Annotated in this window: 55 protein-coding genes and 1 riboswitch (1 of these 56 cut by a window edge); of the genes, 29 read left to right on the forward strand and 26 right to left on the reverse strand. The window is 68.6% G+C overall.

All coding sequences use genetic code 11. From position 1 onward, the window contains the following. Positions 1-99, forward strand: a 99-nt coding sequence (locus AB0J62_RS32515; RefSeq protein ID WP_363874709.1) for an integrase core domain-containing protein, incomplete at its 5' end; no start/stop codon positions are given. On the opposite strand, the gene AB0J62_RS32520 is transcribed toward AB0J62_RS32515, so the two are convergent. After that, positions 96-1,049 carry a helix-turn-helix domain-containing protein gene (locus AB0J62_RS32520; RefSeq protein ID WP_363879272.1) on the reverse strand — a complete coding sequence of 318 codons (954 nt, stop codon included), beginning with the start codon at positions 1,047-1,049 and terminating at the stop codon, positions 96-98. The genes AB0J62_RS32515 and AB0J62_RS32520 overlap by 4 nt on opposite strands. Before the next feature lie 82 nt (positions 1,050-1,131). Here AB0J62_RS32520 and AB0J62_RS32525 point away from each other — a divergent pair, with 82 nt between their 5' ends. Continuing rightward, complete coding sequence (locus tag AB0J62_RS32525) at positions 1,132-1,395, forward strand: hypothetical protein (protein ID WP_363879280.1); 264 nt, start codon at positions 1,132-1,134, stop codon at positions 1,393-1,395. On the opposite strand, the gene AB0J62_RS32530 is transcribed toward AB0J62_RS32525, so the two are convergent. Then, a complete protein-coding gene (locus AB0J62_RS32530; protein WP_363879283.1) occupies positions 1,383-2,561 on the reverse strand; it encodes a DUF418 domain-containing protein in 1,179 nt (392 codons plus the stop codon). The genes AB0J62_RS32525 and AB0J62_RS32530 overlap by 13 nt on opposite strands. Positions 2,562-2,654: 93 nt before the next feature. On the opposite strand from AB0J62_RS32530, the gene AB0J62_RS32535 reads away from it, so the two are divergent. Continuing rightward, complete coding sequence (locus tag AB0J62_RS32535; protein ID WP_363879286.1) at positions 2,655-3,479, forward strand: class I SAM-dependent methyltransferase; 825 nt, start codon at positions 2,655-2,657, stop codon at positions 3,477-3,479. Positions 3,480-3,485: 6 nt separating this feature from the next. Here the strand turns inward: AB0J62_RS32535 and AB0J62_RS32540 are convergent, their stop codons facing one another. Both AB0J62_RS32540 and AB0J62_RS32545 read right to left on the reverse strand, forming a co-directional pair. Further along, positions 3,486-3,626, reverse strand: coding sequence for a hypothetical protein (locus AB0J62_RS32540; protein ID WP_166679560.1), 141 nt, complete (start codon positions 3,624-3,626; stop codon positions 3,486-3,488). 81 nt (positions 3,627-3,707) lie between these two features. Then, positions 3,708-4,244, reverse strand: coding sequence for a CbrC family protein (locus tag AB0J62_RS32545; RefSeq protein ID WP_363879290.1), 537 nt, complete (start codon positions 4,242-4,244; stop codon positions 3,708-3,710). Between the two features lie 75 nt (positions 4,245-4,319). On the opposite strand from AB0J62_RS32545, the gene AB0J62_RS32550 reads away from it, so the two are divergent. Then, positions 4,320-5,177: a DNA-formamidopyrimidine glycosylase family protein gene (locus AB0J62_RS32550; RefSeq protein ID WP_363879293.1), complete on the forward strand. Its 858-nt coding sequence runs from the start codon at positions 4,320-4,322 to the stop codon at positions 5,175-5,177. A 40-nt stretch (positions 5,178-5,217) separates the two neighbouring features. On the opposite strand, the gene AB0J62_RS32555 is transcribed toward AB0J62_RS32550, so the two are convergent. Next, positions 5,218-6,054, reverse strand: a complete 837-nt coding sequence (locus AB0J62_RS32555; RefSeq protein WP_363879296.1) for a hypothetical protein — start codon at positions 6,052-6,054, stop codon at positions 5,218-5,220. Between the two features lie 124 nt (positions 6,055-6,178). Here AB0J62_RS32555 and AB0J62_RS32560 point away from each other — a divergent pair, with 124 nt between their 5' ends. Further along, positions 6,179-6,502: a rhodanese-like domain-containing protein gene (locus tag AB0J62_RS32560; RefSeq protein WP_130445605.1), complete on the forward strand. Its 324-nt coding sequence runs from the start codon at positions 6,179-6,181 to the stop codon at positions 6,500-6,502. A 33-nt stretch (positions 6,503-6,535) separates the two neighbouring features. Here the strand turns inward: AB0J62_RS32560 and AB0J62_RS32565 are convergent, their stop codons facing one another. From AB0J62_RS32565 to AB0J62_RS32575, 3 genes are read right to left on the reverse strand one after another with little or no spacing between them, the layout of a single operon-like run. Next, positions 6,536-7,687 carry a histidine kinase gene (locus AB0J62_RS32565; protein ID WP_363879300.1) on the reverse strand — a complete coding sequence of 384 codons (1,152 nt, stop codon included), beginning with the start codon at positions 7,685-7,687 and terminating at the stop codon, positions 6,536-6,538. Between the two features lie 5 nt (positions 7,688-7,692). Continuing rightward, a complete protein-coding gene (locus tag AB0J62_RS32570) occupies positions 7,693-8,850 on the reverse strand; it encodes a hypothetical protein (protein WP_363879303.1) in 1,158 nt (385 codons plus the stop codon). 13 nt (positions 8,851-8,863) lie between these two features. Continuing rightward, positions 8,864-9,406 carry a hypothetical protein gene (locus tag AB0J62_RS32575; RefSeq protein WP_363879306.1) on the reverse strand — a complete coding sequence of 181 codons (543 nt, stop codon included), beginning with the start codon at positions 9,404-9,406 and terminating at the stop codon, positions 8,864-8,866. A 155-nt stretch (positions 9,407-9,561) separates the two neighbouring features. Here AB0J62_RS32575 and AB0J62_RS32580 point away from each other — a divergent pair, with 155 nt between their 5' ends. The 3 genes from AB0J62_RS32580 (at position 9,562) to AB0J62_RS32590 (ending at position 14,584) form a co-directional block, all read left to right on the forward strand. Next, positions 9,562-10,221, forward strand: a complete 660-nt coding sequence (locus tag AB0J62_RS32580; RefSeq protein WP_363879309.1) for a response regulator transcription factor — start codon at positions 9,562-9,564, stop codon at positions 10,219-10,221. Positions 10,222-10,299: 78 nt separating this feature from the next. After that, positions 10,300-13,665: a phosphodiester glycosidase family protein gene (locus tag AB0J62_RS32585; RefSeq protein ID WP_363879312.1), complete on the forward strand. Its 3,366-nt coding sequence runs from the start codon at positions 10,300-10,302 to the stop codon at positions 13,663-13,665. 10 nt (positions 13,666-13,675) lie between these two features. Continuing rightward, positions 13,676-14,584, forward strand: coding sequence for an LD-carboxypeptidase (locus tag AB0J62_RS32590; RefSeq protein ID WP_363879315.1), 909 nt, complete (start codon positions 13,676-13,678; stop codon positions 14,582-14,584). Here AB0J62_RS32590 and AB0J62_RS32595 read toward each other — a convergent pair. From AB0J62_RS32595 to AB0J62_RS32605, 3 genes are all read right to left on the reverse strand, one after another. After that, on the reverse strand, positions 14,556-16,334 hold the full coding sequence (locus AB0J62_RS32595) for a S9 family peptidase (RefSeq protein ID WP_363879318.1): 1,779 nt from the start codon (positions 16,332-16,334) through the stop codon (positions 14,556-14,558). The two genes, AB0J62_RS32590 and AB0J62_RS32595, sit on opposite strands and share 29 nt — an antisense overlap. Positions 16,335-16,418: 84 nt before the next feature. Continuing rightward, positions 16,419-18,197 (reverse strand): ABC transporter ATP-binding protein, encoded by a 1,779-nt coding sequence (locus AB0J62_RS32600; RefSeq protein ID WP_363879321.1) that lies wholly within the window; start codon positions 18,195-18,197, stop codon positions 16,419-16,421. After that, entirely contained in the window at positions 18,194-19,954 is a 1,761-nt protein-coding gene (locus tag AB0J62_RS32605; protein ID WP_363879324.1) for an ABC transporter ATP-binding protein, read from the reverse strand. Before AB0J62_RS32605 ends, AB0J62_RS32600 begins: the two co-directional genes overlap by 4 nt. Before the next feature lie 139 nt (positions 19,955-20,093). Here AB0J62_RS32605 and AB0J62_RS32610 point away from each other — a divergent pair, with 139 nt between their 5' ends. Next, a complete protein-coding gene (locus tag AB0J62_RS32610) occupies positions 20,094-21,503 on the forward strand; it encodes an MFS transporter (protein ID WP_363879327.1) in 1,410 nt (469 codons plus the stop codon). Here AB0J62_RS32610 and AB0J62_RS32615 read toward each other — a convergent pair. Continuing rightward, positions 21,490-22,503, reverse strand: coding sequence for a (p)ppGpp synthetase (locus tag AB0J62_RS32615; protein ID WP_363879331.1), 1,014 nt, complete (start codon positions 22,501-22,503; stop codon positions 21,490-21,492). The two genes, AB0J62_RS32610 and AB0J62_RS32615, sit on opposite strands and share 14 nt — an antisense overlap. A gap of 149 nt (positions 22,504-22,652) precedes the next feature. Between AB0J62_RS32615 and AB0J62_RS32620 the strand changes: the two genes are divergently transcribed. Further along, positions 22,653-23,846, forward strand: a complete 1,194-nt coding sequence (locus tag AB0J62_RS32620) for an ATP-binding protein (RefSeq protein WP_363879334.1) — start codon at positions 22,653-22,655, stop codon at positions 23,844-23,846. 248 nt (positions 23,847-24,094) lie between these two features. On the opposite strand, the gene AB0J62_RS32625 is transcribed toward AB0J62_RS32620, so the two are convergent. Then, positions 24,095-25,045, reverse strand: coding sequence for a hypothetical protein (locus tag AB0J62_RS32625; protein WP_363879337.1), 951 nt, complete (start codon positions 25,043-25,045; stop codon positions 24,095-24,097). Positions 25,046-25,165: 120 nt separating this feature from the next. Between AB0J62_RS32625 and AB0J62_RS32630 the strand changes: the two genes are divergently transcribed. The 4 genes from AB0J62_RS32630 (at position 25,166) to AB0J62_RS32645 (ending at position 29,001) form a co-directional block, all read left to right on the forward strand. Beyond that, complete coding sequence (locus AB0J62_RS32630) at positions 25,166-26,020, forward strand: DUF3152 domain-containing protein (protein WP_363879340.1); 855 nt, start codon at positions 25,166-25,168, stop codon at positions 26,018-26,020. A gap of 31 nt (positions 26,021-26,051) precedes the next feature. Then, positions 26,052-26,885, forward strand: coding sequence for a hypothetical protein (locus AB0J62_RS32635; RefSeq protein WP_363879343.1), 834 nt, complete (start codon positions 26,052-26,054; stop codon positions 26,883-26,885). Beyond that, entirely contained in the window at positions 26,882-27,544 is a 663-nt protein-coding gene (locus AB0J62_RS32640; protein ID WP_363879346.1) for an alpha/beta hydrolase, read from the forward strand. The genes AB0J62_RS32635 and AB0J62_RS32640 overlap by 4 nt, the downstream gene beginning before the upstream one ends. Positions 27,545-27,561: 17 nt before the next feature. After that, a riboswitch (TPP riboswitch) is annotated at positions 27,562-27,680 on the forward strand. Next, positions 27,676-29,001, forward strand: coding sequence for a cytosine permease (locus tag AB0J62_RS32645; protein ID WP_363879349.1), 1,326 nt, complete (start codon positions 27,676-27,678; stop codon positions 28,999-29,001). Its footprint overlaps the riboswitch before it by 5 nt. On the opposite strand, the gene AB0J62_RS32650 is transcribed toward AB0J62_RS32645, so the two are convergent. Genes AB0J62_RS32650 through AB0J62_RS32670 form a run of 5 tightly spaced genes read right to left on the reverse strand, consistent with a single transcriptional unit; the run spans position 28,943 to position 33,748 of the window. Continuing rightward, positions 28,943-30,160: a cation:proton antiporter gene (locus tag AB0J62_RS32650; RefSeq protein ID WP_363879352.1), complete on the reverse strand. Its 1,218-nt coding sequence runs from the start codon at positions 30,158-30,160 to the stop codon at positions 28,943-28,945. The genes AB0J62_RS32645 and AB0J62_RS32650 overlap by 59 nt on opposite strands. Before the next feature lie 38 nt (positions 30,161-30,198). Further along, positions 30,199-30,429: a zf-HC2 domain-containing protein gene (locus AB0J62_RS32655; protein WP_363879355.1), complete on the reverse strand. Its 231-nt coding sequence runs from the start codon at positions 30,427-30,429 to the stop codon at positions 30,199-30,201. Beyond that, positions 30,426-31,055 carry a sigma-70 family RNA polymerase sigma factor gene (locus AB0J62_RS32660; protein WP_363879358.1) on the reverse strand — a complete coding sequence of 210 codons (630 nt, stop codon included), beginning with the start codon at positions 31,053-31,055 and terminating at the stop codon, positions 30,426-30,428. Before AB0J62_RS32660 ends, AB0J62_RS32655 begins: the two co-directional genes overlap by 4 nt. Before the next feature lie 23 nt (positions 31,056-31,078). Continuing rightward, on the reverse strand, positions 31,079-31,783 hold the full coding sequence (locus AB0J62_RS32665) for a flavodoxin family protein (RefSeq protein WP_363879361.1): 705 nt from the start codon (positions 31,781-31,783) through the stop codon (positions 31,079-31,081). Between the two features lie 36 nt (positions 31,784-31,819). Continuing rightward, positions 31,820-33,748 (reverse strand): thiamine pyrophosphate-binding protein, encoded by a 1,929-nt coding sequence (locus tag AB0J62_RS32670; RefSeq protein ID WP_363879364.1) that lies wholly within the window; start codon positions 33,746-33,748, stop codon positions 31,820-31,822. Positions 33,749-33,834: 86 nt separating this feature from the next. On the opposite strand from AB0J62_RS32670, the gene AB0J62_RS32675 reads away from it, so the two are divergent. After that, entirely contained in the window at positions 33,835-34,443 is a 609-nt protein-coding gene (locus tag AB0J62_RS32675) for a hypothetical protein (RefSeq protein ID WP_363879369.1), read from the forward strand. Positions 34,444-34,632: 189 nt separating this feature from the next. Next, on the forward strand, positions 34,633-35,316 hold the full coding sequence (locus tag AB0J62_RS32680; protein WP_363879372.1) for a methyltransferase domain-containing protein: 684 nt from the start codon (positions 34,633-34,635) through the stop codon (positions 35,314-35,316). A 90-nt stretch (positions 35,317-35,406) separates the two neighbouring features. On the opposite strand, the gene AB0J62_RS32685 is transcribed toward AB0J62_RS32680, so the two are convergent. Together AB0J62_RS32685 and AB0J62_RS32690 are read right to left on the reverse strand one after the other, a co-directional pair. Beyond that, complete coding sequence (locus AB0J62_RS32685; RefSeq protein ID WP_363879375.1) at positions 35,407-35,973, reverse strand: methylated-DNA--[protein]-cysteine S-methyltransferase; 567 nt, start codon at positions 35,971-35,973, stop codon at positions 35,407-35,409. Then, positions 35,966-36,460 (reverse strand): sigma-70 family RNA polymerase sigma factor, encoded by a 495-nt coding sequence (locus AB0J62_RS32690; RefSeq protein ID WP_363879378.1) that lies wholly within the window; start codon positions 36,458-36,460, stop codon positions 35,966-35,968. The genes AB0J62_RS32685 and AB0J62_RS32690 overlap by 8 nt, the downstream gene beginning before the upstream one ends. A 311-nt stretch (positions 36,461-36,771) precedes the next feature. Here AB0J62_RS32690 and AB0J62_RS32695 point away from each other — a divergent pair, with 311 nt between their 5' ends. From AB0J62_RS32695 to AB0J62_RS32715, 5 genes are read left to right on the forward strand one after another with little or no spacing between them, the layout of a single operon-like run. Then, complete coding sequence (locus AB0J62_RS32695; protein ID WP_363879381.1) at positions 36,772-37,314, forward strand: flavin reductase family protein; 543 nt, start codon at positions 36,772-36,774, stop codon at positions 37,312-37,314. Next, entirely contained in the window at positions 37,307-38,350 is a 1,044-nt protein-coding gene (locus AB0J62_RS32700; RefSeq protein WP_363879384.1) for an ABC transporter substrate-binding protein, read from the forward strand. Before AB0J62_RS32695 ends, AB0J62_RS32700 begins: the two co-directional genes overlap by 8 nt. Then, the gene (locus AB0J62_RS32705) at positions 38,347-39,186 is read left to right on the forward strand and encodes an ABC transporter permease (protein ID WP_363879387.1); all 840 of its coding nucleotides are present in this window, start codon (positions 38,347-38,349) and stop codon (positions 39,184-39,186) included. Before AB0J62_RS32700 ends, AB0J62_RS32705 begins: the two co-directional genes overlap by 4 nt. Continuing rightward, positions 39,162-39,875, forward strand: coding sequence for an ABC transporter ATP-binding protein (locus AB0J62_RS32710; protein ID WP_363879390.1), 714 nt, complete (start codon positions 39,162-39,164; stop codon positions 39,873-39,875). The genes AB0J62_RS32705 and AB0J62_RS32710 overlap by 25 nt, the downstream gene beginning before the upstream one ends. Continuing rightward, positions 39,872-41,209: an LLM class flavin-dependent oxidoreductase gene (locus tag AB0J62_RS32715; RefSeq protein ID WP_363879393.1), complete on the forward strand. Its 1,338-nt coding sequence runs from the start codon at positions 39,872-39,874 to the stop codon at positions 41,207-41,209. The genes AB0J62_RS32710 and AB0J62_RS32715 overlap by 4 nt, the downstream gene beginning before the upstream one ends. A gap of 139 nt (positions 41,210-41,348) precedes the next feature. Here the strand turns inward: AB0J62_RS32715 and AB0J62_RS32720 are convergent, their stop codons facing one another. After that, a complete protein-coding gene (locus AB0J62_RS32720; protein WP_363879397.1) occupies positions 41,349-42,326 on the reverse strand; it encodes a zinc-binding alcohol dehydrogenase family protein in 978 nt (325 codons plus the stop codon). A gap of 203 nt (positions 42,327-42,529) precedes the next feature. Between AB0J62_RS32720 and AB0J62_RS32725 the strand changes: the two genes are divergently transcribed. The 3 genes from AB0J62_RS32725 (at position 42,530) to AB0J62_RS32735 (ending at position 45,038) form a co-directional block, all read left to right on the forward strand. Further along, entirely contained in the window at positions 42,530-43,354 is an 825-nt protein-coding gene (locus tag AB0J62_RS32725; protein WP_363879400.1) for a glycerophosphodiester phosphodiesterase family protein, read from the forward strand. 240 nt (positions 43,355-43,594) lie between these two features. Beyond that, complete coding sequence (locus tag AB0J62_RS32730) at positions 43,595-44,011, forward strand: ATP-binding protein (protein WP_363879403.1); 417 nt, start codon at positions 43,595-43,597, stop codon at positions 44,009-44,011. A gap of 58 nt (positions 44,012-44,069) precedes the next feature. Next, on the forward strand, positions 44,070-45,038 hold the full coding sequence (locus AB0J62_RS32735) for a DUF5926 family protein (protein ID WP_363879406.1): 969 nt from the start codon (positions 44,070-44,072) through the stop codon (positions 45,036-45,038). 253 nt (positions 45,039-45,291) lie between these two features. Here the strand turns inward: AB0J62_RS32735 and AB0J62_RS32740 are convergent, their stop codons facing one another. Both AB0J62_RS32740 and AB0J62_RS32745 read right to left on the reverse strand, forming a co-directional pair. After that, positions 45,292-46,509 carry an arginine deiminase gene (locus tag AB0J62_RS32740; RefSeq protein WP_363879409.1) on the reverse strand — a complete coding sequence of 406 codons (1,218 nt, stop codon included), beginning with the start codon at positions 46,507-46,509 and terminating at the stop codon, positions 45,292-45,294. A gap of 91 nt (positions 46,510-46,600) precedes the next feature. Then, positions 46,601-47,188 carry a dihydrofolate reductase family protein gene (locus AB0J62_RS32745; RefSeq protein WP_363879412.1) on the reverse strand — a complete coding sequence of 196 codons (588 nt, stop codon included), beginning with the start codon at positions 47,186-47,188 and terminating at the stop codon, positions 46,601-46,603. A gap of 197 nt (positions 47,189-47,385) precedes the next feature. Here AB0J62_RS32745 and AB0J62_RS32750 point away from each other — a divergent pair, with 197 nt between their 5' ends. Further along, positions 47,386-48,177 carry a glycosyltransferase gene (locus tag AB0J62_RS32750; protein WP_363879415.1) on the forward strand — a complete coding sequence of 264 codons (792 nt, stop codon included), beginning with the start codon at positions 47,386-47,388 and terminating at the stop codon, positions 48,175-48,177. Beyond that, positions 48,174-49,718 carry a DUF2029 domain-containing protein gene (locus tag AB0J62_RS32755; protein ID WP_134106281.1) on the forward strand — a complete coding sequence of 515 codons (1,545 nt, stop codon included), beginning with the start codon at positions 48,174-48,176 and terminating at the stop codon, positions 49,716-49,718. The genes AB0J62_RS32750 and AB0J62_RS32755 overlap by 4 nt, the downstream gene beginning before the upstream one ends. 26 nt (positions 49,719-49,744) lie before the next feature. Here the strand turns inward: AB0J62_RS32755 and larC are convergent, their stop codons facing one another. Further along, complete coding sequence (larC, locus tag AB0J62_RS32760; protein ID WP_363879419.1) at positions 49,745-51,016, reverse strand: nickel pincer cofactor biosynthesis protein LarC; 1,272 nt, start codon at positions 51,014-51,016, stop codon at positions 49,745-49,747. Continuing rightward, positions 51,016-51,732 (reverse strand): nickel pincer cofactor biosynthesis protein LarB, encoded by a 717-nt coding sequence (gene larB, locus AB0J62_RS32765; RefSeq protein ID WP_363879423.1) that lies wholly within the window; start codon positions 51,730-51,732, stop codon positions 51,016-51,018. Before larB ends, larC begins: the two co-directional genes overlap by 1 nt. Before the next feature lie 111 nt (positions 51,733-51,843). On the opposite strand from larB, the gene AB0J62_RS32770 reads away from it, so the two are divergent. Together AB0J62_RS32770 and AB0J62_RS32775 are read left to right on the forward strand one after the other, a co-directional pair. Next, a complete protein-coding gene (locus AB0J62_RS32770) occupies positions 51,844-52,320 on the forward strand; it encodes a DUF4446 family protein (RefSeq protein ID WP_363879426.1) in 477 nt (158 codons plus the stop codon). Positions 52,321-53,282: 962 nt separating this feature from the next. Next, a complete protein-coding gene (locus tag AB0J62_RS32775; protein ID WP_363879429.1) occupies positions 53,283-53,831 on the forward strand; it encodes a hypothetical protein in 549 nt (182 codons plus the stop codon). A gap of 182 nt (positions 53,832-54,013) precedes the next feature. Here AB0J62_RS32775 and AB0J62_RS32780 read toward each other — a convergent pair whose 3' ends face one another. Beyond that, the gene (locus AB0J62_RS32780; protein WP_363879432.1) at positions 54,014-55,606 is read right to left on the reverse strand and encodes a diacylglycerol kinase family protein; all 1,593 of its coding nucleotides are present in this window, start codon (positions 55,604-55,606) and stop codon (positions 54,014-54,016) included. Positions 55,607-55,745: 139 nt separating this feature from the next. Between AB0J62_RS32780 and serS the strand changes: the two genes are divergently transcribed. Continuing rightward, a protein-coding gene (serS, locus tag AB0J62_RS32785) for a serine--tRNA ligase (protein WP_363879435.1) crosses the window boundary here: on the forward strand, positions 55,746-56,404 show its 5' portion. Its footprint extends 616 nt past the window's final position; the window shows 659 of its 1,275 coding nt (coding positions 1-659); its start codon is at positions 55,746-55,748; its stop codon lies beyond the right edge, outside the window.

The following is a 56,404-nucleotide window of genomic DNA, read 5'->3' on the forward strand; positions in this document are numbered from 1 at the left end:
GCATGGCTGCACCACTACAACCACCACCGACCCCACACCGCGATCGGCAAAGTCCCACCCATCACCCGCTTAACTAACCTGCCTGGTCAGTACAGTTAGCTGGCGGTCTGGAAGGTGCGGCGGTAGTCCTGGGGTGGGACGCCTACCACTCTGCGGAAGTGATGCCGTAGGAGCGCCGCCGTCCCGAACCCGGACTCGGACGCGATCTGCTCGATGCCCATCCGGGTCTGTTCGAGCAGCGTGCGGGCGCGCAGCACGCGCTGGGTGGTGACCCATTTCAACGGCGTCGTACCCGTCTCGGCGACGAAGCGCCGGGCGAAGGTGCGCTCGGACATCTGCGCGCGCCGGGCCAGCGCGGGCACGGTGTGATCGGTGGTGAGGTTGTCGATCATCCAGTCGAGCACCGGCTGCAGGCTCTCCCCGGACGACTCCGGCACCGGTACGTCGACGTACTGCCGCTGGCCGCCGTCGCGCTGCGGCGGGACGACCATCCGGCGGGCGATGCGGGTCGCGACCGCACTGCCGAGTTCGCGGCGGACCAGGTGCAGGCAGGCGTCGATGCCGGCTGCCGTGCCGGCGCTGGTGATGATGTTGCCGTCGTCGACGAACAGCACGTCCGGGTCGACCTTCGCGGTCGGGAACTGCCGCTGGAAACTCTCGGTGTACCGCCAATGCGTCGTGCACGGCCGCCCGTCGAGCAGTCCGGCCGCGCCGAGGACGTACACCCCGGAGCACACGGTCAGCAGGATCGCCCCACGGGCCTCGGCCCGGCGGAGTGCCTCCAGGACCCGCTCGTCGTACTCGTGCCGCCAGGTGGTCGCCGGGATGCCGATCAGATCCGCATCCTCGAGCTCCTCCAGCCCGTACGGCGCGATCACCTGCGAGTAGGTGCTTGTGTCCATCGGCTGGCCCGGGGTGGTCGAGCACACCTTGAAGTCGAACGGTGGCACACCGTCGCCGGTGCGGTCGATCCCGAACACCTCCGCAAGCACGCCGAACTCGAACAGCGCGACGTCCTCCATGAGCACCACGGCGACTTTTTGCAGCATGAGGCCAGTATGGCAGGAATTTGTCGAACTATGTCAATAGTGCCACTGGTGGCAGGATCTCTATGGTAGAATCATTACTGCCATGACCGGATACGTAGTTTTCGTAGTACTCGTGCTGGCTGTGATCGCAGCTCTGGAGATCAGCAACAGGCGCCACGCGACCGGTCCGGCGGCCGGCCCGAAGGGTGCCTGGATCGCCGAAGACCGCGACGTGGCCCGGACCAAGCTCGACCTGCTGGCGCTCGGCGCAGCGGCCAAGCCCTTTGCCCACAAGCCCGCATCGACCACCGGGACCGTGCACACGATCCGCACCGCCCGGCTGCACCACGGCCGTCACGCGGCCTGATCGATTCTTCGCCAACTGGGGGCGGTCGCGTTCGTGACCGCCCTCAGTGCTCCTTCGACGGGGCCGTAGCGGAAGTTGTTCAGCCACATGTGGCTGAGGATCACCTGCAGGACGAAGATCCCGACCGCGAAGCCCATCGTCTCCAGTGGCGACACTTGACCCACCAGGCCGAACCCGACGCCGGTGAAGAGCAACGACGTCGCCACTGATTGCCCCAGGTAGTTAGACAACGCCATCCGGCCGGCCGGTGCCAGCAGGCGGCGGATGTCTTCGCCGCGATCGGTATGCATGAACCGCAGCAGCGACGCGGCGTACGCGGCCGACAGGAACGGCGCGGTGAGCACGCTGATCAGTACGCCGCGGGTGTCGCTGTTGCCCCCGAGCGACGCGTAGTACACGCCGCCGGTGATGCCGACCGTGAAGCCGACCAGCTGGATCAGTCGCAGTACGGCCTCGTTGCCGTTGAGGTTCTTGAGCATGCGGCGCCGTCCGACCACCATGCCGACCAGGAACGCAGCCAGTGTCGTCGGGCCTTGCACAGTCAGCAGAGACAGCCCGTACGTCGGCAGTGCGCGCACGTGCTCGCCGATGACATCGCTGAACGAGCCGGCCAGGTTGGCAGTCGTCTGCTGCGCGGCGGTGACCGCAGTACTCGGGTCGAGGATCGCTGAGGTGTCTAGGAACACCGCTGCGGCCGCCAGCGTGACGAAGAGGTACGCGTAGATCGCGCCGGCGACTATGAGCGCCGTACGGTCCTTCACTCGACGCATGCCCAGCAGGACGAGGCCGATGATCGCGTAGACGCTGAGGATGTCGCCGGTGATCAGGAAGACGCCGTGCAATACGCCGATCACGAACAGCCCGCCGAGCCGCCGCAGCATCCGCGGCCTGAAGGCTGCGCCCGCCCGCTGCGCCGCCTCCATCTGCAACTGGAAGCTGTAGCCGAACAGGAACGAGAACAGCAGGTAGAACTTCATGTCGACGAAGGCCGTCGAGAGCCAGCGCACCGACTGGTCGAGCCAGGAGTTGTACGCCGGGTCTTCCGCAACGTGGATCGGGAACCCGGAGGCGGCGAAGGTGATGTTGACGACCAAGATGCCCAGGAGGGCGAAACCACGCAGCGCGTCGATGTCCTGAATGCGCGTCCGATTCAGTACCTGGCTCATGCCGTCCAGCACATCAGCCCGGCACCCGGCGCGCAGTCGCGCTGAATCCTCTTCGAGGGTGGAGTTATCTCTACCCCGAATACCCTCGGACCCGTGACTGACTATCGGGACGTCAACCGGGCCAACTGGGACGAGCGGGTGCCGGCGCATGTAGCGTCGCCCGGCTACCACGTGGAGCAGTTCCTCGCCGACCCGTCGTACCTGAGTGAGGTCGTCCGGTTCGACCGGCCGCGACTCGGCGACGTCAGCGGGCTGCGCGGCGTACACCTGCAGTGCCACATCGGCACGGACACGGTGTCGTTGGCGCGGCTGGGTGCGCGGATGAGCGGGCTGGACTTCTCACAACCGGCTGTCGACCAGGCTCAGTCGATGGCGGAGCGGCTCGGGTTGACGATGGACTTCCACGTGGCCGATGTGTACGACGCGGTGGAGGTGCTCGGCGCGGCGGCGTACGACTTCGTCTACACCGGGATCGGGGCGTTGTGCTGGCTGCCCGACATCCAGCGGTGGGCGCAGGTCGTCGCCGGGTTGCTGAAGCCTGGCGGACGGCTGTTCATCCGCGAGGGGCATCCGATGCTGTGGGCGCTGAGCGCCGGCCCGGAGGTCCCCGAGCTGCGCTTCCCGTACTTCGAGACCGCGGAGGCGATCGTGTGGGACGAGGGCGGGACCTACGTCGAGACCGAGGTCCAGTTCAGCACCACTGTGACGCACGAGTGGAACCACGGGCTCGCCGAGACCATCACCGCCGTACAGCAGGCCGGACTGGTGTTCGACTCACTGACCGAACACGACAGCGCACCCTGGAACGGCCTCCCCGGTCTCATGACCGAGGACGGCGACGGTGAGTGGCGCCTGACGGACAACCCGCACCATCTGGCCGCCACCTACACCCTCCAGGCGCACAAACCCGCCCAGTAGGCCGACTCAGCCGGCCCGGCGCTGCTGGACCTTCTGGAACGCCTGCTTGATCTTCTGCTGGTTCTCCGGCTTGCTCAGCTCCCGCTGCGCAACCTGCACCAACTTGGCGACCACAGCGCCCTTCACCAACGTCTTAACAAACCCCATCAGGGCCTCCCAAACTCTGTTGCCCCCGACGCTACCGTCCGCCACAACCCCCTTCCATGGGTAATCCTCCGGAACTGTCCCTCAGGACATGTCCGAATACGCCAGGTGAGTCCCGCAGTGCAGACACCGGAACAGATAGCCGGTGGCCTCGCCGTCGGCGTCCAGGTGCTGAACGTACGACTCGCACTGCTCCGGCGACCAACCGAACTCCTCGTTCTCGCGCAGCAGCATCTCCAGTGCGTCGGGAAAGCCCCGCAAGTCGGCGTACCCAGCCCTCCCGAGGAATGCGGCTGCATCTCCGCAGTGGTAGAGCCAGTGCTCCTGCTGCCATCCGCTGAACCCGGGCGTTCGCGTCGTCAGTTCGGTGATCACGGACTGTGGTGTGTCGACCGGAGCGTCGAAGGCATCGGTGAACTGCGCCTCGAACTGGGCTGCAGCGGAGCCGTCGGCGATGCACCAGGGGCATAGCTCGTCGACGATCTCGTCCACCGCGAATACCGGACCTGTGTACACGTAGCCGCGGGCCTGCTCGCAGCGAAGGCAAGCCTCGTCACTGAGCTTGACCTCGCCTGTCGTGAGTGGATCGGGGTGGTAGCGAAACGCAGGTAGCTCGGTCACGAGCTGACCCTGAGGTATTCCGGCGGATCTGGCAAGGAACGGGAAAGTGTCGGTGTCGTCAGGCACACTAGGGGCGTGCCTGAGTTGCCGGAGGTGGAGTCGCTGGTCGCGTTTTTGCGGGAGCGGGCGGTTGGGCATGCGTTCGTGCGGGCTGACATCACGGCTATCAGTGCGCTGAAGACGTATGACCCGCCGGTGTCTGCGATGGTCGGGTTGTTGATCGACGACGTGCAGCGGCACGGGAAGTTCCTGGATATCTCCGCGCAGGGCGTGCACCTGGTGATCCACCTGGCTCGCGCGGGCTGGCTGCGGTGGAAAGAGGAGCAGAACACCGGGCTGGTCCGGCCGGGCAAGGGGCCGATCGCGCTCCGGACCGTGCTGGACGACGGCTCAGGGTTCGACCTGACCGAGGCCGGGACCCAGAAGAAGCTCGCGGTGTACGTCGTGCGCGACGTCAACGAGGTCCCCGGGATCACGCGGCTCGGGCCGGATCCGTTCACGCTGTCGCTCGACGACTTCAGTGACATCCTCAAGCGCCAGGGCCGGGTCCAGCTCAAGGGCGTCCTGCGCAACCAGTCCGTGATCGCCGGCATCGGCAACGCCTACTCCGACGAGATCCTGCACGTCGCGAAGATGAGCCCGTTCAAACCCGCCTCGAACCTGTCGGAGGACGAGCTCAAGACGCTGTACGAGGCGATGCGCGAGACCCTGCAGGACGCGGTCAGCCGCTCCGCGGGCCTCGCCGTCCAGGACCTGAAGTCGGAGAAGAAGTCCGGCCTGCGCGTCCACGGCCGCAAGGGCGAGAAGTGCCCGATCTGCGGCGACATCGTCCGCGAGGTCAGCTTCGCCGACTCCTCCCTGCAGTACTGCGCAACCTGCCAGACCGGCGGCAAGCCCCTGGCCGACCGCCGCTTGAGCAAACTGCTCAAGTAGAGCTGGCGGAAGCGCTCAAGTAGTCAGCTGGCCGAAGCGATCACAGGGCCACGACGTACGGCGAAGAGGCCGACCGGCGGCCTGCCTCCAAGCGGACCTTCAGCTCGTGCCGGCCGGAGGGGCCGGCGATGCGGGTTGCCCATCCGACGGAGCGGCCCGGCTCGAGCCCGTCGAAGGTCCATGCGTGCTCCGTCGCAGACCATTCCGATGGCAATGGCAGCTCGACCTCACCGCGCGCCGGCGTACGGCCGAAGTTCGTCACGACCACGGTGACCCCATCGCGGCCCGGGTGGATCCAGGCCAGCACCGTGCCGACCTGCGCGACGAGCACCCGCCGTACGCCGGTTGGGATCGCCAGCGGCATGACCCGAAGCGCAGGCATCGGGAAGGGGCCGATCGTCGTGCGGGTGAGTTGCTGGCCGGTCACGGCGTACCGCCGGCCGGCCAGCCGGATGTGGTGCTGGCTGTCCAGCTCGACCATCCCGACGAACCGTACGGCGACATCCATGGCGCGCCGCGCGACCAGATGAGCCTTCGCGCCAGTCGGAGTGAGGTCCCAGACGCCGTCCGCATTGGCGGTGACCGTGTCCGGCGGAACGATCCGCAGCTTGCCCTGCAGGGCGACGCGGACGACAGGTGACTCGCCTGAGTCAGGCAGTCGCACGACCAGGTCGTCACCGTCCTGACGCCAGGTCAACGCCCGACCGGTGTGGTCCTCGACGACGTGCCGCGGGGTCGTCGCGAGACCAGGGAGGCGTACTTCGTGGTCGGGTGGACGGCGGGCGATCCGGAGCAGCAGGAGCTCACGACTCCGCAGGATTGCCTCACCCCAGGGTTGCGGTTCGAACTCTCCCGGGATCCCCTGAATCAGCGCCACCGCAACCTCCTTCGAGCCACGGTCCGAAATCCGCCGCCCGGTGTCAATAGCTTTCCGGACTCCGGGCAACCGCCTCCCGGAACCGGCCACGTGCGGGTACCACCGGTCTGCCATGCTTAGGGGTATGTTCCGGAACCAGGAGATCCCCGCGGTGGTCGTCGCCGAGCTCGACGACGAGCTGCTCGCCGAGGCGTTCGTGCTCGACGTGCGTGAGCCGGACGAGTGGGATCGCGGGCACATCGAGGGCGCCGTGCACATCCCGCTGGGCCAGCTGCAGGACCGGGTCGGCGAGGTGCCGCTCGACCAGAAGGTGCTCTGCGTCTGCGCCGTCGGCGGCCGTTCCGGCATGGCCACCCAGTTCCTGAACCAGCTCGGCCGTGAGGCGATCAACCTCGACGGCGGCATGCACGCCTGGCAGACTTCCGGCCGTCCCGTCAGCACCAACTGACGTTCAATAGGAGCTGAAGCCGCAGCGGCTGGCTCAGCTGCGCCGGCCGACTCCCGCCCGCCAGGTACGTCGGCGGTCGCTGCCAGGCATCGTCGCCTCGACCAGCCAGCCGCCGGCGACCGGTCCGGCGACCAGCTGACCACCGAGCTCCTGCACGCGTTCCCGTAGCCCCGCCAGCCCGCGCCCGGTCCCGGACAGCAGCGGTTGCCGCTGGACTGCGTTCCCGTTCTCCACGCGAACGGTGAGATCCCGGCCGGCGCCGTTCACCACAACGCGAACCGCAGCACCCGGCGCGTACCGCAGTGCGTTCGTCAGACTCTCCTGCACGACGCGGAATGCCGCATGCGCAACCGGCGCCGACACCCCGTCGCGCGAACCCTCGAACCGGCACGAGACGTCCAGTCCGCTCCGCGCTGCCCGCGTGACGATCTCCTCGATCAGCGACAGATCCGGCCCGCCGACCTCGACCCCACCGAGCAGCTCGACCAGCCGTCGCAGGTCCTCGTGCCCCTGGCGCGCCGACTCCGCCAGCCCGGCGAACACCTGCGACGTACCGACCGGATCCCGATCCACCAGCCGCTGTCCGGCCGCCGCCTGGATCACCATCACGCTGATCGCGTGACCGACGATGTCGTGCAGCTCGGAGGCGATCCGCGCCCGCTCGTGCCGTACGGCGAGCTCGGCGAACAGCTCCCGCTCCTCCTCGAGCTCACGCCCGCGCAGCGCGAGCGCCTCGGCCGACTCGCGGTGCAACCGCAGTACCGTGCCGGCCAGGAAACTCGGCACGCTGAACATGATCAACGGCACCTCGATGTCGCCGCCGAGCACGTACCAGAGAACGGCCAGGTACGCCGCCAGCACGGCCGCGACCACCCACGACGCCCGCCCGGACCAGCCGAGCGCCGCCACCAGCGTGAGGAGCGCGAGGATCGCGAACGTGGTGTCCGGGAACCAGCCGTACGCGTTGAGTGCGACCGGCACCAGCAGCAGCGCACCACCTGCCACGGCGACCAGCCGCGGATGACTTCGCCACCACATCAACATCAGCCCACCCGCCAGCAGACCTGCGGTGAACAGGTTCCCGCCGACCGACGTGGGCCAGCCGTGGATCGCAGTCGGCACGGCGATGACCGCGGCGACCAGCACCACGATCCCCACCTGCTCGAGCCTGCGTCCGGCGTTCATGTCACTCAGCCGACCACCGGCAGTTGGGCGACCGCGCCCGCCCGCCCCTTGGTGACCTTCACGTCGACCGAACCGCCGAGCAACTTCGCCCGCTCCTTGGCCCGGGCAACCGCCGCCTTCAGATCGGCCGCCTCGCCCACCTGTCCGTTCACGCGGATCTCGAGCGCATCGTCTTCGAACCGCACCGATACCACGATCGGCGCATCGGCCTGATCGGCCAGTGCGGTCACAAGGTGCTCGACGATCCGGTACGCCGAAAGCTCAACGGTTGCAGGCAATGCGCGCGGGTCGCCGGTCACGACCAGCTGCGAGTGCGCCGTACGAAGCCGTGCGAGCAACGTGTCGAGATGAGCCACCGTCGGCGTCGGCGCGAACGCGACATCATCGCCGCGCAGCAGCCCGACGATCTCCCGCATGTCGTCCAGCGTCTGCCGGCTGTCCGACTCGATCGACTCGAGCACCGCCCTCGCCTCCGCGGGCGGCAACCCGTCCGCTGACTCGGCCGCGGTGGTCAGGTCGGCCAGCCGTTCCTGCAGCAGCCCGTCGAGCTGCTGCGAGAGTCGTGCCCGGTCGTCCGCGACGTCGAGCGCCGCCCGTTCGTCGCGCAGTTGCCGCAACTCCGCCTCGCGGTTCGCGAGCTCCTGGTTCAGCGCCGTACGACGACGGGCCGCCACCCCGACGCCGAACACGATGCAGACGATCGGCAGCGCGAGGATGATCGCGCCCGGGCCGGTGGTCGCGTCGATGACCAGCACGAGAACGGTCAGTACGACGCTGAGCCCGCACACGATCCACGCGGTCGCCCGCTTGGCCGCCTGCGCCCCGAGGAACGCGATCACGAATGCGAGCGGGAGACCCGCACCGCAGCGGGTCACCCACCCGAACAGAAGGTCGTGCGCGGCCATCGCCAGGACGGAGACCGTGGCGACGGCGAGGATGCCTCGCCGCCACCACAGCACCGGAATCGTCGCCGCCGCGAAGACCGGGATCATCCAGAACGAATGCGAGCTCTGGGCGTGCACCATCGATCCCTCCGCGATGGCGTTGCGCACCTGGGCGTCGGATATCTGGACGTCCTCCACCATCAGCAGGACGCCGAGCAGGGTGAGACCGCCCGCGATCCCCCAATCGCGGACCTTGACCCCTCTGAAGACCTCACCCATGACCGGCTCCTACTCAAGCGGCCGTGTGCTCGTGGACCGTCGCCACCGCGGCGGACTGCTTGGTGACTCGATTCTGCACGAGTACGCCGATCCCGTAGAAGAGCGCGATCCCCGGCAGTGCGATGACCAGTGCGCTCGCCACTGTGTCGATCGACGCGTCCCGCCACAGCATCACGAGCTCGAGCACGACAATGCCCCCGAGACCGATCAGCTGGTTCAGCCACGAGCCGGCGAAGCGCGCAACGGCGTACGCGAGCGCGAAGCCCAGCGGGATGACGACGCCGCAGCGGGTCACCCAGCCGAACGCGACCACGTGGGCCAGCGTGGCGACGGCGGTGACGCCGACCACCGCGAGGATGTTGCGCCGGCGCCACAGGATCGGCAGCGTCACCAGCAGGAAGACCGGCAGCATCGCCCACGTGGTCGTCGACAACGGATGCGGCAGGTCGGCGTCGGTGGCCGTGATGTTCTCGACCATCAGCACCACACCCGCAGCGGTCATGAGGCCGGCCAGCACGTAGTCGAGGGGCCTGATCCCCTTCAAGATCTCGTTCATCGGTTCGTCCCTTCGTCCCCGGGTCTTGTGACCCCATGCAGCGAAGGTAGATTTCGGCGCGTGTCGTCCACGTCTGGCGCAAGAACGATCCTGCCGGGGCGGTGTCGTCCGCGGGGATGACGGCGTAGCCCCCACGGATGACGCACAATCACCGTGTGTCCGAGAAGATCCGTGTGCTGGTCGCCGACGATCAGACCCTGGTGCGTACCGGGTTCCGGGTGATCCTGGAGGCCGAGGGCGATATCGAGGTCGTCGCCGAGGCCGACACGGGTACTGCGGCCATCCGGCAGGCTCAGCTCGTCGCGCCGGACGTGATCCTGATGGACATCCGAATGCCCGAGCTCGACGGGCTGTCGGCGACCGAGGAGATCCGCCGGCAGCCGGACCCGCCGACGATCATCGTGCTCACGACGTTCGACCAGAACGAGTACGTCTACCGTGCGCTCCGGGCCGGGGCGGCCGGGTTCCTGCTCAAGGATTCACCGTCGACCCGGCTGATCGCGGCCGTCCGCGCGGCGGCGACCGGCGACTCACTGATCGAGCCCGCGATCACCCGGCGGCTGGTCGAGCGCTTCGTCGAACCGGTCGTCGCCCAGGGACTGCCGCCCGAGCTCGCCACGCTGACCGACCGTGAGCTCGACGTACTGCGGTTGATCGCGCGCGGGCTGTCCAACGCCGAGATCGCGGCGGAGCTCGTGGTGGCCGAGACGACCGTGAAGACGCACGTCGCCCGGCTGCTCACCAAGCTCGGGGTCCGCGACCGGGTCCAGGCTGTCGTGGTGGCGTACGAGACCGGATTCGCCAACCGCCACTGAACAATCGGTGAAGGACCTTCCGAATCCGTCGTTGAGAAGTTAGTTTGTCACAGCTGTCCGTCCGTTGGGGAGGCTCCTGTGACGCTCGTCCGTGCTCTGACCGCAGCCGTAGGCGTTGGCGGCCTACTCGCCGGCGTACTCGTCAATCCAGCCCTCGGGCAGACCGCCGAAGGCATCCCGGACGCCGCGATCGCCGAGGACGGCGTACTCACGTCGCGGGTGGACAGCCCGGTCGCGCCGGGCGTGAACTACACGTCGTTCGAGCGCCTCGACCCGAAGGGCTGGCAGCGCGGCGACATCCTCGACACCGACCTGGACAAGCACGGCGTGACCGTCGACCTGGTCAACAACGGCGGCAAGGTGTCGGGTGGCCAGCCGCTCAGTCAACAGCTCGCCCGCAAGGGCGCGATCGCCGGTGTGAACGGCGACTTCTTCGACATCAACGACACCACCGCGCCGCTCGGTGTCGGCGTGGAATCCGGAAAGCTGACCAACGCGCCGGCCGCCGGCCACAACGACACCGCTGTGATCGGCAAGGACGGGCTCGGCAAGATCGCCGAACTGTTCCTGCAGGGCACCGTGACCGACGGCGCCACCAAGCTCGAGCTGACCAACTTGAACTCGCCGGCCGTCAACACCGGCGGCATCGGCCTCTACACCCCGGAGTGGGGCGACGCGGCCCGTACCCGGACCGTGGACGGCCTGCCGACCGTCCGCGAGGTGATCCTTCGCGACGGTGTGGTCGTCTCGTCGGCAACCACTCCGGCAACCACCCCGTTGGCCGCCGGCGAGCAGGCGCTGATCGGTCGCGAGGCCGGCGCCGACGCACTGACCGCGCTGCAGGTCGGCGACCACGTCGACGTCGCGTACGGCCTGCGTCCCGACGCCGCCGATGTCGCGGCCGCGGTCAGCGGCAACTACCAGCTCGCGAAGGACGGCAAGGTCCCCGACGACGTACCCGATGCGGATCTCGCGCCGCGGACCGCGATCGGGTTCGACGCTGACGGAGGCCGGATGATCCTGCTGACCGTCGACGGCCGGGCGACCGGATCGCGCGGGCTGTCGCTGAAGGAGATGGGCCGGCTGATGATCAGCCTCGGCGCTGACGACGCGCTGAACCTCGACGGCGGCGGCTCGTCCACGATGCTGGCCCGTACGCCGGGCAAGGCCGCGCCGGACGTGGTCAACGACCCGTCCGACGGCAGCGAGCGGCTGATCCCGAACGGTCTCGGACTGCTGCCGGTCAAGGGTTCCGGGAAGCTGAAGGGCTTCCGGGTCGAGTCCGTCGGCACCTCCCAGGAAGGCCCCGACGCCGACATCTCGCGCAGCTCCCGCGTCCTCACCGGACTCAGCCGGGTCCTGAGCGCCACCGGGTACGACGAGACCTACGCGCCCGCCTCCGGTACGCCGTCGTGGCACGCGGGCAGCAACGTCCGGGTCGACCAGCAGGGCGTCGTCACCGGCCGACGCGCGGGCGACGTGATCGTGACCGCGACCCGCGGCGCGGCGAACGGAAGGTTCCCGATGACAGTCCTCGGTACGCCGACCCGCCTCGCCCCCTCGACCCGCCAGGTGTCGCTCGCCGACTCCACCGCCAAGGGCTTCTTCGAGGTCGACGGGTACGACGCCGACGGATTCTCGACCTGGATCGAACCGCGGGACGTCAAGCTCAGCTACGATCCGGCCGCCGTGAAGGTGGTTGCCGCGCGCAACGGTTTCGAAGTGAACGCGCTGACCGACGATGCGGTCTCGACCGTCATCACCGCGAAGGTCGGTGCCCTCAGCACCCAGTTGAGCGTGACGTCGGGTCTGACCAGCACTGTGGTCGACAAGCTCGACGATCTGACCAAGTGGGCGGCGAACGCCGTACCGGTTGGTGCGGCGACGGCATCGCGCTCCGCTGCGGAAGGACATGACGGCGGGCAGGCGATCGCGCTCGACTATTCGTTGACGGGCAGCACGGCCACGCGGGCGGCGTACCTCTCGCAGACTCCGCAGCAGACGCTGCCTGGTCAGCCGCAGAAGCTGGGCGCCTGGATCTACGGTGACGGCAAGGGCGCGTGGCTGCGGGCCAACGCGTATGACGCGGCCGGCGGTACGGCGCAGACGCTCAACCTTGCGGCCACCGTCGACTGGACCGGCTGGAAGTACGTCGAGGCGGACATCCCGCCCGGGCTGACGTACCCGCTGCGGTTCTGGCGGATCTACGTCGTGGAGACCTCGCCGACGCGGCAGTACTCGGGCCGGATCATCATCGACGACCTGACCGTGCGGAGCGCGCCGCCGGTGACGATGACGCCGCCGGCGAAGGTGATCGACCCGATGGTCGTCACCGACGGGACGGTGACCGGCAACGGCCGCTGGCGGTTCGCGGTGATGTCCGACGCCCAGTTCACCTCCGACGACCCGAACTCGGACTACGTGAAGCAGGCCCGGCGGACGATCCGCGAGGCGCTCGCGCAGAACCCCGACTTCCTGGTGATCAACGGCGACTTCGTCGACCGCGCGTTCGGGCCGGACATTGCGCTCGCCAAACAGATCATCGACGAAGAGGTGGCCGGCAAGGTTCCGGTCCACTACGTGCCCGGCAACCACGAGACCTACGGACCGGGCGACCTGTCCGAGTGGAAGAAGGTCTTCGGAGCGGCGACGAGCACGTTCGACCACAAGGGCACGCGGTTCATCCTGCGTGACTCGTCGCTCGGCTCGCTGCGGGCCGGCGGATTCGACCAGATCCTCGACCTGCGCAAACAGCTCGACTCGGCAGCGACCGATCGGTCGATCAAGAACGTCGTGGTGATGGCACATCACCCGATCGACGACCCGTCGCCGACACAGAACTCCCAGCTCGGCGACCGCAAGGAAGCCGCCATGATCGTCCAGTGGCTGGCCGACTTCCGCGCTTCGACGGGCAAGGGTGCCGCGTACATGGCCGGCCACGCAGGCACGTTCGCCGCGACGCGGACCGACGGTGTGCTGCTGCCGCTGACGGGCAACTCGGGCAAGAGCCCGGCCGCTGCGCCGGACGCGGGCGGCTTCACCGGCTGGGCGCTGGTCGGGATCGACCCGCACGTCGCGGCAGCACCGGCCGGCGAGCGGAACTGGTCGGCGCCCGAGCGGTCCTGGTTCCAGGTGGAGATGCGGCCGCACGTCGACTCGCTCGAGCTGGCTGCACCTACGTCACTTCGCCGCGGGCAGTCCGCGTTGGCGACCGCCACTGTGGTCCAGGAGGACCGGAGGGTCCCGGTCAGCTTCCCGGTCTCCGCGGACTGGTGGGGCTCGACCTTGCTGTACATCGGTCCGGCGAAGACCGCTCCGTTCTGGGCAGTCGCGTCGTACGACCCGGCAACTGGCCAGCTGACCGCTCTGCACCCGGGCACCGCGCAGCTGGGTGTGACGGTGGACGGTGTCTCCAAGAGCACGACGCTGCGAGTGGATTGGTAGCGTCCTGGGCGTGACTGACGTGGTGGTACCGCAGCGACTGCGGAGTGGCGATCGGGTTGCTGTGGTGGCGCCGTCGGGCCGGGTGGACGGCGCACGCCTCCAGATCGGCCTGCAGCACCTCAGGTCGTGGGGCCTTGAGGTCGATGTGATGCCGTCCGTACTGGCCGGGCACGAGCGGTTCCAGTACCTGGCTGCGGACGACAAGGCGCGTGCGGAGGACCTGCGGAACGCCTGGCTCGATCCGCAGTACGCCGCGGTGTTCTGTGCGCGCGGTGGGTACGGCGTGCAGCGGATGCTCGAGTACGTCGACTTCGACGAGCTGGTCGCCGTACCGAAGTGGTTCCTCGGGTTCAGCGACATCACCGCACTGCACGAGCCGCTGAATGCATGGGGTCTGGTGACGCTGCACGGGCCGATGGCTGCTGCTGTTGAGCAGTTGGAGAACGAGGTCGGCCGGGAACGGCTGCGGGCGCTGCTGTTCGAGCCGGAAAGCGTGGCTGATCTGCTGGCTCCGCGCGGCGCGCGCACTGTGGTCGGTGGAGTCGCCGAGGGCCGGTTGTGCGGTGGCAACTTGGCGCTGCTCGTGTCCAGCATCGGTACGCCGACCTATGCGCCGCCTGCCGGCGTGGTCGTGCTGGAGGAGGTCGACGAGGCCGGCTATCGCGTCGACCGGATGCTGACGCAGCTGTTGCGCGCCGGGTGGTTCGACGAGGTGACGGGCCTTGTCATCGGCGACTTCAGCGGCGTGCAGGATCCAGTCGATGTAGTCCGCGAACGGCTCGAGCCTCTCGGCGTACCGATGGTCGAGGGTGCGGCGATCGGCCACGAGGCGCTGAACCTCGCCGTACCGCTCGGGCTGCCGGTACGGCTGGACGCGACCGCCGCCACTCTCAACCCAGGTGCTCTCGCAGGAAACTGAAGGCCTGCGGGTACGCGTCGAGGCGGTTCTTGAGCTTGGCGAGGCCGTGGCCCTCGTCGGGGTAGACGAGCAGCTGGCACGGCACGCCGCGCTTCGTCAGGGCATCCGTGATCTGCTCTGCCTCCGAGAGCGGGACACGCGGATCGTTGGCGCCATGGATGACGAACAGCGGGGCTCGGATGTCATCGACCCGGCTGAGCGGGCTCGCTGACTCCAGGAACTCGCGTTCGGTGGCCAGGTAGCCGTACTCACGCTCGCGCATGGCCCGCCGGTAGTCCGAGGTGTTCTCCAGGAACGTCACCAGCGAAGCGATTCCGACGATGTCGACACCAGCCGCCCACAGGTCCGGCTGGAACGCGACGCCGGCCAGCACCATGTACCCGCCGTACGAACCGCCCCACAGCGCGGCCTTCTTCGGGTCGCCGCCGATCGTCGGCAACCAGGCGTTGATCGCGGCCAGGTCCTTCACCGAGTCCAGCCGCAGCTCCCGGTCGTCGAGCGTGTACCAGCGCTTGCCGTACCCAGCCGAGCCGCGGACGTTCGGCACGATGACCGTGTGCCCCTCGCCGGCCAGCGCAGAGATGATCGGGCTCCAGATCCGCAGCGCCGCACCCTCCGGACCACCGTGCACATGGACCACGGTCGAGCCCAGGTCCGTTGCGGTCGGCCGGAACACGAACACCGGCACCTGCTCGCCGTCGAACGACGGCACCCGCAGACTCTCCGGATGGTTCAGCGCGACAGGCACCTCCACCGGTCGAACCGCGGTCAGCTCAGCGTTCGGGACGAATCGGTACACAGTCGGTGGCATGACCGGTGAGTTGTAGGTGATGGCCGCAAACGAACCGTCCGACGACCAGATCGGGTCCGGCGTCGCCACCGACAATGCCGCGACGCCGCCGGCAGGCAGGTCAAGCGGTGCGATGAGCGAGCCGTCCTCCATCCGGTGCAGCGCCAGCGCCACCTCGCCATCCTCCAGCACGGCGACCAACAGGTGCTCGCCGTCCGGCGACGGCCACCCGGCCACGTCGCGGGCGTCATCCACGAGTACGTCGCTCCACGCCGCGTCAACCACGTCGTACCGGCGGAGGGCCATCCGGTCCCGGTCCGCATTGGTCGACACCAGGAACGCTGACGAGTCCGGGAGCCAGGCGACGGCGCCCTGGTCGTTGTGCGCGTCCTCCGGGGTGAGCACCGTGATGGTCCGGCTCGACGTCTCGACCAGCAGCAGCTGCATCGAGTTCGCCGGGGTGCTCGCCTTCGTGAGGACCACCCATTTGTCATCCGGGGACGGGTTGACGCCCATCACCCAGCCGCCCTGGTCGTACAGGACGGTCTCGCGACCGGTGGCTAGGTCGCGCGCGACCAGATCGAAGTCGACACCGTTGCGCCGGTTAGTTGTGTAGAGCACCCGTCCGGCCCGCGCGTCGACCAGGTGATGGATGTACTCCGAGTCGTGGACCAGCGGGGTCAGCGTGGGCAGACCGGTCTCGTCGAGGTCGAGCATGGAGAGCTGACCGCGCTCGTCGCCGCCGGTGTCGTGTTCGATGACCACGCGACTGCTGCCCGGCACGAACCGGGCGTCGCGGCACGTGTCACCGAGATCGGTGAGCGCTCGCCAGCTCCCGTCCGGAGCGACTTCGTTGACCTGGCGGGTGCCGGTGCCGTCATACAGCACGAGCATCCGGCCCTCGTCGTCCACATCGAGGGCCATCGTGGTGGGCAGGGAGAACAGCGTCGTCAGCAGCACCCGTTCATCCTCACACGGGGACGGGTGGATCCGCCGGGGCCGCAGGCCATCCTGTGGATAACTGCGGATCCACCCATCCGTGTGTCAGCGTTCGCCGTGCCAGGAGTTCCACAAAGCGGCGTAGGCGCCCTGGGCGTCGACCAACTCGTCGTGGCCACCCAGCTCGACGATCTTGCCGTCCTCGACGACGGCAATCACGTCCGCGTCATGCGCAGTGTGCAGCCGGTGCGCGATTGCCACCACGGTCCGGCCCTCCAGAACGGTCGCCAACGACCGCTCCAGATGCCTGGCCGCGCGCGGGTCCATCAACGAGGTCGCCTCGTCCAGGACCAGCGTGTGCGGGTCTGCGAGCACCAACCGGGCCAGCGCGACCTGCTGCGCCTGAGCCGGCGTCAGCGAGACCCCACCCGAGCCCACCTCGGTGTCCAGCCCGTCGTCGAAACCGGCCACCCAGCCGTCGGCGTCCACCGAACGTAGCGCTGCCCACAGGTCGGCGTCCGTCGCGCCCTGCTTGGCCAGCCGCAGGTTGTCGCGGACACTGCCCACGAACACGTGGTGCTCCTGGTTGACCAGGGCAACGTGGCTGCGGACCTGCTCGGCAGACATCTGGTCCAGCGCCGCACCACCCAAGGTGATGTCCCCGACGCGTGGCGAGTAGATGCCGGCCAGCAGCCGGCCGAGCGTCGACTTCCCTGCACCAGAAGGCCCTACGAGCGCGACCCGCGCTCCCGGCTCGACCGTCAGCGTCACACCGTGCAGTACGTCGCGACCCTCGAGGTAGCCGAACCGCACGTCGTCCGCCAGCACAGTCCGGCCCTCCGGCTCGGCATCGCCGTCCGTCGCGGCGGTCTCCACCTCACGGACGCCGACCAGCCGCGCCAGCGACACCTGGGCCACCTGCAGCTCGTCGTACCAGCGGATCATCATGTTGACCGGCTCGACCAGCATCTGGATGTACAGCGCACCTGTGGTGAGTGCGCCGACAGTGATCCAGCCCTGGATGGCGAAACCGCCACCGATCACCAGCACGGCCGCCAACGCGACCGTGTGGGTCATGTTGATCACCGGGAACAGGATCATCCGCAGGTACAGCGTGTACCGCTCCCACGCGACCCACTGACCGATCCTGGTGTCACCGAGCTTGATCCGGCGGTCGCCGAGCCGGTGCGACTCGACGGTCCGGCCGGCGTCGACGGTCTCGGCGAGCGCGGACGCGACAGCGGCGTACCCGGCTGCCTCGGACCTGTACCCGGATGGTGCGCGCCGGAAGTACCAGCGGCCACCGATGATCAGGATCGGCGCAGCGATCACCACTGCCACAGCCAGCGGCGGTGCGGTGACCACGAGCGCACCGATCAGCAGGCCGGCCCAGATCACCGCGATCGTCAACTGCGGTACGGCGTCCCGCATGGCGTGCGACAGCCGGTCGATGTCCGTGGTGATGCGGGACAGCAGGTCACCGGTGCCGGCGCGCTCGAGCACGCCGGGCGGCAGTCCGACCGAGCGGACCAGGAAGTCCTCGCGGAGGTCCGCGAGCATCTCCTCACCCATGACCGCACCGCGCAGTCGCGTCAGCCGGACGAAGATCGTCTGCACCACCAGGGCGATGAGGAAACCCGTCACGACGTACGGCAGGTTCACGTCGGTGTGGCCCTGCGAGAGCTTCTCGACGACGTTGCCGAGCAGCCACGGGCCGACCATGCCGCTCAGCGCCGCCACGGCGTTGACCAGCGTGAGCCAGCCGAACGCACGACGGTGCCTGCGGAACAGTGTCTTGATGTAGGCGCGCACAGTCGCGCTGCCTGCCACCGGGAGCCGCACTACTTCCTGTGGGGCCGCCGGGTCATACAGAGGGCGCTTCACGCCAACTCCTCGAGAGTCTGTTCGTCTTCACGGGTCACGACCGCGCGGTACCGCGGACTCGTGTGCAGCAGCTCCTGGTGCGTTCCGACTGCTTCGACGCGGCCCTCCGGCACGAACACCACGCGCTCGGCCCGGTCCAGCATCAGCGGACTGGAAGTGAACACCACGGTGGTCCGGCCTGCGCGCAGCAGCCGCAGACCGTCGGCGATGCGTGCCTCGGTGTGCGCGTCCACCGCACTGGTCGGCTCGTCCAGCACGAGCACCTGCGGGTCGACGTAGAGCGAGCGAGCCAAAGCCACGCGCTGCCGCTGACCACCGGACAGGGAGCGCCCGCGCTCGGTCAGCACTGCATTCATCGGGTCGGACTCACCGTCAGGCAGCGTCTGCCGCAGTACGTCGAGAATGTCGGCGCACTGCGCTGCGTCAAGCGCCGTCTCGGGAGAGACCGCACCACTGGCCGGCACGTCGAACAGCTGACGCACTGTCCCCGACAACAGCACCGGATCCTTGTCCTGCACGAGCACGACGGTCCGGGCGGACGCCAGCGGGATGTCGTCGAGGCCGACGCCACCGAGCAGCACTGATGCCTCACCGTCAGCCGTCGGGCTGTGACCGCCCAACCGGTCGGCCAGCAGGCCACCGGCATCCGGGTCGCCGGCGACGACCGCGGTGAAGCTGCCGGCCGGGATGTGCAGGCCGGTGACCGGGTCGAGCAGATCGCCCTGCGGCAGCTGCGCCTCGGCGGTGCCCTTGGTCTCGTCGGTCCGCTGCAGCGACAGCACCCGCGCGGCCCGGCGGGCGGACACCTTCGAGAAGATGAACGCGCTCGCCGTCTCCTCGAACGTCTGCAGCGGCACCAGCATGAACGTGATGAACCCGTACGTCGTGACGAGCTCGCCGACCGAGATCCGGCCGGACGTCACGAGTCGCACGCCCATCCAGACCACGACCACCAGGAACAGTCCGAACAGCAGCACCTGCAGCGCTGCGATCAGCGACCACATCCGCGCACTGCGGACCGCGCTGCTCCTGTACTGCTGGGATGCCTCGCGGTAGCGGTCCAGGAACAGCTGCTCGCCGCCGATGCCCCGCAGTACGCGCAGACCGGCGACGGTGTCGGCGGCCAGCTCGGTGGCACGGCCGCCCTTGGCACGCTGCTCGTCCGCGCGACGCTCGGCCGGACCCATCAGCGGGACGATCGAGAAGGCCAGCACCGGCACCGCGACGGCGACCACGAGCCCGAGCTTGGGCTCGTAGAACAGCAGGCCGATGACGACCGCGAAGCAGGTCAGCAGCGCGGCGGCGAACCGGCCCAGCACCTCGACGAACCAGCCGATCTTCTCGACGTCGCCGCTGCTGACAGCGACGACCTCACCGGCGGCGATCCGGCGGGTCAGCAGTGAGCCCAGCTCCGCGGCCTTGCGCATGAGCAGCTGCTGCAGGCGGGACGCAGTACTGATCCAGTTCGTCACCACGGCGCGGTGGAAGAACGAGTCGGCGCCGGCCTTGGCCGCTCCGAATGCCAGCAACAGCCCACCGGCCAGCATCAGCTTGGGCCAGGACAGGTCGATCGCGGCCTGGACGGCCAGACCGACGGCAACCGGAGCGGCGGCGATACCGCCGAAGTAGACCAGCCCCCAGAACACTGCGAGGGCTTGCCCGCGCAGCTGCTGGTGCTCCAGCCAGATGATGAGTCGGAGGCCGGAGCGGGTGTCCGGCACACCCGGGTCGGCGAACGGGATGAGGCGCAAAGACATGACGTCTCACAAACAGGCATAGAGGGATGAGAGAAGGCACCTGACCAGGCGAATAGATCAAGCCTAGGTGGCCCCGCCGACAGTCCGTCAAACCGTTTTCCCGACGGGTAGTACAGTCTTCAAGCATGAAGGGAGCCGGGTGGAGGAGCTGAGTCGCGGGCGGCGGTTGCTGGTGCTGGCGATCTGCTGTTCGAGCCTGTTCATCGTCGGGCTCGACTCGACGATCGTGAACCTGGCGCTCCCGGCGATCCGGTCCGAGTTCGGGGCCTCGGTCTCGAAACTGCAGTGGACGATCGACGCCTACACACTGGTTCTGGCGAGCCTGCTCATGGTCTCCGGGTCGACGGCGGACCGGGTCGGGCGGCGGCGGACCTTCCAGGCCGGATTGGTGTTGTTCGGAGTCGGGTCGTTGCTGTGCGGGTTCGCGTCGAGCATCGACCTGCTGATCGCGTTCCGGGTGCTGCAGGCCGTCGGCGGGTCGATGCTGAACCCGGTGGCGATGTCGATCATCACCAACACGTTCACCAACCCCCGCGAGCGCGCGCAAGCGATCGGGGTCTGGGGCGGCGTGGTCGGGCTGAGCATGGCGGTCGGACCGGTCGTGGGCGGTGCGCTGGTCGACGCGGCCGGGTGGCGGTTCATCTTCTGGATCAACGTGCCGGTGACCGTGGCCGCCGTACTCATGACCGCGTTCTTCGTACCGGAGTCTCGTGCGGCGGTCCCGCGACGGATGGATCCGGTCGGACAGGTTCTCGTCGTACTGCTGCTCGGCGGGCTGACGTACGGGATCATCGAGGGCCGTACGGCGGGGTGGGGCTCGCCGCTGATCATCGGGTGCTTCGCGGTGTGCGTCGCGGCCGCGGTGACGCTCGTGTACTACGAACGCCGCCGGGAGGAGCCGTTGCTCGAACCGCGGTTCTTCCGGAGCGCGCCGTTCTCGGGAGCCACTCTGATCGCGGTGTGCGGGTTCTCGGCGCTGTCGGGGTTCCTGTTCCTCAACTCGCTCTATCTCCAGTCGGCACGTGGTTTCACCGCACTGCATGCCGGACTGCTGACGCTGCCGATGGCGGCGATGACGGTGGTGTTCGCACCGATCTCTGGCTGGCTGGTCGGCCACCGTGGCCCGCGTGTACCGCTAGTAGTCGCTGGGACGATGTTGACGGCGGCCGGCCTGATCCTGTCCCGGCTGGGGACCTCAACGTCGACCGCGCAGTTGCTGATCGGCTATCTGGTCTTCGGACTCGGCTTCGGCATGCTGAACGCCCCCATCACCAACGCGGCCGTCTCCGGCATGCCCCGCTCCCAGGCCGGCGTCGCAGCCGCCATCGCCTCGACCAGCCGCCAGGTCGGCGCCTCGCTGGGCGTCGCAATCGCCGGCACCGTGCTGACGGCCCGTCTGGTCGGCCCGCTCGAAACAGGCTTCGTCGACGCGGCTCGCCTCTGCTGGTACATCATCGCGGGCTGCGGCGCCCTGGTCCTTGCCCTCGGCCTGATCACGACCGGCGCATGGGCTCGACGTACTGCGGACGCACTCGTCAAGACTGGATGAGGCCTGCGCGGGTCAGGGCCTTGAGGCGGCCGCGGAGGATCTTCTGGCGGCGCTCTTCGTCGGGGAACAGGGCTAGGTAGGCGGGTCCGTTGGCGGCGAGCAGGTCGTCGTCGAGGCGTCGTACCGTGCCGGCTGGGGCCCTGTGGGTCATGGCGGCCTGGACTGCTTCGCTGTCGATGCCGGTGAGGTGTTCGGTGAGCTGCTCCTCGGTGGTGACACCGAGGCGGTGCAGGATGCCGAGGATCCACGCGTAGTGGGTGGTCTTCGCGTGCGGTGCGTCCGGGTACCGCCGGGTGAGGTACGTCGTCAGCGTTCCGGTCGCCAGGTCCAGCGGGGCCTTGTCCTCCGCGGTCGCGGCCAGCTCGCGGTACAGCCGGTCGATCTCGGTGAACTCGTTGTCGGCCAGCTCCATCAGTGCCGCGGCGAGCAGGAAGCGCCGGTCGAACTCCGGCTTGCGGGCCGGCGGGATGTCCAGCTTGTACCTGATGTCGTGCTCGAACTCGGCCCACGCGTGCTGGACCGCCGTACGGACCTGGATCTCCATCACCAGGTTCTTCAGTACGGCGTACTCCGGCAGCTCGCGGCGGTGTGCGTTCAGCCGGACCAGATAGTGCTTGCTGGCGTACCCGAACACGCCCTGCGCGCGGGTGTGCGCGCCCATGTCGGTGTGCTCGACGATCTCGAACTCTGCCTCGATCACCTCGCACACCCGGTCCACCGCCTCGACCAGGAAGGTGATCACCCGGGCCGCCACCAGGTCGGTGATCTGGTTCAGCGGGTCGTCGTACTTCGGTCTGCTCGAATCGTCCGGGTGCGACTTCGAGGCCTTCGCGAGGAACGACTCCGGGTCCTTGGCGCGGGCGGTCGCGGTCAGGTAGTTGATGCCTTCTTCTTCACCGATCAGCTCGTTGATGAGCGCCTCGAGCTTGCGCGCGCCGCCGACGTACTGCTGGTGCACCCGCTCGTACATCGCCCCGGCCTGCGAAGCCCACTCCACCATGGCGGAACCCTAGTGGTCTTGCGGTCGCTCGTGGTGTCTATCAGTTTCTAGTGATTTCGCTAGAAAGCTGTAGAGACCGGTCGCGACACGCTCTGGTCCTTGATTGGTCAATCTACGGAAAACGCTAGAGGCGCTCATACAGTGAAAGCATGGATCCGATCCGGAATCCCTATGCGCCCGGCGCCGGTCAGCGGCCGCCTGAGCTGGCCGGACGCGACACCGAGGTGCGGCAGTTCGAGGTGGTCCTCGAGCGGGTCGCGGCAGGCAGACCGGAGCGGAGCCTGGTGCTCAGCGGACTCCGGGGCGTGGGCAAGACGGTGCTGCTCAACACGTTGCGTTCGCAGGCGATCAAGCGGGCGTGGGGCACGGGGAAGATCGAGGCACGGCCGGAGCAGAGCATCCGGCTGCCGATCGCGCAGGCGCTGCACACCGCGATGCGGGAGCTGGGTCATCGGCACCGCGACGATGACCGGGTCGACCAGTTCAGCGCCGTACTGAAGGCTTTTGCGTTGCGGACCGGGGCTGAGGACCGGAAGGGGATCAGGTGGCATCCGCCGGTGGATGTGGCCGCGGCGAAGGGGCGGGCCGACTCCGGCGACCTGGAGATGGACCTGATCGAGCTGTTCACCGACGCTGCTGATCTGGCTGGCGACCTGTCCGTCGGGGTCGGGCTGTTCATCGACGAGATGCAGGACATCAGCGCGGACGACCTGTCCGCGTTGTGCGCCGCATGTCACGAGATCTCGCAGCAGAGTGCGCCGCTGGTTGTGGTGGGTGCAGGGCTGCCGCATCTACCCGCCGTACTGTCGGCCAGCAAGTCGTACTCCGAGCGGCTGTTCCGGTATGTCCGTGTCGATCGGTTGGCGCGCGACGCATGCGACCGCGCGCTGATGGTGCCGGCGGAGAGCGAAGGCGTCCAGTACGACGAGGAGGCGCTGGACGAGCTGTACGCGCAGACCGACGGCTACCCGTACTTCGTGCAGGCCTTCGCACACTCCACCTGGGACCACGCGCCGACGTCTCCCATCACGATCAAGGACGTTGCTGTAGCAGCCCCCGAGGCTTCCGCTGAACTCACCGTCGGGTTCTTCGGCTCTCGCTACGAACGGGCCACCCCGGCCGAACGCGAGTACATGCGCGCGATGGCCGAGCTGGGCATCGGCGTCGACGACGGCTCCGTCCCCACCGCCGAGGTAGCCAGCACCCTCAACCGCAAACCCCAGTCGCTCTCCCCAGCCCGAGATGGCCTCATCAAAAAAGGCCTGGTCTTCTCCGCCGAACGCGGCACCGTAGCCTTCACCGTCCCCCACTTCGGCAAATTCCTCCGCACCCGCACAGCCTGAAACCCCGCGTGCTACGCAGGCGCTCTCTCGTCGCTCCGCTCCTCGGCAGCACCCGCTCCGCACGCAGCCCGCCCACCCCCGGCTCATCGCCGGTGCATCCTTTCCGGCTATCGCCGGGACTTTCCGGCTGTCGCCGGTGTCTGCGGGCTGCCGCCCGCGGTGCGCGCTGCCGCGCGATCGACTACCCCTGCCGCGCCCCCGCTGTTCCGTCGCGTAATGACGGGAACGACCGCGCGGGTACCGGCCGGTCAATCCGAGAGCCGTGGGTCGACGGTCGCCGGAGCATCGGCGTACGCCCTGGCGATCTCGAAGCAGAACGTCATCAACTGCGGAATCCGGCCGGGATTCAGCCATCCCGGCGTGGTTCGTGCCTGTTGCTCAGAGCCGTTGAAGCCGAACAGACTGTCGGCCTGACGCCTGAACTGTTCGGTCGTCAGAGACTCGACAGGGATGCCGCTGTTCCACCCGGCGTACGAGGAGAACGGGACGAACACCCGGCCGTCGGTGTAGAGCGTCACCACTGTCCGAAGACCGCGCTTCGAGGGACCGCGAGCTTCCAGCACCAGATGGTTGGGACCGAACCGCCGCTTGTGACCGGCTGCGTCCCATTGCCTCACCACCTCGGCGACGGTGTCTCTGATCTCCGGTGTGTCGCAGACCGAGAGGAACTCGGCCAGAGACGTCAGCTTGGTCTTCGACTCGGTCTCGATGATTGCCATCACGAATTCATTGGGCTCTACGACTGTGGTGAAAAGCGGCGCCCAGAGGCTGTCACCGATCCGCACCGCCTTGGCCTCGACCAGCCAGACGCTGATGCCCCGTTCGCTGTCCAGAGCCGCGAGGTCATTCAAGTACTCAGCCAAGGCCCGGAACTCGTCGCGGTGTTGCTCTGCGATCACCACCAGTCCGCGGGCTCTCCGTGCGACGGCGTACGCCAGACCGCGCGTCAGATGATCATGGTCCGCACGACCGTACTGGTTCTCGATCACGAACTCCGTGCCGTCCTCGACCTGAGCGACGATGTCGATGCGACGTCCGCCCGTTGTTTGGACTTCGGACTGACCTGCGGCCGTGAGATCTACCCCGATGGCAGCGCCAAGTTGGTCCAAACGCTCCACGAGCAGCGGCGTGAAGTCCGCGGCCTCTCCCCGCCAGGCTTCGGTCAGTCGACCGAAGACCAGCCTCCCCATACTCGTCATCTGCACTCTCTAGCACCACACGGCTTTTCAGTCACCACCGAATGGATCGCAGTCTGTCGGCCGGCGTCGACATGAAAGGGGGGTTTTACAGGTACCAAGGACTCGGTAGGGTCGAGTGTCATGACCACCCGGCGGCGCGGCCAGCAGGCGGGTGGGGGTGTGCGGGGGCGGCATAGTCGGCGCAAGTCGTACAACGGGCAGTGGTTTGCGGTGACTGCCTTGGCCGTGGTGGGGACCATGGTGGTTGCGCATCCGGATGTGGCGCATCGGGCTAGTCTCGCGGCTGAGGTGGTTGCGGGGGCCAACGAAGCGGTGAGTGCGGAGCCGGTGGTGGAGACGCCCAGCGTGGCGCCGAAGCCGGTGGTGACGCCGACGCAGAAGTTCACCACGCCGTTGCGGCCGGCGCCGACCTTGACGCGGCAGCCGAAGAACGCGAAGCCGAACGTGCTGGTGTCGACCGGGAAGCTTGCCGTGGTGCCCGGGTTCAACAAGGCGAGCGGCGTGCGCGACAAGCTGACCTACCGCGTCGAGATCGAGCAGGGGCTGTCGGTCAACGGAGCCGCTGTCGCGGCCGCTATCCACAAGACGCTGACCGACCCGCGCGGTTGGCAGGCACTGCACCCGGTGAGCTTCGAGCGGACCGACAAGGTCGACGCCGATCTCCGGATTATCCTGGCGACGCCGGCGCTGACCGACAAGCTGTGTCTGCCGCTCGACACCGGCGGTGAGGTGTCCTGCCGGGTCGAGGACCGGGTGGTACTCAACGCGAAGCGGTGGATGTACGGGATCCCGGCGTACAACGGCAACGTCGAGCTGTACCGCAGCTACCTGGTCAACCATGAGGTCGGTCACGCCCTCGGGCACGGGCACTCGACCTGCACCAAGCCGAAGACCCCCGCACCGGTGATGATGCAGCAGACCAAGGGCCTGGCCGGCTGCCTGCCCAACGCCTGGCCCACCATCAAGGCCACCTGAGAAACTAGGTACGGACGGGAGGAGCAGAGCGATGTCGTCACAGGACTTCCCGACGTACGGCCGGGGCGAGCAACCCGATCAGGCCGATCAGCAGCCCGGCGAGGAGCAGCACCACTACGCCCCGCCCACGCCGTACGGCGGTGGCACATACGGCACCGGCCGCGCGACTCCGCCGGTCGAAGGCCCGTACGCACCGCCTCAGCCCTACGGCACCCCACCAGGACAGTACGGCGTCCCGCCCCACCCGCAGGCTGGTCCGCACCACGCCCAGCCGCCCAGCTACCGCCCCGGTATGCCGTACGGCGCCCCGTCGAGCCCTGAGCCGCACGAGCTCCCCGTGTACGGACGGGAGCAGCCGCGCGACCCCCGTGCTTACCGGGTCGTCGGTCTGGCCACGGTGATCGCCGGCTTCTACGGCCTGCTCGTCATCTCGGTCCAGCGGGTCTCGCTGCGCGACATCTCGCAGGCACCGGGCTCACCCCTCAACCACCCGCTGCGCACGGACGTGATCGACGCGATCGGCCAGCTGCTGCTCGTGGTCGTCGGCGCCGCCGCGCTGTTCATGTGGATCCGCGACGTACTCGCCCGCCGCAGGGCCGGCCGCCAGCCCGAGCCGGCTGAGCTGGTCGGCCTCGGCCTGGTCGCGGTCTCCGCCGTACCGATCCTGGTCTGGCTGATCATGGTGCTGTCCACGGGTCTGGGGTCCATCGACGGCGCGGTCGACCGGCTGCCCACGGCGTACGGCTGGGGTGGTGCCGGTCTGCTGATCCTCGCGGTCGGTCTCTTCCTCGGGTACCGCGAACTGAAGCCCGACGTACCCAACCCGGTCGTCCAGGGCCCACCGGTCAAGGCACCCTGGGAGTGAGCGCACCAGTCGTCCTGGTGCCCGGTCTGGGCCTCGGCCCCGAGTCGTACGCCCGGACCGTGGAGCACCTCGTCACGCCGTACCACGTCGTCACCCTGCCCGGGTACGGCGAACCGGCCGGCGTCCGCGAGGATCTGCACCCGCGCGCACTGGCGGTAGCCCTCGCCGAGAAGATCCGCGAGCGGTCCGTCCTCGTCGGCCACTCCGCCAGCTGCCAGATCGTCGTCGAAACCGCAGTCCGGTACGCCGATCTCGTGCACGCGGTCGTACTAGCGGCGCCGTCGGGTGATGCGCGGATGTCCAGTTGGGTGGACCGAACCGTGCGCTGGCTGGGATCCGCCGTCCCGGACTCGCCCAAGCTGATCCGGACCGTCACCCCGCAGTACGTGCGGACCACGCTGCCGACCATTGCCCGCGCCGGTGAGGCGTCCCGGCACCACGACCTGGCCGGAGTGATCTCGCAGGTCAAGGCACCGGTCTTCATCGTCCGTGGGAAGCACGACCTGCTGGCGACGGCGGAGTGGGTCCAGCGACTCGCCGAGCTGAGCCATGGTGAGGCGCGGACCTTCGAGACCGGCGCGCATATGCCGGTCGTCACGAACGGCCCGGAGCTCGCCGCTCTCATAGAACGAGCAGCCGCTCTGCCGGAAACTAGCTGACGCGTTAGACTCCAGACACAAACCTATGCGGGAGCTCGCACCGAGGATGCGCGGGCTGAGAGGGCGACAGCTTGGGTCGCCGACCGCCTGAACCTGACCGGGTAATGCCGGCGTAGGGATTGGGGTCACAGATGACCGATACCGCTGTTCGTCCTGCCGACTCGACCGAGGCGCCGCTCGTCCTCACCACCGATGCGCCGCGGACGCTCGGCTTCTTCGACCAGTTCACGCTGTGGGGCAACTTCGGCATCTCGCTGTTCGGCCCGGTGACCGGTGCGCTCGTCGCGGCGTACACGGGCTCGCTGTGGCAAGGGCTGCTCGCGGTCGTCGTCGGCTGCGTGATGGGGGCGCTCGTGCTGGGCGGTGCGGCCGTGTTCGGGTCGCACACCGGTGCGCCGGCGATGGCGAGCCTGCGGGGGCTGTTCGGCCGTCGCGGCTCGATCGCGCCGACCATCCTCAACATCGCTCAGAACGTCGGCTGGGCGACGATGGAGATTATCGTCATCTCGCAGGCCGCGGTCGCGGTGACGAGTGAACGCTGGCGCTGGCTGTTCGTCGTACTGGCCGGGATCATCGCGACGACGATGGCGGTCCGGCCGCTGGGCAGCGTGAAGATCCTGCGGAAGTTCATGGTGTGGCTGGTGCTGATCGCGTCGGTCTACCTGTTCGTGCAGGTGCTCGGCAAGCCGGTGCATGCTCTGCCGCAGGACAGCGTGTTCGGCTTCTGGCCGGCCGTCGACCTCGCCGCCGCGGGTGTCGTCTCGTTCGCCCCGCTGGCCGCGGACTACACCCGGCACTCGCGTACCAACAAGGCTGCGTTCAGTGGGTCCGCACTCGGCTACGGCCTGGCAGCGATCGGGTACTACGCCCTCGGCGTTGTCGCGGTGGCCACCTTGCAGACCAACAGTGACGACGTGATCACCGCACTGGTCACCCTGCCCGCCGGAGCGATCGCACTGCTCGTGCTGCTGGTCGACGAGGTCGACGAGGCGTACGCGAACGTCTACTCGACCACGATGGCCGCGCACAATCTGATCGGCCACATCGACCGCCGGTGGATCTCGGTCGCCATCGGCGTGATCGCCACCGGGATCGCGCTGGTGGTTGACCTAGGCAACTACACGCAGTTCCTGTACCTGATCGGCTCGGTCTTCATCCCGTTGTTCGCGGTCGCGATCGCGGACTTCTTCGTGGTCAGCAAGATGAACTGGGACGTCTCCGGTACGGCGAAGTTCCGCTGGCAGCCGACGCTCGCGTGGCTGATCGGATTCGTCGCCTACCAGTTGGTGAACCCGGGCACCGTCGCCGGATGGTCCCCGTTCTGGACCGACGTACAGCAGGCGCTCTTCAACAACCAGCCGGTCCCGACGTGGCTCGGCGCGACGTACACGTCGATCGTCATCTCGATGCTGGCCGCGGTTCTTCTCGGCCGGATCGGTCGGCGGCAGGCTGCCTGAGCAGCGCGAGAGCGATTGCCGGGAAGATCAGCACGGACAGCAGTCCGGCGCAGACCAGCGCGGCGGCGGTGACCGGACTCATCAGCCCGGTCACCACGCCGATCTGCGTCGCGGTCACGATGAACGGCAACGAGGTCGCCTGCAACAGCCCGACAGCCGCGGTACTCCGAGCACCCAGCGTCCGCACCGAGAGGTACGCCGGTACGCCGCGCACGACCAGCAACGCCAGCAAGAACAGCGGAACGCGCAACAGCGCCGCCGGATCGTCGACCAGCCCGCGCAGATCCAGGCGCAGACCGCTCGTCACGAAGAACACCGGGATCAGGAAGCCGTAGCCGAGCGCCTCCAGCTTGGTCCGGAACCGGGGGTGCGAGGTCGCGTCGCGGTCGACCAGTCCGACGACTGCCCCGGCCAGGAACGCCCCGAGGATCGTCTCCAGCCCGAACTGCTCTGCCAAAGCGACGAACGCGATCAGCAGTACGACGGCCGCCCGGACCCGGATCTCGGCGGTGGTGTCCTGCAACCGCAACAGGACCAGGCCGATCCGCTGCGACCTGCCGGCGGTTGCCACGACCAATCCGGTCACCGCAACGAGCAGTGCGAACAGGCCGACCATGATCAGCCGCTCGCCCGCACTCCCGCCCTCGGTAGAGAACACCAGCGACAACAGGAGCACAGCCGCGAAGTCGGCAACCGACGCCGCCGCAATGGTGAACTGACCAACTCTCCCGTCCGCTTGAGCAGCGTCCTTGAGCACCGGCACCACGAGCCCCAGCGAGGTCGCCGACAGTGTCACAGCGAGGAGCAACGCACTGTGCACCCAGCCGACGGCCGAGAACACCGCACCGGCCGCCCCACCGAGTGCCAGCGTGACCAGGTAGCCGAGTACGGCGAGCCGCAGGACTTGACCGCGCAGCCGATGGACGTCGATCTCGAGCCCCGCGAGAAAGAGCAGGAACGCCAGACCCAGCACGGAGACGATCTGCACCGGCAGATCGACGTCGACCAGCCCCAGGCCGTGCGGGCCGACCACGATCCCGGCCACGATCTCCAGCACGACGGCCGGCACCCGCAGGCGTGGGGTGAGTCCGAGCAGCAGCGGGGCCAGCAGCGCGATGACCGCGACCGCGAACAGGTTCGTGAACTCGACGTCCGGCATACCAGGTCAGTGCCGCCGAGCCTGCCGGGCGTTACAGGTCAGTCGCGCGGGAATGCGCGGAACGCCTCGAGCAGGCTGTCCCGGGTTTCGGTGCTGAGCGACTCTGGCTCGACCTGGCCGACCTCGGCGATGGTGCGGCGCATCTGCTCGACGTAGATCTCGCATCCGTCGCAGATCGCCAGGTGCTCGACGAAGCGCTGCTCGGCCTCCGGATCCAGCGCTCCGTCGAGGAAAGCGGTGACAAGCTCGACCAACTCCTCGCACGTCATGGCGCAACTCCGAAGTACTGCTCGAGCTCGCTGCGGACGGCGGCGCGGGCGCGGTGCAGCAGAACCCGCTGATTCGCCGCCGAGATGCCGAGCAGGGTGCAGACCGCGCCGGCGTCCTGTCCGTCGATGTCACGCAAGGTCAGCACCACCTGTTGGCGGGTCGGGAGATTCTCGATCGCTTTGGCCACGGCCGCCCGGACCTCGTGGGCGAGGACCTCGGTCTCGGTGGACGGCCAGCGCTCGGGAAACGCTCGCCAGCCGCCCGGGTACTGGTCGTCGGGCCCATGGAAGCGGGCCGGGTCGACGGTCGGCTCATGGTCCGGGACCAGACTCGTCCACGGTACGGTCCGATGCTCGCGCGAACCGCGTTTGCGGGCGATGTTGACAAGGATCCGGTAGACCCAGGTCTGCAGCGAGGCTCGCCCCTCGAACCGCTCGATGCCCTGCAGGACTGCCAGCCAGGTGTCCTGCACCACTTCCTCCGCGCTGGCCGTGGTCGACACGAACGACCTGGCCAGCCGCAGCATCGAGCCGGACCAGCTGTTCAGCAGGCAGGCAAACATCTCCTCGTCCCCGGCCCGGAGCCCGGCGACGAGGACGTCATCCGTCGGCAGGACCGCCCCCACAGGGCGACGGTACAACAGCACGGTCAGCGGTACTCCGGGTTCTCGAAGTCGTAGCGGCACCCGGCGTCCCACTCCGACCGCTGGTTGCCGTACGCCGGGATCCCGCCGCTGTCGCGGATCATCCGGGCCAGGTGCAGCAGGTTCCAGGTCATGAACGTCGTGTTCCGGTTGGTGAAGTCGTTGTCCGGGCCGCCCGATCCCTGGTCCAGGTACGACGGACCGGGGCCGGCTTCACCGATCCAGCCGGCATCGGCCTGCGGCGGGACCGTGTACCCGAGGTGCTGCAACGAGTACAGGACGTTCATCGCGCAGTGCTTCACCCCGTCCTCGTTGCCGGTGATCAGGCAGCCGCCGACCCGCCCGTAGTACGCGTACTGCCCGTGCTCGTTGAGGATCGAGGAGTTGCCGTACAAGCGCTCGATCACGCGCTTGGTGACCGAGCTGTTGTCGCCCAGCCAGATCGGCCCGGCGACGACCAGGATGTCGGCCGCCATCACCTGTTCCTGGATCGCCGGCCAGGCGTCCGTCGCCCAGCCGTGCTCGGTCATGTCCGGCCAGACGCCGGTCGCGATGTCGTGGTCGATCGCGCGGACCACGTCGACCTGGACACCCTGCTTCTCCATGATCTTCCGGCTGACATCGATCAGACCCTCGGTGTGGCTGACCGCCGGCGACCGTTTCAGGGTGCAGTTCAGATACAGCGCGCGCAGATCGTCGTACTCGGGCACGGTTTCTCCTAGAGAAGTTCGGCTAGAAAAGTTCGGTTAGAGAAGTTCGGCGTCCTGCTCGATGCAGAGCAGGCCTGGTCCAGTGGTGGCGAACAGTTCGGTCATCGCGTCGTCGAGGTCCTCGCGGCGGGTGACCCGGATCCCGGTCGCGCCGCAGAGCTCGGCGTACGCGGCCCAGTCGGGGTTGTGCAGCGAGGTGTGCCAGACCGGATAGTCGGCGGCGAGCTGTTCCTTGCTGATCTTGCCGAGCGAGTGGTTGTCGAGCAGGACATGCTTGATTCCGATGCTGTACTTCACCGCGGTGGTGAGCTCGGCGGCGTACTGCCCGAACCCGCCGTCGCCGGTGACCGCGACGACGGGCCGGCCCGGTGCTCCGGCCCAGGCGCCGAGAGCTGCCGGGTAGCCGAAGCCGATCGAGCCGAGGTAGCCGGACATCAGCACCGGCTGTCCCTTCGATTCCAGATACCGGCCGAGCGAATACGCATGGTTGCCGACGTCAACGGTGACTACCGCGTCGGAAGGCAGGTGTTTGCCTAAGGCATCGAAGACGGCTGCCGCGGACACCCCGCGACCGCGGTCGTCCTGGACCCTCCGCGCCTTCTCCGCACGCCAGATGGCCCAGCGGTCGGCGACGTCCGGCCGCTGGTCGCTGGCCTTGGTGTCGGTGAGCCGGTCCGTCAACGCCCGAAGGGTCAGCGCGGCGTCGCCGAGAACGTCGACCGTGACCGCGTCGAACCGACCGATCGCGGCGTGGTGGTCGTCGATCTGCACGATCTGCTTGTAGTTCGCGATTCCGGTGTGGTTCGAGAACGATGCGCCGACCACGATCAGCAGGTCCGACTCGTTCATCAGCCAGCTCGCCACCGGCGTACCGCTGCGACCGAGCACCCCGGCGCCGAGCGGATGTGTGTCCGGGACCAGGCCCTTGGCCTTGAAGGTGGTCAAGACCGGTGCGTTGAGTCGCTCGGCCAACTCGCGGACCTCGGTCTCGGCGCCGCGCGCGCCATGACCGACGATCAGTACCGGTCGCCGGGCGTCCCGAATCACGGCAGCGGCCCGGTCGAGGGTTTGCGCGTCAGGCTGGATGCACCGCCGCGAGAGCCGGCCGGCCGGTGTCTTGGCGGTCGCCTCGGACGGAAGCACCTGCACCTCGTCGGGCAGCACGAGGTGAGCGACTCCACGCCCGTCGATCGCGTGCTTGACCGCGAGCGCGGCGAGCTCGGCGTGGTCGCTGCCCGCCTGGACCGCCGTACTCGACACCGCGACATCCTTGAAGACCGCGGTCAGGTCGAGATCCTGGAAGGCCCCGCGGCCGAGGACCTTGGACGGCACCTGCCCGGAGATCGCGATGACCGGCGAGCCGTCGAGCTTCGCGTCGTACAGCCCGGTGAGCAGGTTGGTCGAGCCCGGTCCGGCGATCGCGAAGCAGGCAGCCGGGCGGCCGGTGAGCTTCCCGTACGCCGATGCCGCGAACGCCGCGGCTCCCTCGTGCCGGATGCCGACGTACGTCAGCTCGCCACGCTGTTCCGCACGCCGCATCGCCTCGGCGAACCCGAGGTTGGAGTGACCCACCATGCCGAAGACATGACTGATGCCATGGGCAACCAATGTCTCGACCAGTACGTCGGCCACGGTCCGGACCGGCGCCGGCGGGTCCGGTAGCTGCACATAGACGCCGTCCGGCCGTTCGTCCACCAGGTACGACGGAACGCCGTCGGAGAACCCTTCCGGCGGCTGCCCGGTGATCGGGTCGTAGTCGTACCCGTGCCAGGGGCAACGCAGCAGACCCTTCTCGATCGAGCCCTCGCCCAACGGGCCGCCCTGGTGCGGGCACTTGTTCTCCAGCGCGCCGAGCCGCGCCCCGCAGCGGGCGAGCGCGACGCTCCGTCCGTCGACGACGACGCTGCGGACCCGCCCGTCCGCCGGTACGTCGTCCTGGTCCACCCGGTGCCAGTTGCCCGACATGTAACGCCTCCCACCCGTCGCGACACCTACCTTGTGAATGAACAGTGCCGTGCCGCGGCCAGGTGTTACAGGAGGAAACTGCGCTCATGGACGAACGTTCGCTGGCCGTAACCCGCCGATCCCTGCACGGCGTCGCCGAGCTCGTGCTGGCCGGACCGCAATACCGCAGCGGCGGTGGCATCAGGCTGCGCGTCGTACCGGGCGGCTTCGCCACGCTGGCCGATCCCGGCGTCAGAGTCGACGGCGACCGCCTGGTCACGCCGGCCGGATCGCTCCCGCTGACCGGTACGTACGCCGAACTCGCCGCCGCGGCGGGGCTCGAGGCGTCTCCACTCGACGACGTCTACAGCGGCGGTCCCGGCGTACGGCCCGACGAGGAGCTGGAGGTCGACCCCGCGGCCGCACGCCTGCTGGCGGACGCGTTCGCGCGTGGCGACGCCGCCCTTCGGCAGCTGGACCCTGACCAGACGCCGGTCCTCTGGCCGGAACACTTCGACGTGGGCATAACCCTTGACGAGGTCAACTACGGTCTGTCGCCGGGTGACGACGCCATCCCCGAGCCGTATGCGTACGTCGGTCCGTGGACGCCGCGGACAGGGGATTTCTGGAACACGTCGTTCGGCGCCGCCCACCCGCTGGCCGAGCTGCCCGACGTCCTCGCCTTCTTCCGGAAAGGCAGGGCCTTAGTGTCCTGAGTCGGCGGTTCGACGGCGCTTTCGGCGCCCAGGCACGCACCTCGCGGCACTTGCCCAGCGCCCACGATGCTCCGCATCGAGGCCACTGACCAAGCACCACGATGCACGCACCTGAACACCGAAATCGCTCGCCGAACCGCCGACTCAGGACACTGGCCACTGACCCGGAGTAACCGGAATACTTGCTGCATGCTGAATTCCGCACTGCGCAGCCGGGCCGAGTACGCGGAACTGGGGGCCGACGGACTGGCCGCGCGTACGACGCCTGAGCGGGACGCGCTGATCGTCAAGGCCGTCGAGGAGCTGCTGGACGGCAAGGAGTCGGTGCTCGACCTGTGCTGCGGATACGGACGGATCGCGTTGCCGCTGCGCAGGGCGGGGAAGGTCGTCCGCGGGCTGGACATCTCGCCGAACCTGATCGAGGCCGGCCGGGCGAAGGCGGCCGAGGAGGAGCTCGCGATCGACTGGGCGATCGGCTCGATGACCGATCTGCCGTACAAGTGGGACTCGTTCGACGCGGTGATCTGCCTGTGGACGGCGTTCCACGAACTGTTCGCCGAGGACGAGCAGATCTCGACGATCTGCGAGATCTCCCGGGTGCTGAAGCCGGGCGGGATCGCGATCATCGAGGGCCCTGCCTGGGGACCGGCCACCGCGGCCGAGATCGCGAACGGGATGCGGCAGGGGCCGGAGCACCGGATCGTCACGACCGAGTTCAGCGACAACCGCAGCGGCGTGCATTTCATCCACGACGAGATCAGCTACGGGCGCCTCTGCGCTGCCGCCGGAATCGACGACTACAAGGTCTACAAACGCGACTGGGGCGGACGCCGCCGGCTCATCCTGGAGATTCACCAGCCCGCAACTTCCTGACACGTCAGCAGGAGCAGATCCCCACTCCACATTGGGGATCTGCTCCTTGTTTTACCGAGTCTAAAACCATTCCGGGCAATTCCGGAAAACTCAGCTTTTTGCTTCGAGATTCAGCAAGAATCGTTTTGCGTCCAGCCCGCCGGCGTACCCCGTGAGGGCCCCGTTCGCGCCCACGACCCGGTGGCACGGCACGACGACGCAGACCGGGTTCGCGCCCAGCGCCGTACCGACCGCGCGGGCCGCCTTGGGCTTGTCGATGTCGGCGGCAACGGTTCCGTACGTCGTCGTCGCGCCGTACGACGTGTGCGTCGGCAGGTCCGTGAGGACGAGCCGCTGGAACGGTGTCGCCAGCGCGAGATCCACCTCCAGGTCGAAGGTCTGACGAGTGCCGGCGAGGTATTCGTCCAGCTGTCGTCGTACGTCGTCCAGCGGGCGGGCCTGCCGGAGTACGCGCGGAGACACGGCCCGGGCGAGGCGGGTGGTCATGGTCTCCTCGTCGCCGAACGAGCTGGCGACGACGCGGCCGTGCGCGATCGCCAGCAGCATCGTCCCGATTGGGGTGTCGTGCAGCGTGTAGGCGACGTCCGCGTCGGGAAGAACGGGTGGTTTTGGGTCAGGCATGGTGAGCCGGGTCAGCCGGCTCTCGAGATCAGTCATCTTCTACTCCGAGTTTGCTGCGCAGGGTCGCGAGCGCGTCGCTGACGAGCCGGCGCGATGCGGCGGGCGTGGTGTCCAGAGCGGCGGCCACGCCGTGGTGGTCCAGGTCGCCGACGTACTTGAGCGTGATCGCGAAGCGTTGCCGCTCCGGGAGTTCGTTGACCGCCCGCCAGAGATCGGGATCCGGCCACGCGGCGGCGTCCGGGCCCTCGACCACCACCGGCGGCGCCTCCTCCAGTGGGCGCTGCGGTTTCCGCGCCCGGTGTACGTCGGTCGCGCACCGGGCCGTGATGGTGAGGAGCCAGCTGCGCAGGTTCTTCGCCGACGTCAGCGCGGGGTACGCCGCGTACGCCTTCTCCCAGGCGCGCTGCGCCGCGTCGTCGCCGTCCACCGGCCCGGCCATCGCCCGCGCCAGCCGGGCGACGTCCCGCCAGTGCGCGTCGATCAGCGCCTGGAACGGCGGCAGCTCGACCTTCTCCCGAGTCATCACGACAGTAGAACGCACAGACCGGGCCGCGTGTGAGGGTGCTGGAGCATAACGCCTGCTCCCACGCCGCGCCCGTCGTCCGGATCACGAGATTGTCTAGTTAGCCGATAGACAATGGTGCGAAGATAGCTGACATGACGACGACACTCCTCACCCGCCGTCGCGTCATCGATCTGCTGCGGACGGCGAGCGCCACCTGTCGGTGACGCGCGTGTTCTGACTCGCCTGCACGGGGCCGTTCTGAACCGGCCTCCAACCTCTCGCCCGGTCATTGCCGCCGGTCGTCCCTGCCCCGATTCCGAGGGAGAGACATGTCTTTGCCTGCCCTGAATCGTCCTGCCCTGTCCGTCGTACCCGACCATGCCGAAGAGCGCGTGGTGGACGCCGATGTCTACCGCACCGTCTTCCGTCGCCACGCCGCCGGTGTCGTGGTGATCACCGCAGACGCCGGTCACGGCCCGGCCGGCTTCACCGCGACCTCGCTGGTCTCGATCAGCCTGCTGCCGCCGCTGGTGTCGTTCGCGATCGCCACCAGCGCATCCAGCTGGCCGACCGTGAGTACGGCGAACAGCCTGGTGATCAACTTCCTGTCCGCCGACCAGCACGCGATCGCCGGCCGGTTCGCGACCAGCGGGATCGACCGGTTCGCCGAGCCGACCCGCTGGTCCCGGCTGGTGACCGGCGAGCCGGTCCTCGACGAGGCGCCGAGCTATCTGCGCGCCCAGGTCGAGCACCGCTTCGCCGTCGGCGACCACTACCTGGTCGTCGCGCGCCTTGCCACCCATACCGAACGACGTGAACACGAGCCGCTGCTCTACCACGACGGCCACTACGCGAAAGCCAACCATGTCTAGAAAACGCCTGTACGCCGCCCTTGCCCTTCTCGCTCTGGTCACCGGCTGCAGCGGGAACGCCGCCGCCGACGGAGGCGCCAAGCTCTCGCTGGATGCCGCCTTGCCTACCACGGTCCCCGACGGTACGAAGATCGTCGTCGGCGACCCCACGACCGAGGTCGCGCTCAAGCTGTCCGGTCAGTACGACAAGGTCTCGAAGTACGTGCAGTTCGCGAACCTGAGCGGCGGTCCGCAGACCACCGAGGCGTTCCGGGCGCATGCTCTGGATGTCGGCTCGGTGGCCGAGATCCCGCCGATCCACGCGACCTGGACCGGGCTGCACGTGAAGATCGTCGCCTCGAAGTTCCGCAAGGACCCGCTGAACCACCCGATCTACCAGCTGGGCATCGCGCCGGGGACGACGGTGAAGACGCTGTCCGATCTGCGCGGCAAGAAGATCGCCTACAGCCCCGGCCAGGCGCAGGGCGCGCTGGTGCTGAAGGTGCTGCAGAAGGCCGGTCTGACGAAGGAAGACGTAAAGCTGGTCGAGCTGCCGAGCACCGGTGACGTCTACGTGAACGCACTGGCCGCGAAGCAGGTCGAGGTCGCCCCGATCGGCGGCGTGCAGATCAAGCGGTACCTCGCGAAGTACGGCAAGGACGGCGCGACGACGATCCCGCACGGGATCCGCGACGACGCCGGCCACCTGTACGTGCCGACGGAGTCGCTCGAGGACAGCGGCAAGGCGGCCGCGATCCGTGCGTACGTCGCCGCGTGGGCCGTCGCGCAGATCTGGATCGACACCCACCCCAAGGAATGGATCCAGGGGTACTACGTGAAGGACCAGGGGCTGACCGAGTCCGACGGCCAATGGCTGGTCGACAACGCCGGTCACCCGGACATCAGCGCCGACTGGAGTGACGCGATCCAGCGCCAGCAGGCCACCATCGAGCTGCTCGCCAAGGAGACCGGCAACAAGGTGATCCAGGCCAAGGACCTGTACGACCTGCGGTTCCAGGCCGTCGCCGCGGACGCGATCAAGGCAGGTGCCAAATGAGCGCGACGACCCTCCCCGGGCTGCGGTCCCGCGAGGCGGCCGCGCGTCCCGTCGTACGACGTCGCCGGCTCGGGCTGGGCAAGCCGATCAGGTTCGGGTCCGCGATCGGACCGGTGCTGCTGCTGGCGATCTGGAGCATCGGATCGGCCACCGGTTGGATCGACCAACGAGTCCTGTCCGCGCCGTGGACGGTCGTGACCACGGCCGGTGAGCTGATCGCGGACGGCCGGCTGCAGTCGAACCTGTGGACGTCCGCCCAGCGAGCGCTGATCGGACTCGCTCTCGGGATCGTGCTCGGCGTCGTACTGGCGCTGATCTCCGGGCTGTCCCGCCTCGGCGAGGCCGTCCTCGACGGACCGATCCAGATCAAGCGGGCGATCCCGTCGCTGGCACTGCTGCCGCTGCTGATCCTCTGGCTGGGCATCGGCGAGTCGATGAAGGTCGTCACGATCCTGCTGGGGGTGTTCATCCCGATCTACATCCACACCCACAACGGCCTGCGCACGATCGACAGCCGGTACGTCGAGCTCGCGCAGACGGTCGGGCTGTCCCAGTGGGAGTTCATCCGGCGCGTGGTGCTGCCGGGTGCGCTGCCCGGGTTCCTGCTCGGTCTGCGGTTCGCGGTGACCGGCGCGTGGCTGTCGCTGGTCGTCGTCGAGCAGATCAACTCGACCAGCGGCATCGGTTACATGATGGAACTGGCCCGCACGTACGGACAGACCGACATCATCATCGTCGGCCTCGTCGTGTACGGCGCCCTGGGCCTGCTCTCCGACGCCGTCGTCCGGCTGATCCAGAGGAGGGCCCTGTCATGGCGCCGAACGCTAGCCTCGTAAGCACGGTCCAGGTCCGCGAGCTGGTCCGCCGGTACGACGACCGCGCAGTGCTCGACGGGTTGGATCTGGATATCGCGCCGGGCGAATTCGTTGCCCTGTTGGGAAAGAGCGGCTCCGGGAAGAGCACGCTGTTGCGGGCGCTGGCCGGGCTGGACTACGACGTCGACGGGTCCGGTGAGCTCGCCGTACCGGAGAACGTCTCGGTCGTGTTCCAGGACTCGCGGTTGTTGCCGTGGGCAAGGGTGCTCGACAACGTCGTACTCGGGCTGAGCGGTGCCGACGATCGCGGTCTGCGCAGCTTGGACGAGGTCGGGCTGGCGGGTCGCGAGCAGGCCTGGCCGAACGAGCTGTCCGGTGGTGAGCAGCAGCGCGTCGCGTTGGCGCGGTCGTTGGTGCGGGAGCCGGAGCTGCTGCTCGCGGACGAGCCGTTCGGGGCGCTGGATGCGCTGACCCGGTTGAAGATGCACGTGTTGCTGCGGAAGTTGTGCGCCGCGCATCAGCCCGCCGTACTGCTCGTCACCCACGATGTCGACGAGGCGATCGTGCTGGCCGATCGGGTGATTGTGCTCGATACCGGCCGGATCGTCGCCGAGGAGACGATCTCGTTGCCCGCGCCGCGGAGTGCGGCCGATCCAGGATTCGCCGCGGTCCGGTCGCGGCTTCTCGACGCCTTGGGAGTTTCGGTATGACCAGACAGCTGCATTTGAACGCGTTCCTGATGAGCACCGGGCACCACGAGGCGTCGTGGCGGCTGCCGGAGAGCGACCCGTTCGCCAACACGTCGGTGGCGCACTACCAGGCTCTGGCGCAACTGGCCGAGCGCGGGAAGTTCGACTCGATCTTCTTCGCGGATTCGCCGGTGCTGATCGGTACGGTCGGACGGCGGCCGGCGGGTTCGCTGGAGCCGACCGTGCTGCTCACCGCGATCGCGGCCGTGACGTCGCGGATCGGGCTGATCGCGACGGCGTCGACGACGTACAACGAGCCGTACAACCTGGCCCGCCGGTTCGCCAGCGTGGACCACGTGAGCGGTGGGCGTGCGGGCTGGAACGTGGTGACGACGGCCGGTCCGGATGCCGCGCTCAACTTCAACCTCGCGGACCAGCCGGCGCATGCGGAACGGTACGAGCGGGCGGCGGAGTTCCTCGAGGTCGCGTACAAGCTGTGGGACTCGTGGCAGGACGATGCCGCCATCGCGGACAAGTCTTCCGGTGTGTGGGCAGTGGACGACCGCGTGGTGCCGATCGATCACGTCGGACGGCATTTCCAGGTCCGCGGGCCGCTGAACCTGCCGCGGTCGCCGCAGGGGCATCCGCTGATCGTTCAGGCCGGGTCGTCCGAGGACGGCAAGGGCCTGGCGGCGCGGTACGCCGAGGCGGTGTTCACCGCGCAGCAGACGCTGGAGGACGCGCAGGACTTCTACCGCGACCTCAAGGCACGCACAGCCGCTCTCGGGCGGGATCCCTCGGGCGTGAAGATTCTGCCCGGGATCGTGCCGGTAATCGGCTCGACGGTCGCTGAGGCGGAGCGGCTGGAGCATCAGCTGGATTCATTGATCCGTCCCGAGTACGCGCGGCTGCAGTTGGCGAAGACGCTCAAGGTGGCGCCCGAGGATCTGCCGTTCGATCAGCAATTGCCCGCCGACCTTCCGGACGAGGACGAGATCGAGGGCGCGAAGAGCCGCTACACGCTGATCGTGACCCTGGCCCGCCGCGAGAAGCTGACCGTCCGCGAGTTGATCGGCCGGCTGGGCGGTGGACGCGGCCACCGAACCTTCACCGGTACACCCGAGCAGGTCGCAGACGCCATCCAGCACTGGTTCGAGGCAGGCGCAGCCGACGGCTTCAACATCATGCCCCCGGTCCTCCCATCCGGCCTCCAGACCTTCGTGGACGAGGTAATCCCCATCCTCCAGTCCCGAGGCCTCTTCCGAACCGACTACACCGGCAAAACCCTCCGCGACCATTACGGCCTGCCGCGGCCAGCCGGCCGCACCGCTGCTCTGGCGGAGGCAACCGCCTGAACCCGCTGGGGCTGGGCCCGCCAGGTGGCCGGCCCAGCACCAGCGCCATCCGGATCCCCACGCCATCACAATCGCCCCGCGGTCGAGCTCGCCCACGGCAGCCGCCCCGACGCCGCGCAGTGCGATGGCGTACAGATCCTCAGTCCACCCGTACGACGAGCTTTCCGACGGCGGCGCCGTCTTGCATGAGGCGGTGCGCCTCGGCGATCTCGTCGATGGTGAAGACTCGGTCGATGCGGATCGGGAGTTTGCCGGCCGCGACGAGGTCGACGTACCGCTGGAAGGCGGCGGCGGGCAGGTCGGAGCTCTCGCCGCCGTAGGCCGTGAGCCGGACGCCGTTCGGGAGGTAGTCCATCGGGTAGAAGTCCGGGATCGTCCAGTTGTCGCTGAGCATTCCGGTGAAACACACCGTGCCGTGGATCGCGGTCGCTTTCAGGGTGTCCGGCAGGACATTCGTGCCGACGAGTTCGAGTGCCGCGTGAACGCCGTCGGGGAGAATCTCCCGGACCTTTTCCGCGACGTTGCCGTCGTCAACGATCGGATGATCGACTCCGAGTTCGCGAAGAACATCGAGCCGTTGCGGATTCCGCGTTGTCGAGAAGACGGTCAGCCCGTGTTCCTTCGCGAGGACGGCGGCCGCGACACCGACGGACGACGTACCGCCGCGAACCAGCAACGACTGCCCCGGCTCGATCGCGAGGCCGGTGTAGAGCGAGCCGTGGGCCGTCTGGAGCATCTCCGGCAGCGCGCCGAGCGTGGCCCAGTCGAGGTCGGTCGTCACCGGGATGACCGCCGACGCCGGTACGACGGTGTACTCCGCGTACCCGCCGTCGAACTCGCGGCCCATCCCGCCCATCATCGCGACCACCTGCTGCCCCGGCGCGAACTCCCCGCCCGGCGCCGCGTCGACCGTCCCGGCCGCCTCGATCCCGGGGATCACCGGGAACCGCGCGTTGGTCGCGAAGCCCGCGCGGAGGTGGTACTCGGACCGGTTCAGCCCGAACGCCTCGACCTTGATCCGCACCCACCCGGCCCGCGGCTCCGGCACCGCGACCCGTCGTACCCGCATCTCCTCCGGCTCGACCGGCCCCTCCAGCACCACCGCCCGCATGTCCATGCCGTGAGGGTATGTCTCGTGCTCCCACGCCTACTGCGCGGCGCTCGGCACGGCACCTCGCCGCACGGGAGCAAAGGCCACGATGCTCCGCATCGAGTCCTCCGCTCCCGCGCGCCGATGCACCGCACCGAGCACCTGCTCGCGACGGCGTGGGAGCACGAGACATACCCGATCCTCTCCCACCGTGTGAAAGAGTTTCTTTCATGCGGAAGCTCCCGCGCGTCGTAGCCCATCGCGGCGCCAGTGAAGTCGATCCGGAACACACCCTCGCGGCGTACCAGCGGGCGATCGAGATCGGCGCGGACGGACTCGAGTGCGACGTGCGGCTGACCGCCGACGGGCATCTCGTCTGCGTCCACGACCGCCGGATCGATCGCACCTCGAACGGCCGCGGCGTGCTGTCCACAATGAGCCTCGAAGAGCTGGAGTCGTACGACTGGGGTTCGTGGAAGCGCCCGTGGGCCGACCTCGACGAGGAAGCCGAGCTGCCCGGCCTCGACGTACGGAAGGTGCTCACGCTCGACAGGCTGCTCGCGACCGTCCGGGACGCCGGCCGCCCGGTGGAGCTGGCCATCGAGACCAAGCACCCGACCCGGTACGCCGGACTCGTCGAACGCCGCCTGATCGAGGCGCTGGACCGCTACGGCTGGGCCCGTCCGAAGCTCGGAACGGAGTCGCCGGTCCGGGTGATGAGCTTCTCCTGGCTGTCCCTGCGCCGGATGCGTACGGCGGCGCCCGGCCTGCGCACGGTCCTGCTGATGGACCGCATTCCGCTCCGTTTCCGTGACGGCTCGCTACCGACCGGGGTCTCGTACGCCGGTCCGAGCCTGGAGATCGTCACCGCCCACCCGGAGTACGTCGACCGCGCCCACAAGCACGGGCACCAGGTGCACGTGTGGACGGTGAACGCCGAGGAAGACCTGCGCCGCTGCCGCGAGCTCGGGGTCGACGTGGTGATCAGCGACCGCCCGGACGTCGCCCTGAGGGTCCTCGCGGAACCTCCGGAAGAGGTAGGACGTCGTAGGTAGGCTCTCGGTTTGTGACACTTCCGAACGATTTTGTGTGGCATGTGTCACGTGGTCTGGATACGTAGTGAGACGAATGCGGGCGGTTATTGCAACGTTCAATTCTGTCGATTTCGTTACGGTTTCTTGTGGTTTAGACGGGATCTCCGGCGGCCTATGTAACGGAATACCTGCGGGTGTTTTCCAGGGCCGGATCGTGGGCAGAAGTCCCTGTGGCTGAACCCATCATCGAGGAGACCCTGCTTGTCCTCTGCGACCCTGCCCGCCGACGTTAGCGTCGTGGACGTCGTACTGCCGCATGAAGTGTCCGCGGTAGCGGACGCCCGTCGCCGTCTGGCCGCCTACCTGAAGCGCTACCGGGTCACCGATTCCGCTCGTGACGACGCGCAATTGGTGCTGTCCGAGCTGCTGTCGAACGCGATCCGGTACGCACCGCCGTTGCCGGCCGGAGAGGTCCGTGCGGCCTGGTGGATCGACCGGGCAGGAATCCACGTCGAGGTCACCGACGGTCGCGGGGACACCGAACCGCAGCGGATCAACGACACCCACCCGGAGTCGGTCGGCGGCCGCGGGCTGGCGATCGTCGACATGCTGACGTCCGGCTGGGACGTCCGCACCGCCGCCCACCACCGCACGGTCCACGCAGTCGTCCCCGGCTAGCCCCTCTGCCGGAAGCGGGTTGGCTCTGGGGCGCTGTTGGCTGCAAGACTGCGGAGTTATGGGAAAGAAGTCGCGGCAGCGCGCTAAGAACACGACGACTGTCACTCTGGATCCGGCCGACCTGGTGGACGTCGGCCCGCGCGAGCCTTGCCCGTGCGGTTCGGGCAAGCGGTTCAAGCAGTGCCACGGCAAGGACCTGGCCCAGGCCGCGGACGCGTTCGTGGTGCGGCCGTTCGAAGGCCTGCCGGCAGAGTGTGACCTGATCGCGTTCCGCGAGATCGTCCCTTCCGGCACCGTCGAGGTCGAGCTGACCGGTGACAACGCAGGTAAGAAGATCAACCTCGTCACGCTGCTCCCGATGGCGATGCCGGGGCTGGTGCGCGACGACGAGACGATCTGGATCGGCCTGCAGACGCACGCGTCGTCGGGCGACCCGAGCCGCGACCTCGGTCACGCGATCACCGCCGCGTTGCACACCGAGCCGGGCAACCCGATCCGGGTCGGCGACCTGATGAAGGACGGCCCGCGGCTGCAGGATCTGATCGACACCTCGAAGCCGCTCGAGGTCAAGGTGCACGAGGGCTTCGACTACTGGGTCGGTGAGAACGTGGAGGACCCGACCGGCGAGGTCGCCGCCGGCCTGGAGCGTGCGAACGCCGCGGCAGCTCCGACGGTTCGGCTGGAGTCGGTCGAGGCGGCGTACTGGACGCAGATCGGCGACCGCATCTACCTGCGCTGGGTCATGCCGCACACCGAGGACACCCTGCTGGACGCGCTGGCCCGCCTGCACGCAGCGGGTTCGTCCGCGCTGATCGACGGCAGCCGGTTGATCGGTTCGTTCCGTGCCCTCGGCGTACTCGCACCGGTCTGGGAGCTCCCGGCCGGCACCGAGGCAGCCGACGTCGAGAAGCCGGCCGCCGACTTCGCGACCGCGCTCGAGAAGGCGCTGGCCACCGAGGCACCGCTCACCACCGAGGAGCGAGCTGCCCGAGCCGGCCTTGCCAGCCGTCAGCTCACCATTCGCTGACCGAAACGACGAACGCCCGGCTGAGTCCTTCAGCCGGGCGTTTCGCTTACTCACAGTGGTCTAGGCCGCGATGTTGATCCTTGGCCTAGGAACGTGGACGGCCCAAGTCCTGCTGACGGGGGAGCAACAGGGCCTGGGCCTAGACAGGAAGAGTACTCACGAAGGTCCTCCGCCACAAGCCCCGATCTCACTCCGCGTGTCGTAGGGCTCACGTGGCGGCCTGTAGCGCTCATGTCGCGGCCGGAGCGAGCGCTCAGGCGGTCGCCGGCGCCCGGAGTACGGGGCACGACATGCACCGCGGTCCGCCTCGGCCGGAGCCGAGTTCCGAGCCGGAGATCCGGATGACCTCGATCCCGGATTCCTCGAGACGCGCATTGGTCTCGACGGTCCGCTCGTACGCGATGCAGACCCGCGGAGCGAGGGCGAGAGTGTTGTTCCCGTCGTCCCACTGCTCCCGCTCGGCCGTCACCGGGTCCAGGCCGGTGTCGATGCGCCGGAGCGTGTCGATGCCCAGCGCCTTCGCAGCCGCTACCAAGAACGGCTCGGGCTCCGCGATGTGCAGCTGGTCGCCGTCGGTGGTGACAGCGAGCGCCCGCATCTCCTCCGCCATGTTCGGATACATCAGCACGGCGTCCGTGTCGACCATCGTGCACACGGTGTCCAGGTGCATCGTGGCGCGCTGCTGAGCGATCGGTACGGCGAGAACGGTGTGCGCCAGGCCCTTCGAGAACACACGTCGCGCCAGCCGCTCCACCCCGGCCGGCGTGGTCCGCTCCCCGACCCCGACCGCGAGTACGCCGGGACCGAGCGCGAGCACGTCACCGCCCTCGACATGTTCCAGCTGGTGGTCGTAGACCTTGTCCGCGCCGGCGAACCGCGGGTGGAACGTGTAGATCAACTCGGTCAGCTGCGTCTCGCGCATCCGGGCCGGCATCGCCAGCGACGTGACTGCCACCGAGTCCCGGATCCAGACGCTCGAGTCGCGGGTGAAGAGCAGGTTCGGCAGTGGGTCGATGAGGAAGTCCTCATGCGCGAGCAGCGACGTCACGAGCCCGCCAGCCCGGACCTCGTCGTTCCGTACGCCGGCCATCAGCGCCTCGGCTAATCCGGCCGGGTCGAGCTCGCCGAGCGATGCCTGCAGGTAGTCGCGCAGGGTGTCGCCGAGCCGCAGGTCCTCGGTCGCGCCGGCGACCGCCTGGGCCCGGGCCGCCGGATCGGCGAGCGACTCGGTCAGCAGCTCGCCGAGGTACAGCACCTCGACGTCGCGGTCCCGGAGCGCCTGGGCGAACGCATCGTGCTCGTCCTGGGCCCGTCCGACCCAGGGGATGCCGTCGAACAGCAGCTTGTCGTTGTTGCGCGGGGTGAGTCGGCGGAGCTCGTTCCCGGGGCGGTGCAGCATCACGGTCCGGAGCGCACCGACCTCACTGTCGACGCCGTACGCCTTACCGCTGTGCTGCTGCGCCTCGGTCATCCCGTCCACCCTTCAGTCCGCCGTGACCCACCACGCTACGGCAGTCCAGCTAATCTGTCTGATTGTCCGACAATATCCCACGACGCTGGGGTTAGCGAACGCGGTCGTAGAGGAGGCAGAGGGCGCCGGACTCGGTGGGGGTGGAGTCGGTGAGTTTCCAGGAGGTGGCGGGGAGGCCGTCCTCGAACAGGCGGGCGCCGCCGCCGACGAGCTCGGGGTCGAGGGTGATGCTCAGCCGGTCGACCTCGTCGGCGGCCAGCAGGGCCTGGATCACGCTGCTGCTGGCCAGCACGATGATGTCGCCGCCTTCCTGGGCGCGCAGTTCCTTGACCACATCCGCCGGCTCGCCGTCCGCGATCCGGGAGTTCTGCCACGGCGTTTCGGTCATCGTCGTCGAGAACACCACCTTCTCGGTCTCGTTCAGCCAGCGCGAGAAGGCCCGGTCCTGCGGCGCCGCGTTCTCGTCGTCGGCCACCGCCGGCCAGAAGCCGCCGAAGCCCTGGTAGTTCTTGCGGCCGAGCAGCACCGTCGTGGCCGGCTCGGTCACCCGGATCATGTGGTCGCGGGCACCCTCGGTGATCGCGTGGGGGACGATCCAGCTCATGTCGTAGTCGCCGCCTGCGCCGTTCACCCGTCCGTCGAGCGAGAGTGAGATGTTGGCGGTCACTGTGCGGGTCATTTCGGTACCTCTTTCGGTTTCGGTCCGGTGTGCCTGACACCAGAAATCCTGCCGCCGCAGGGACCCGGGAACATCTGCCACCTGGCCGATATCCGCCAGCTGCCTGGTCGACCGAACGTCGTACGAAAGGACGAATATCCACAGCCGGCCGACGCTGACGAGGTCGATCGGCTGGAGAGGAACTAGGCTGCGGTGCTGTGTCCGGTCATGATGTCTCCCCCGAGCCGTTCGAGCGTGCCGTCGCCTGTGTGATCCCGGCGAAGGACGAGGCCGACCGGATCGCGGCGACCGTCGACGCGGTGCACAAGATCATCGGGGTGGACCTGGTCGTGGTCGTCGACGACGGCTCGACGGATGGTACGGCGGAGGCCGCCGAGCGCGCCGGCGCCGTCGTGGTCCGCCACGAGCGCAACCGGGGCAAGGCAGCCGCGATGGAGACCGGCGCGGCCGCGGTCGCCGAGCGCGACGGTGCCCGTGCGCGACACCTGCTGTTCCTCGACGCCGACCTGACCGACACCGCGTCCGGCGCCGGCCCGCTGATCGAGCCGGTGCAGACCGGCCGGGCGGACATGACCATCGGCACGTTGCCGGCACAAGTCCGGGCCGACGGGTCCAAGGCCGGCGGCCACGGCTTCGTCGTACGGCTGTCGCGCGCCGGGATCGAGGAGGCGATCGGCTGGGCGCCGGAGCAGCCGTTGTCCGGCCAGCGCTGCTTGACGCGCGCCGCGTTCGATTCCGCCGTACCGCTGGCTGCCGGGTTCGGGGTCGAGACCGCCCTGACGATCGACCTCGGCCGGAAGGGTTTCCGCATTCTCGAAGTGCCGATCGACGTCCGGCACCGGGCGACCGGGGCTGACCTGCGCGGTCAACTGCACCGCGCGAAGCAGTACCTGCACGTCCGGCGCGCGCTCGCCGTCCGCAGCGCACTCCCCGCGGACGGTGGTGGCCCGTCGCTCCGCAGTCTCTTCCCGCGGAAGTCCGCGCAATGAGCACTGATCTGCAGCTCGGCAAGAAGTACGGTCGCCGGGCCGTCGCTCTCTACCTGGTCAGTACGGCGCTGATCGTCGCGGTCGGCCTGCTCGGACCGTCCGTGGTCGTGCTGACGCTGACCGGCCGGCACCCATGGCTCCCGTCGTACTGGTTCGACGCGCATGCCAACGACTGGCTCGTATCGGTGATGATCTACGTCGCGATCGCGCTCGGTGGGTACGGCGTTTTCCTTGCCACCAAGGCGCTCCGGCACGGCTGGGCGCCGCGCGTCGACCGATTGATTGCCTTGGGCATCGGCACGATCGCGGCCATCACGTTGGTGCCACCCATGGCTTCCGGCGACGTGCTGATCTACGCGGCGTACGGGCGGATCATGGCGCTCGGCGGCGACCCGTACACGGCTTCGCCCGCGGACACGATCCGGCTCGGGTACGACCCGGTCATCGCCGCGACCGAGCGGCCGTGGCAGGGCGCGCGCAGTGTGTACGGCCCGATCGCGACCTGGATCCAGTGGCTCTCGTCGCTGATCGGCGGCGACTCCGCACAGCTCACCGTGTGGATGTTGCAGTTGTCGATCGCGATCAGCCTGGTGGTCACCGGCCTGCTGCTGGTGAAGCTGGTCGGCAAGGACCTGCCGGCCCGGCGGCGCGTGATCATGCTCGGCCTCGCGAACCCGCTGATCCTGTGGTCGGTGCTGGCCGGCGCCCACAACGACGCGATCGCGGTGATGTTCGCTGTGATCGCGCTGGTGCTGTTCCGGCGGCACGTGTTCCTGGCGGGCATCCTGATCGGTGTCGCGGGGTGCACCAAGCTGTCGATCGGGCTGGTCGGCGTCGCCATGCTGTGGGCGCTGCGTGCGGATCGGCGGAAGGCCGCGTTCTTCTGCGGTGGCGGTGCGATCGCGATGGGCGGTCTGTACGCGATTGTCGGACTGCAGGCGTTCCAGCAGGCGCGGTCGCAGACGTCGTTCATCTCGACCGGCACACCGCACAAGGTGCTGCTGAGCTTCTTCACCCTCTTCCTGCCGAACGGCCTGGTCCGGACGTTCCTGGCGATCCTCGCGTGGGTCGGCCTGATCGTGGTCGCGATCCTGCTGTCGCAGGTGTTCCCGAAGTCGCTGGTCCCGCAGACGCATCCCGACGACCCGACGCCGGCCGCGATCCGGTACACCGCGATCTACGCGATCGCGTGGGTCCTGACCGCGATGTACTCACTGCCCTGGTACGACGTGATCGCCTGGGTTGCCCTCGCCGCGGTCGCCGCGTCGAAGGTGGACGGCCTGATGGTCGTCCGTACGACGATGCTCGCGATCGCGTACGTGCCTGGCCGCGACCCGAACGCGCGGCAGGTCGCGGCGAGCCTGTCGGACTCGCTCGAGTTCTTCAGCGCGCGACTGCGGGACACTCTCTGCCCCGCAGTTGAGCTGGCGGTGCTGATCGGGTTGATCGTCTGGGCGCGACGCAGTGGTGCGCAGTGGTGGCCGTACGACTGGCCGCGCCGCAAACAGAAGGCTGTCCCGCAGAAGGCCGAAGCGCTGTAGTTCTCTGTGGTTCGCCGTAGTTCGCTCTAGTTCCAGAGGTCGTGGCCTGCTGCGACGGCCTTCGCGAGGATGCTCTTGACCGGCTTCTTCAGCGCGTTCGCGGCGGCCGCTACATCGTCGTACTCCGGCTGCACGTTGACCACCTGACCGCCGTACCGCGCGATCTTCACGTGGATGCTCTGGCCCTCGACGTCGACCGTGGTGAACTCGCGGTCCGCGGCATGCTTTCGGATGCCGAACTCACGCAGGCCGATCGCGGAGGTCTCGGACAGGATCACCGCGCGGACCATCTCGGCGTTCGCGCTGCCCACGAGGACCGAGAGGGTGTGCGCCGGGCGGCCCTTCTTCATCAGGATCGGCGTCAGCCACGCGTCCGCGGCGCCGGCTTCCATCAGCCGGGCGAGGACCTGCGGCCAGATCCGCGGGTCGAGATCATCGACGTTGGTCTCGTAGACGAGCTCGGTTGCGGAGCTCTCGGTCGATTCGCCGAGCACCACGCGCAGAATGTTCGGCACCTCGACCGGGTCACGACCGCCGGCGCCGAGGCCGGTCTGCTGGATCCGCATCGGCGGGAGGGTCCCGTACTCGTCCGCCAGGCTGGCCAACAGGGCCGCGCCGGTCGGCGTCGTCATCTCGTACGGCGCTGTGCCGCCGGTGACCGGTGCTTGTGCCTCGGACATGATCGCGAGGACCGCCGGGCCGGGGATGGGGATCCCGCCGTGTTGTCCGCGAACCTGCCGTCCGCCGCCCAGCACGACCGTCGACACAACGATCCGGTCGAGATCCAGCGAGACGGACGCCGCGGCCACGCCGACGATGTCCGCGATCGCATCCAGCGCGCCGACCTCGTGGAAGTGCACGGTGTCCGGCTCGACGCCGTGGGCCGCGGCCTCGGCCCGGGCAAGCCTCGCGAAGGTGTCGAGCGCGCGTCGGCGGACTGGGTCACTGAGCTCCGCCTCCTCGAGCAATCGTCGGACGTCAGCCCAGGCCCGCGTAGGGCCCGAGTGCACGTGAGCTACCCCATGCCCGTGGCCATGGCCCGCTTCCGCGTGGTCGTGCCCGTGGCCATGGCCCGCGTCCGGGATGTTTTCCGGGTGGGGTTCGCCGTTGACCTCGACGGTGGCTTTGGTGGCGGCTATCTGGTGGCGGGCCGTCTGCTGGACGGAGACGGACAACGACGGGTCGACGGCGGCGACGGCCGCATTCACCGCGTTGAGGTCCGCCCCGGCCGCGATGAACGCGCCGAGGAGCATGTCCCCGGACGCACCAGCCGAGCAATCGAGCCAAGCGATGCGCATCAGGCTTCCTTCGTCTCGCGCGGAACGGACTGTCGAGCCACCCGAGCCGCGAACACCCCGGCCCCGAACCCGTTGTCGATGTTCACGACCGACACCCCGGGCGCACACGAGTTCAGCATCCCGAGCAGCGCAGCCAGTCCGCCGAACGAAGCGCCGTACCCGACCGACGTCGGCACAGCCACCAGCGGTACGCCGACCAGTCCGCCGACCACGCTCGGCAGCGCACCTTCCATACCGGCCACGACGATCAAGCAGTCCGCGGCATTGAGCCGCTCTCGTACGCCGAGCACCCGGTGCAGTCCAGCCACACCAACGTCCGTGATGACGTCCACGTCAGCGCCGAAGACGCGAGCAGTCGTCGCCGCCTCAGCCGCAACCGGCGCATCCGACGTACCAGCAGCAACCACGGCGACCGTTCCGCGCAGTACGCCGGGCTCGCCGAGCACCGCCGTACGCCCGACCGGATCCACAACAGCTTCCGGCAGCGCAGCGGTCACCGCCTCTTGCGCCTCTTCGGTCAGCCGGGTCGCGAGGACGGCGTGTCCGGGGTGCGTGGCGTGCAGTGTGCGCAGCAGTTCCACCACCTGAGACGGCGTCTTGCCGGCTCCGTAGACGACTTCGGCGTCGCCGGTACGCTCCAACCGGTCAGTGTCGAGGCGGGCATATCCGAGGTCGTGGACGCCCGGTTGTGGGCCCTGATCAGGCAAATGTGTCACGCCGCGAATCTACGTTGCCCCGGCCCGAGGTGCCGCATCCGTACCATTCACACACGCTGTGCGATCGCCTGAACACTCAGGCATAACACCGGATGCTTTAGGCTCTCGTGCGTGTCTTCGACGTTAGCCGGTGCCTTCGGGGTCGCTGCCCTGTTCGTGGCGGTGCTTGCCCTGGTCTTCGCGATCCAGGCCCTCCGGGCCCGGACCGACACGTCGTCCGCGCCCGCTCCCGTCCCCGAGCCGGAACCCGCACCCGAGCCCGAACCCAAGCCCGGCACGGTGAAGTCCGAACTCCGCAAACTCGGCAAGGAACTCGCCGTCACCCGCGCCGAACTGAAGGACACCCTCCAGCACCTCGCCGTCGTCCGGTACGACGCCTTCGGCGAAACCGGCGGGAAACTGTCATGGTCGATGGCAATCCTCGACAACAACGGCGACGGCGTCGTCCTCACGTCGATCAACAGCCGCGCCGACGCCCGCACGTACGCCAAGGAAATCAAGTCCTTCACCAGCGAATCCAAACTCTCGCCGGAAGAAGAAGAAGCCATCGACACCCTCCGCAAAGAATCCGGCCCAACAGTCAACTGAGGTGGATTCCCCCCGCGTGCAGCCAGCCACCCCGCGTGCAGCCAGTCGCCCCGCGTGCTCCGCAACCGCCTCTCGTCGCTGCGCTCCTCGGCGCGTCCGCTACGCCCGCACCCGCCCACCCCCCGGCTACCGCCGGTGCATCCTTTCCGGCTATCGCCGGGATCTTCCGGCTGCCGCCGGGATCTTCCGGCTATCGCCGGGTGTTGCGGGCTGCCGCCCGCGGGTGACTGCTGAGCGGCTGACCAGCTTGTTGTGAGCGTGACGACGGGGAGAGTGGTGAGCCCGCCTGCGTGCCGCGCGGTCGCGTCCCGTCTTTGCGCTCCTCGGCGCACCCGCTCCGGGCGCTCCCGCCCACACCAGGCTGAGCGCGGGTGCACCCCACCGGCTACCCCCGGGCTCTCCGGCTGCCGCCGGGCCTTGGCGGCGGCGAGCGTCGTACCGGCGAGGTTTTCTTCGGTCGCGGTGTTCGGACTGCCGTCGGGATCCTCCGGCTGCCGCCGGGATCCTCGGACTGCATGGGGATCTTCCGGCTGCCACCGGCACGGTCCCGGCTGCCACCGGGGCCGTCTGGCTACCCGCCGGGTGCGCGCGGGCTGCCGCCCGCGGTGACTGCTGAGCGGCTGACCAGCTTGTTGTGAGCGTGCCGGGGAGAGTGGTGAGCCGTCTCAGTGCTGGCCGCCGTTCGTCGCTGTGCTCCTCGGCCCGGATGCTTGGCGCGCAACGCCAACCCCGGTTGCCGCCGGGCCTTCCGGCTATCGCTGGGGTCGTGCCAGCTGCCGCCCGCGGGTGACTGCTAGCCGGTTGCCCTGCCTGCCGTGGATGCCGTCGGCTGTGGTTGGGAGGACTGTGGTTTGGCGGCGGCGGCCGCGCCGCTGCTCTGGTGCGTTGAGGGTTTGGCTCTTCTACCATCAGCGGGAAGGTCCGTGGGCCGGGACTTCGATGGTGCCTGGAGGCGGTGGGGTGTGGGGACTGGGCTGGGGCCAGCTGACTGGGCGGCAGAGTTCGTGCGGGCAGGCGAGGTGCGGATCGCGCCGCGTCGGCGGGTTACCGCGCTGAAGGCGATGCTCTACGGGTTCTTGGTCGCGAACGAGGTTGCTGCCGTCGTATCGGCCGCTCTTGGTCGGCAGAGCTGGCGATGGTGGCCGCTGTTCTGTGTGGTCGCGGTGCCGACCGTGGTTCCGCTGGTCTGGATGTATGCCCGGCTCTCCCTCTCAGGTCGGCCGATTCTGATCCTGGACAGGAGCGGGGTATCGCTCGGCCGGAAACGTCTCGCCTGGGACGAGATCACGGCCATCGAAAGCCCCAATTCGCGGCGCCGGCGTCCGTCCGATCCACGCCGACCGGTGGACGCCTCTCGCGGGTGGTTCGGGTTCGTCACCGTGGTCCCGGCCGTGGATCGCCTAAAGCGCCAGATCTCCGTGGGAGGGGACCACGTAAAGGACCTCGAGGGCCTGGCGATCTGGCTGGATGCGCTCGCCCGAGAACAGCAACTCGGCAACCGGACCGCCTGACCCGGCCGCCGGCCGCGAAGCTCACCAGCCGGACCGGCTGATCCGGCCCGAGGTCGCGAAGCCCGCCAACCGGACCGCCTGACCCGGCCGCCGGCCGCGAAGCTCACAACCGCCTGAACCGGTCCTAGGTCGCGAAACCGACCCTCGGGCCAGCCGTCGGGCGGGGTCTTCCGGCTGGATGGCTACCGGCGCTTGGGGACTCGGGCGGTTAGGGCGCCGGGCTCGATTTCGCAGACGAGGTAGCGGCCTGGGCCGATTGGGTCGCCGTCGAGTTGGCGTTGGACGTCGACGGCTGCGTGGATCTCTACCTTGCGGCCGGTGAAGCGCTCCAGGTACATGTCGGTCCGGTTGGTTCGGGTCATCAGGCGCCAGAGGACGATCGGCCACTGCGTCACCCGCCTCGGTGCGATCACGACCACGTCCAGCAGGCCGTCGTCCGGCCGCGCGTCCGGCAGTAGTGGGATGTTGGCCTGCAGCATCCCGACGTTCCCGACCACGACCGTCCGGACCCGTCGTTCGAGTGGCTCCTCGTCGTCGAGCGCCAGGGTCACCCGCACTGACGGATGGTTGATGTTCTTCGCGGCAGACACGAGGTACGCCGTCCAGCCGATCTGCTTCTTCAGATGCGGTGGCGCATCGGAGATGATCGCGGCGTCCAGCCCCAGGCCGGCCATCACCGCGAAGTGGTCCGTGTCCAGCTGATCGCCGTGCACCCGGACGAGGTCGATCCGGCGGTCGCGGCCTTCCAGGGTCCGTTCCAGGGCGTCGTCCAGGTCGAGCGGGATGTGCAGGTTGCGAGCCAGCAGGTTGCCCGTGCCGGCCGGGATCACGCCGACCGGGATGCCGGTGTGCGCGAGCGCAGAGCAGACCACCCGGACCGTGCCGTCGCCACCGGCGACCAGCACCAGGTCCGACTCGTACTCGATCGCCTGCTTGGCCATCGCGTTGCCGGCGTCGTCCTCGCGGGTTTCCAGCCACAGCGGTTCGTCGTACCCGCGGACCTCGAGGGCTCGCGTGACCTTCCGGCGGAACGCGACGCCGTCGCCGACCTTGATCGGGTTCACGATCACGGCTGCCCGCGGGGGAGCCGCCGTACCGTCGCCATCTGACGGCGTACGACGACGTCGGCGGCGCAGCCCCGGTCGGAGACCGAAGCCGATCGACGTCGCGGTCAGGATCGCCAGACCGAGCGCCCAGCCGCCGAGTACGTCGGACACGTAGTGGACGTTCAGCGCGATCCGGTCGGCCGACACGATCCACACCACCGCGATCACCGGCAGCAGGACCAGCAGCCGGAACCGCCGCCGCCAGCCGCGCACAGACGGCAGTACGACGCCCAGCGCGCCGGCCATCACGAACGCGGCCGTCGCGTGACCGGACACGTACGAGTAGCCGCTGACCGTGACCAGCGTCTGGGCCGGCGGCTCACGCTCGAAGATCTGCTGAACCACCTGGACCAGCACGAGCTCGGCGGCCGCCGAAGTGAGCAGCCAGAACGTCAGCAAGCGGGCGCGGCGATGCCAGAGGTACGCCGCGACGATCACGATCACCGCCCGTGACGTCCACGGCAGCACGACCGCTCCGACCACCTGCCAGAAGTCGACGACGCTCTCGTGCATGGCGCCGTACGACGCTGCTCGGTCCGCGACCGACTGGTCCCAGCGCGCCAGCGGCGGCCAGTGCTCGAACACCAGCAGCGTGATCACCGTGAACGGCAGCGCACCCAGCACGACCGTGAGCGCACGGCCGACCGGACTGGGTGGGTGGTGGTTCATCGCCCCCTCAGGGCCCCCTCCGTGATCGGGTGCACTCAGTGCTTCGTCGAGAAGCGTTCGGCGCGCTCCTCGACGAGACACACCCCATCATCCCGAATACACTTCGCCGCCGATGACACGCCCCGATACCCTCATGGGTGTGATTGACGCGAAACTGCTCCGTGAGAACCCCGATGTCGTCCGCGCGGCCCTGACCAAGCGCGGTGAGAGTACGGACCTGGTCGACCAGATCCTGGTTGCCGACAGTGAGCGTCGATCGTCCATCTCCGCCTTCGAGGCGCTCCGGGCCGAGCAGAAGTCGCTCGGCAAGGAGGTCGCCCGGGCGAAGGGTGACGAGCGGACCGCTCTGCTGGAACGGACCAAGGCCGTGGCCGCGGACGTGAAGGCCAACGAGGCGGCCGCCAAGGAGGCCGAGCAGCGCTTCGACGACCTCGCGAAGGCCCTGCCGAACCTGGTCTCCGACGAGGCTCCGGTCGGCGGCGAGGACGACTTCGTCGTGGTCGAGGAGGTCGGCAAGCCGCGTGACTTCGCCGCCGAGGGCTTCGAGCCCCGCGACCACCTCGAGCTGGGCGAGCTGCTCGGCGCGATCGACATGGAGCGTGGCGCCAAGATCTCGGGCAGCCGGTTCTACTTCCTCAAGGGCGCCGGGATGCTGCTCCAGCTCGGCATGCTGCAGCTGGCCGTCCAGCAGGCGGTGGAGAACGGCTTCACCCCGATGATCACGCCGACGCTGGTCAAGCCCGAGGTGATGGGCGGCACCGGATACCTGTCGGCGCACGACGACGTGTACCGCCTCGA

The sequence above is a fragment of the Kribbella sp. NPDC049584 genome (assembly GCF_040675555.1).
GTDB lineage: Bacteria > Actinomycetota > Actinomycetes > Propionibacteriales > Kribbellaceae > Kribbella.

Coding starts and splice junctions, on each gene's coding strand:
- AB0J62_RS32520 (WP_363879272.1), bottom strand. CDS start 1,049: ATGCTGCAAAAAGTCGCCGTGGTGCTCATGGAGGACGTCGCGCTGTTC.
- AB0J62_RS32525 (WP_363879280.1), top strand. CDS start 1,132: ATGACCGGATACGTAGTTTTCGTAGTACTCGTGCTGGCTGTGATCGCA.
- AB0J62_RS32530 (WP_363879283.1), bottom strand. CDS start 2,561: ATGAGCCAGGTACTGAATCGGACGCGCATTCAGGACATCGACGCGCTG.
- AB0J62_RS32540 (WP_166679560.1), bottom strand. CDS start 3,626: ATGGGGTTTGTTAAGACGTTGGTGAAGGGCGCTGTGGTCGCCAAGTTG.
- AB0J62_RS32560 (WP_130445605.1), top strand. CDS start 6,179: ATGTTCCGGAACCAGGAGATCCCCGCGGTGGTCGTCGCCGAGCTCGAC.
- AB0J62_RS32565 (WP_363879300.1), bottom strand. CDS start 7,687: ATGAACGCCGGACGCAGGCTCGAGCAGGTGGGGATCGTGGTGCTGGTC.
- AB0J62_RS32570 (WP_363879303.1), bottom strand. CDS start 8,850: ATGGGTGAGGTCTTCAGAGGGGTCAAGGTCCGCGATTGGGGGATCGCG.
- AB0J62_RS32575 (WP_363879306.1), bottom strand. CDS start 9,406: ATGAACGAGATCTTGAAGGGGATCAGGCCCCTCGACTACGTGCTGGCC.
- AB0J62_RS32605 (WP_363879324.1), bottom strand. CDS start 19,954: ATGTCTTTGCGCCTCATCCCGTTCGCCGACCCGGGTGTGCCGGACACC.
- AB0J62_RS32615 (WP_363879331.1), bottom strand. CDS start 22,503: ATGGTGGAGTGGGCTTCGCAGGCCGGGGCGATGTACGAGCGGGTGCAC.
- AB0J62_RS32620 (WP_363879334.1), top strand. CDS start 22,653: ATGGATCCGATCCGGAATCCCTATGCGCCCGGCGCCGGTCAGCGGCCG.
- AB0J62_RS32625 (WP_363879337.1), bottom strand. CDS start 25,045: ATGACGAGTATGGGGAGGCTGGTCTTCGGTCGACTGACCGAAGCCTGG.
- AB0J62_RS32630 (WP_363879340.1), top strand. CDS start 25,166: ATGACCACCCGGCGGCGCGGCCAGCAGGCGGGTGGGGGTGTGCGGGGG.
- AB0J62_RS32635 (WP_363879343.1), top strand. CDS start 26,052: ATGTCGTCACAGGACTTCCCGACGTACGGCCGGGGCGAGCAACCCGAT.
- AB0J62_RS32645 (WP_363879349.1), top strand. CDS start 27,676: ATGACCGATACCGCTGTTCGTCCTGCCGACTCGACCGAGGCGCCGCTC.
- AB0J62_RS32650 (WP_363879352.1), bottom strand. CDS start 30,160: ATGCCGGACGTCGAGTTCACGAACCTGTTCGCGGTCGCGGTCATCGCG.
- AB0J62_RS32655 (WP_363879355.1), bottom strand. CDS start 30,429: ATGACGTGCGAGGAGTTGGTCGAGCTTGTCACCGCTTTCCTCGACGGA.
- AB0J62_RS32670 (WP_363879364.1), bottom strand. CDS start 33,748: ATGTCGGGCAACTGGCACCGGGTGGACCAGGACGACGTACCGGCGGAC.
- AB0J62_RS32675 (WP_363879369.1), top strand. CDS start 33,835: ATGGACGAACGTTCGCTGGCCGTAACCCGCCGATCCCTGCACGGCGTC.
- AB0J62_RS32680 (WP_363879372.1), top strand. CDS start 34,633: ATGCTGAATTCCGCACTGCGCAGCCGGGCCGAGTACGCGGAACTGGGG.
- AB0J62_RS32685 (WP_363879375.1), bottom strand. CDS start 35,973: ATGACTGATCTCGAGAGCCGGCTGACCCGGCTCACCATGCCTGACCCA.
- AB0J62_RS32690 (WP_363879378.1), bottom strand. CDS start 36,460: ATGACTCGGGAGAAGGTCGAGCTGCCGCCGTTCCAGGCGCTGATCGAC.
- AB0J62_RS32695 (WP_363879381.1), top strand. CDS start 36,772: ATGTCTTTGCCTGCCCTGAATCGTCCTGCCCTGTCCGTCGTACCCGAC.
- AB0J62_RS32700 (WP_363879384.1), top strand. CDS start 37,307: ATGTCTAGAAAACGCCTGTACGCCGCCCTTGCCCTTCTCGCTCTGGTC.
- AB0J62_RS32705 (WP_363879387.1), top strand. CDS start 38,347: ATGAGCGCGACGACCCTCCCCGGGCTGCGGTCCCGCGAGGCGGCCGCG.
- AB0J62_RS32710 (WP_363879390.1), top strand. CDS start 39,162: ATGGCGCCGAACGCTAGCCTCGTAAGCACGGTCCAGGTCCGCGAGCTG.
- AB0J62_RS32715 (WP_363879393.1), top strand. CDS start 39,872: ATGACCAGACAGCTGCATTTGAACGCGTTCCTGATGAGCACCGGGCAC.
- AB0J62_RS32720 (WP_363879397.1), bottom strand. CDS start 42,326: ATGGACATGCGGGCGGTGGTGCTGGAGGGGCCGGTCGAGCCGGAGGAG.
- AB0J62_RS32725 (WP_363879400.1), top strand. CDS start 42,530: ATGCGGAAGCTCCCGCGCGTCGTAGCCCATCGCGGCGCCAGTGAAGTC.
- AB0J62_RS32735 (WP_363879406.1), top strand. CDS start 44,070: ATGGGAAAGAAGTCGCGGCAGCGCGCTAAGAACACGACGACTGTCACT.
- AB0J62_RS32740 (WP_363879409.1), bottom strand. CDS start 46,509: ATGACCGAGGCGCAGCAGCACAGCGGTAAGGCGTACGGCGTCGACAGT.
- AB0J62_RS32745 (WP_363879412.1), bottom strand. CDS start 47,188: ATGACCCGCACAGTGACCGCCAACATCTCACTCTCGCTCGACGGACGG.
- AB0J62_RS32755 (WP_134106281.1), top strand. CDS start 48,174: ATGAGCACTGATCTGCAGCTCGGCAAGAAGTACGGTCGCCGGGCCGTC.
- larC (WP_363879419.1), bottom strand. CDS start 51,016: ATGCGCATCGCTTGGCTCGATTGCTCGGCTGGTGCGTCCGGGGACATG.
- AB0J62_RS32780 (WP_363879432.1), bottom strand. CDS start 55,606: ATGAACCACCACCCACCCAGTCCGGTCGGCCGTGCGCTCACGGTCGTG.